59 protein-coding genes and 2 pseudogenes (2 of these 61 cut by a window edge) are annotated in these 57,671 nt (G+C 33.8%); 33 read left to right on the top strand and 28 right to left on the bottom strand.

From position 1 onward, the window contains the following. From SB717_RS22235 to SB717_RS22225, 3 genes are all read right to left on the bottom strand, one after another. Positions 1–642 carry the 5' portion of an AEC family transporter gene (locus SB717_RS22235; protein ID WP_410904746.1) on the bottom strand. It extends 282 nt beyond the left edge of the window, so 642 of the gene's 924 nt are visible here — the first part of the coding sequence; its start codon is at positions 640–642; its stop codon lies beyond the left edge, outside the window. A 408-nt stretch (positions 643–1,050) separates the two neighbouring features. Next, positions 1,051–1,377 carry a general stress protein gene (locus SB717_RS22230; RefSeq protein ID WP_410904745.1) on the bottom strand — a complete coding sequence of 109 codons (327 nt, stop codon included), beginning with the start codon at positions 1,375–1,377 and terminating at the stop codon, positions 1,051–1,053. A 181-nt stretch (positions 1,378–1,558) separates the two neighbouring features. Further along, positions 1,559–1,984 carry a CBS domain-containing protein gene (locus tag SB717_RS22225; protein WP_410904744.1) on the bottom strand — a complete coding sequence of 142 codons (426 nt, stop codon included), beginning with the start codon at positions 1,982–1,984 and terminating at the stop codon, positions 1,559–1,561. Between the two features lie 224 nt (positions 1,985–2,208). Between SB717_RS22225 and SB717_RS22220 the strand changes: the two genes are divergently transcribed. Together SB717_RS22220 and SB717_RS22215 are read left to right on the top strand one after the other, a co-directional pair. Further along, positions 2,209–2,526 (top strand): hypothetical protein, encoded by a 318-nt coding sequence (locus SB717_RS22220; RefSeq protein ID WP_410904743.1) that lies wholly within the window; start codon positions 2,209–2,211, stop codon positions 2,524–2,526. Between the two features lie 172 nt (positions 2,527–2,698). After that, entirely contained in the window at positions 2,699–3,025 is a 327-nt protein-coding gene (locus SB717_RS22215; RefSeq protein WP_308345922.1) for a YflT domain-containing protein, read from the top strand. An 85-nt stretch (positions 3,026–3,110) separates the two neighbouring features. On the opposite strand, the gene SB717_RS22210 is transcribed toward SB717_RS22215, so the two are convergent. Together SB717_RS22210 and SB717_RS22205 are read right to left on the bottom strand one after the other, a co-directional pair. Then, a complete protein-coding gene (locus tag SB717_RS22210) occupies positions 3,111–3,740 on the bottom strand; it encodes a flavodoxin family protein (protein ID WP_410904742.1) in 630 nt (209 codons plus the stop codon). 561 nt (positions 3,741–4,301) lie between these two features. Continuing rightward, on the bottom strand, positions 4,302–5,990 hold the full coding sequence (locus SB717_RS22205; protein WP_410904741.1) for a glycoside hydrolase family 13 protein: 1,689 nt from the start codon (positions 5,988–5,990) through the stop codon (positions 4,302–4,304). Between the two features lie 417 nt (positions 5,991–6,407). Between SB717_RS22205 and SB717_RS22200 the strand changes: the two genes are divergently transcribed. Next, positions 6,408–6,734, top strand: coding sequence for a YflT domain-containing protein (locus SB717_RS22200; protein WP_410904740.1), 327 nt, complete (start codon positions 6,408–6,410; stop codon positions 6,732–6,734). A 673-nt stretch (positions 6,735–7,407) separates the two neighbouring features. Then, on the top strand, positions 7,408–7,677 hold the full coding sequence (locus SB717_RS22195) for a KGG domain-containing protein (RefSeq protein WP_410904739.1): 270 nt from the start codon (positions 7,408–7,410) through the stop codon (positions 7,675–7,677). A 206-nt stretch (positions 7,678–7,883) separates the two neighbouring features. Here SB717_RS22195 and SB717_RS22190 read toward each other — a convergent pair whose 3' ends face one another. The 3 genes from SB717_RS22190 to SB717_RS22180 all read right to left on the bottom strand — a co-directional run bounded on the left by SB717_RS22190 (position 7,884) and on the right by SB717_RS22180 (position 9,384). After that, the gene (locus SB717_RS22190; RefSeq protein ID WP_013060133.1) at positions 7,884–8,030 is read right to left on the bottom strand and encodes a hypothetical protein; all 147 of its coding nucleotides are present in this window, start codon (positions 8,028–8,030) and stop codon (positions 7,884–7,886) included. Between the two features lie 921 nt (positions 8,031–8,951). Continuing rightward, on the bottom strand, positions 8,952–9,077 hold the full coding sequence (locus SB717_RS22185; protein ID WP_410904738.1) for a hypothetical protein: 126 nt from the start codon (positions 9,075–9,077) through the stop codon (positions 8,952–8,954). Between the two features lie 34 nt (positions 9,078–9,111). Then, on the bottom strand, positions 9,112–9,384 hold the full coding sequence (locus SB717_RS22180) for a GlsB/YeaQ/YmgE family stress response membrane protein (protein WP_410904737.1): 273 nt from the start codon (positions 9,382–9,384) through the stop codon (positions 9,112–9,114). Between the two features lie 389 nt (positions 9,385–9,773). Here SB717_RS22180 and SB717_RS22175 point away from each other — a divergent pair, with 389 nt between their 5' ends. Both SB717_RS22175 and SB717_RS22170 read left to right on the top strand, forming a co-directional pair. Beyond that, a complete protein-coding gene (locus SB717_RS22175) occupies positions 9,774–10,727 on the top strand; it encodes a cation diffusion facilitator family transporter (protein WP_410904736.1) in 954 nt (317 codons plus the stop codon). 229 nt (positions 10,728–10,956) lie between these two features. Next, positions 10,957–11,259 carry a hypothetical protein gene (locus tag SB717_RS22170; protein ID WP_410904735.1) on the top strand — a complete coding sequence of 101 codons (303 nt, stop codon included), beginning with the start codon at positions 10,957–10,959 and terminating at the stop codon, positions 11,257–11,259. Positions 11,260–11,412: 153 nt separating this feature from the next. Here the strand turns inward: SB717_RS22170 and SB717_RS22165 are convergent, their stop codons facing one another. Further along, positions 11,413–12,474, bottom strand: a complete 1,062-nt coding sequence (locus SB717_RS22165) for a mechanosensitive ion channel family protein (protein WP_410904734.1) — start codon at positions 12,472–12,474, stop codon at positions 11,413–11,415. A 184-nt stretch (positions 12,475–12,658) separates the two neighbouring features. On the opposite strand from SB717_RS22165, the pseudogene SB717_RS22160 reads away from it, so the two are divergent. From SB717_RS22160 to SB717_RS22145, 4 genes and pseudogenes are all read left to right on the top strand, one after another. Next, a pseudogene (locus SB717_RS22160) lies at positions 12,659–13,496 on the top strand (YihY/virulence factor BrkB family protein). Positions 13,497–13,655: 159 nt separating this feature from the next. Beyond that, complete coding sequence (locus SB717_RS22155; RefSeq protein WP_410904733.1) at positions 13,656–13,883, top strand: hypothetical protein; 228 nt, start codon at positions 13,656–13,658, stop codon at positions 13,881–13,883. Between the two features lie 268 nt (positions 13,884–14,151). Next, positions 14,152–14,376, top strand: coding sequence for a hypothetical protein (locus SB717_RS22150; RefSeq protein ID WP_410904732.1), 225 nt, complete (start codon positions 14,152–14,154; stop codon positions 14,374–14,376). Between the two features lie 83 nt (positions 14,377–14,459). Further along, positions 14,460–14,714, top strand: coding sequence for a hypothetical protein (locus SB717_RS22145; protein WP_410904731.1), 255 nt, complete (start codon positions 14,460–14,462; stop codon positions 14,712–14,714). Positions 14,715–14,837: 123 nt separating this feature from the next. Here SB717_RS22145 and SB717_RS22140 read toward each other — a convergent pair whose 3' ends face one another. Beyond that, positions 14,838–15,515, bottom strand: a complete 678-nt coding sequence (locus SB717_RS22140; protein ID WP_410904730.1) for a YetF domain-containing protein — start codon at positions 15,513–15,515, stop codon at positions 14,838–14,840. Between the two features lie 357 nt (positions 15,516–15,872). Here SB717_RS22140 and SB717_RS22135 point away from each other — a divergent pair, with 357 nt between their 5' ends. Together SB717_RS22135 and SB717_RS22130 are read left to right on the top strand one after the other, a co-directional pair. Then, positions 15,873–17,327: a magnesium transporter CorA family protein gene (locus tag SB717_RS22135; protein WP_410904729.1), complete on the top strand. Its 1,455-nt coding sequence runs from the start codon at positions 15,873–15,875 to the stop codon at positions 17,325–17,327. Between the two features lie 182 nt (positions 17,328–17,509). Next, positions 17,510–18,196, top strand: a complete 687-nt coding sequence (locus SB717_RS22130; protein WP_410904728.1) for a TrkA C-terminal domain-containing protein — start codon at positions 17,510–17,512, stop codon at positions 18,194–18,196. Positions 18,197–18,443: 247 nt separating this feature from the next. Here SB717_RS22130 and SB717_RS22125 read toward each other — a convergent pair whose 3' ends face one another. Together SB717_RS22125 and SB717_RS22120 are read right to left on the bottom strand one after the other, a co-directional pair. Further along, positions 18,444–18,797 carry a YflT domain-containing protein gene (locus tag SB717_RS22125; protein ID WP_410904727.1) on the bottom strand — a complete coding sequence of 118 codons (354 nt, stop codon included), beginning with the start codon at positions 18,795–18,797 and terminating at the stop codon, positions 18,444–18,446. 254 nt (positions 18,798–19,051) lie between these two features. After that, positions 19,052–19,327, bottom strand: a complete 276-nt coding sequence (locus SB717_RS22120) for a hypothetical protein (RefSeq protein WP_410904726.1) — start codon at positions 19,325–19,327, stop codon at positions 19,052–19,054. Positions 19,328–19,620: 293 nt separating this feature from the next. Between SB717_RS22120 and SB717_RS22115 the strand changes: the two genes are divergently transcribed. After that, positions 19,621–20,517: a YsnF/AvaK domain-containing protein gene (locus tag SB717_RS22115; RefSeq protein ID WP_410904725.1), complete on the top strand. Its 897-nt coding sequence runs from the start codon at positions 19,621–19,623 to the stop codon at positions 20,515–20,517. Between the two features lie 93 nt (positions 20,518–20,610). On the opposite strand, the gene SB717_RS22110 is transcribed toward SB717_RS22115, so the two are convergent. The 3 genes from SB717_RS22110 to SB717_RS22100 form a co-directional block, all read right to left on the bottom strand. Beyond that, the gene (locus tag SB717_RS22110) at positions 20,611–21,036 is read right to left on the bottom strand and encodes a CBS domain-containing protein (RefSeq protein WP_410904724.1); all 426 of its coding nucleotides are present in this window, start codon (positions 21,034–21,036) and stop codon (positions 20,611–20,613) included. Between the two features lie 841 nt (positions 21,037–21,877). Next, positions 21,878–22,729: an aldo/keto reductase gene (locus SB717_RS22105; RefSeq protein ID WP_050691129.1), complete on the bottom strand. Its 852-nt coding sequence runs from the start codon at positions 22,727–22,729 to the stop codon at positions 21,878–21,880. 394 nt (positions 22,730–23,123) lie between these two features. Beyond that, positions 23,124–23,552, bottom strand: a complete 429-nt coding sequence (locus SB717_RS22100; RefSeq protein ID WP_261590131.1) for a MerR family transcriptional regulator — start codon at positions 23,550–23,552, stop codon at positions 23,124–23,126. Positions 23,553–23,858: 306 nt separating this feature from the next. Between SB717_RS22100 and SB717_RS22095 the strand changes: the two genes are divergently transcribed. Together SB717_RS22095 and SB717_RS22090 are read left to right on the top strand one after the other, a co-directional pair. Beyond that, entirely contained in the window at positions 23,859–25,040 is a 1,182-nt protein-coding gene (locus tag SB717_RS22095; protein WP_410904723.1) for an MFS transporter, read from the top strand. A gap of 419 nt (positions 25,041–25,459) precedes the next feature. Further along, positions 25,460–26,440: an aldo/keto reductase gene (locus SB717_RS22090; protein WP_410904722.1), complete on the top strand. Its 981-nt coding sequence runs from the start codon at positions 25,460–25,462 to the stop codon at positions 26,438–26,440. Positions 26,441–26,599: 159 nt separating this feature from the next. On the opposite strand, the gene arsC is transcribed toward SB717_RS22090, so the two are convergent. The 3 genes from arsC to SB717_RS22075 are packed head-to-tail and all read right to left on the bottom strand — an operon-like array spanning position 26,600 to position 28,711. Continuing rightward, positions 26,600–27,022 carry an arsenate reductase (thioredoxin) gene (gene arsC / locus SB717_RS22085; RefSeq protein WP_410904721.1) on the bottom strand — a complete coding sequence of 141 codons (423 nt, stop codon included), beginning with the start codon at positions 27,020–27,022 and terminating at the stop codon, positions 26,600–26,602. Between the two features lie 24 nt (positions 27,023–27,046). Next, on the bottom strand, positions 27,047–28,345 hold the full coding sequence (locus tag SB717_RS22080) for an arsenic transporter (RefSeq protein WP_410904720.1): 1,299 nt from the start codon (positions 28,343–28,345) through the stop codon (positions 27,047–27,049). 18 nt (positions 28,346–28,363) lie between these two features. After that, positions 28,364–28,711, bottom strand: a complete 348-nt coding sequence (locus tag SB717_RS22075; protein WP_410904719.1) for an ArsR/SmtB family transcription factor — start codon at positions 28,709–28,711, stop codon at positions 28,364–28,366. A 408-nt stretch (positions 28,712–29,119) separates the two neighbouring features. Between SB717_RS22075 and SB717_RS22070 the strand changes: the two genes are divergently transcribed. Then, complete coding sequence (locus SB717_RS22070; RefSeq protein WP_410904718.1) at positions 29,120–29,449, top strand: ArsR/SmtB family transcription factor; 330 nt, start codon at positions 29,120–29,122, stop codon at positions 29,447–29,449. A gap of 50 nt (positions 29,450–29,499) precedes the next feature. After that, positions 29,500–29,934, top strand: coding sequence for an ArsI/CadI family heavy metal resistance metalloenzyme (locus tag SB717_RS22065; RefSeq protein ID WP_410904717.1), 435 nt, complete (start codon positions 29,500–29,502; stop codon positions 29,932–29,934). 313 nt (positions 29,935–30,247) lie between these two features. On the opposite strand, the gene SB717_RS22060 is transcribed toward SB717_RS22065, so the two are convergent. Further along, positions 30,248–30,709 carry a GNAT family N-acetyltransferase gene (locus SB717_RS22060; RefSeq protein WP_410904716.1) on the bottom strand — a complete coding sequence of 154 codons (462 nt, stop codon included), beginning with the start codon at positions 30,707–30,709 and terminating at the stop codon, positions 30,248–30,250. Between the two features lie 147 nt (positions 30,710–30,856). Beyond that, the gene (locus tag SB717_RS22055) at positions 30,857–31,225 is read right to left on the bottom strand and encodes a hypothetical protein (protein WP_410904715.1); all 369 of its coding nucleotides are present in this window, start codon (positions 31,223–31,225) and stop codon (positions 30,857–30,859) included. 245 nt (positions 31,226–31,470) lie between these two features. Here SB717_RS22055 and SB717_RS22050 point away from each other — a divergent pair, with 245 nt between their 5' ends. Further along, entirely contained in the window at positions 31,471–32,151 is a 681-nt protein-coding gene (locus tag SB717_RS22050) for a hypothetical protein (protein ID WP_410904714.1), read from the top strand. 155 nt (positions 32,152–32,306) lie between these two features. On the opposite strand, the gene SB717_RS22045 is transcribed toward SB717_RS22050, so the two are convergent. Further along, positions 32,307–32,924 carry an NUDIX hydrolase gene (locus SB717_RS22045; protein ID WP_410904763.1) on the bottom strand — a complete coding sequence of 206 codons (618 nt, stop codon included), beginning with the start codon at positions 32,922–32,924 and terminating at the stop codon, positions 32,307–32,309. A 402-nt stretch (positions 32,925–33,326) separates the two neighbouring features. Between SB717_RS22045 and SB717_RS22040 the strand changes: the two genes are divergently transcribed. Continuing rightward, a complete protein-coding gene (locus SB717_RS22040; protein WP_410904713.1) occupies positions 33,327–33,959 on the top strand; it encodes a hypothetical protein in 633 nt (210 codons plus the stop codon). Positions 33,960–34,225: 266 nt separating this feature from the next. Here SB717_RS22040 and SB717_RS22035 read toward each other — a convergent pair whose 3' ends face one another. Next, positions 34,226–35,065 carry an MBL fold metallo-hydrolase gene (locus tag SB717_RS22035; RefSeq protein WP_410904712.1) on the bottom strand — a complete coding sequence of 280 codons (840 nt, stop codon included), beginning with the start codon at positions 35,063–35,065 and terminating at the stop codon, positions 34,226–34,228. A 1,162-nt stretch (positions 35,066–36,227) separates the two neighbouring features. Between SB717_RS22035 and SB717_RS22030 the strand changes: the two genes are divergently transcribed. Continuing rightward, complete coding sequence (locus tag SB717_RS22030) at positions 36,228–36,395, top strand: hypothetical protein (RefSeq protein ID WP_410904711.1); 168 nt, start codon at positions 36,228–36,230, stop codon at positions 36,393–36,395. Positions 36,396–36,479: 84 nt separating this feature from the next. Further along, on the top strand, positions 36,480–38,642 hold the full coding sequence (locus tag SB717_RS22025; protein WP_410904710.1) for a beta-glucosidase: 2,163 nt from the start codon (positions 36,480–36,482) through the stop codon (positions 38,640–38,642). 418 nt (positions 38,643–39,060) lie between these two features. On the opposite strand, the gene SB717_RS22020 is transcribed toward SB717_RS22025, so the two are convergent. Next, entirely contained in the window at positions 39,061–39,474 is a 414-nt protein-coding gene (locus SB717_RS22020; protein WP_410904709.1) for an Lrp/AsnC family transcriptional regulator, read from the bottom strand. A 117-nt stretch (positions 39,475–39,591) separates the two neighbouring features. On the opposite strand from SB717_RS22020, the gene SB717_RS22015 reads away from it, so the two are divergent. Both SB717_RS22015 and SB717_RS22010 read left to right on the top strand, forming a co-directional pair. Further along, a complete protein-coding gene (locus SB717_RS22015) occupies positions 39,592–40,353 on the top strand; it encodes an MBL fold metallo-hydrolase (protein ID WP_410904708.1) in 762 nt (253 codons plus the stop codon). A gap of 224 nt (positions 40,354–40,577) precedes the next feature. Then, entirely contained in the window at positions 40,578–41,876 is a 1,299-nt protein-coding gene (locus SB717_RS22010) for an MFS transporter (protein WP_410904707.1), read from the top strand. A gap of 437 nt (positions 41,877–42,313) precedes the next feature. Here SB717_RS22010 and SB717_RS22005 read toward each other — a convergent pair whose 3' ends face one another. Then, a complete protein-coding gene (locus tag SB717_RS22005) occupies positions 42,314–42,658 on the bottom strand; it encodes a hypothetical protein (RefSeq protein ID WP_410904706.1) in 345 nt (114 codons plus the stop codon). A gap of 469 nt (positions 42,659–43,127) precedes the next feature. On the opposite strand from SB717_RS22005, the gene SB717_RS22000 reads away from it, so the two are divergent. Continuing rightward, a complete protein-coding gene (locus tag SB717_RS22000; protein ID WP_410904705.1) occupies positions 43,128–43,568 on the top strand; it encodes a YaiI/YqxD family protein in 441 nt (146 codons plus the stop codon). Between the two features lie 1,037 nt (positions 43,569–44,605). Continuing rightward, positions 44,606–45,721: a GerAB/ArcD/ProY family transporter gene (locus tag SB717_RS21995; RefSeq protein ID WP_410904704.1), complete on the top strand. Its 1,116-nt coding sequence runs from the start codon at positions 44,606–44,608 to the stop codon at positions 45,719–45,721. A gap of 777 nt (positions 45,722–46,498) precedes the next feature. Here SB717_RS21995 and SB717_RS21990 read toward each other — a convergent pair. After that, a complete protein-coding gene (locus SB717_RS21990; RefSeq protein ID WP_410904703.1) occupies positions 46,499–47,509 on the bottom strand; it encodes an NADP-dependent oxidoreductase in 1,011 nt (336 codons plus the stop codon). A gap of 117 nt (positions 47,510–47,626) precedes the next feature. Here SB717_RS21990 and SB717_RS21985 point away from each other — a divergent pair, with 117 nt between their 5' ends. The 5 genes and pseudogenes from SB717_RS21985 to SB717_RS21965 all read left to right on the top strand — a co-directional run bounded on the left by SB717_RS21985 (position 47,627) and on the right by SB717_RS21965 (position 50,868). Further along, positions 47,627–48,214, top strand: a complete 588-nt coding sequence (locus SB717_RS21985; RefSeq protein ID WP_214988879.1) for a TetR/AcrR family transcriptional regulator — start codon at positions 47,627–47,629, stop codon at positions 48,212–48,214. A 96-nt stretch (positions 48,215–48,310) separates the two neighbouring features. After that, a pseudogene (locus tag SB717_RS21980) lies at positions 48,311–48,466 on the top strand (recombinase family protein); the annotation flags it as partial. An 805-nt stretch (positions 48,467–49,271) separates the two neighbouring features. Beyond that, positions 49,272–49,445 carry a hypothetical protein gene (locus tag SB717_RS21975; RefSeq protein WP_192998306.1) on the top strand — a complete coding sequence of 58 codons (174 nt, stop codon included), beginning with the start codon at positions 49,272–49,274 and terminating at the stop codon, positions 49,443–49,445. Positions 49,446–49,825: 380 nt separating this feature from the next. Further along, positions 49,826–50,158, top strand: a complete 333-nt coding sequence (locus SB717_RS21970) for a hypothetical protein (protein ID WP_410904702.1) — start codon at positions 49,826–49,828, stop codon at positions 50,156–50,158. A 512-nt stretch (positions 50,159–50,670) separates the two neighbouring features. Beyond that, on the top strand, positions 50,671–50,868 hold the full coding sequence (locus tag SB717_RS21965; protein WP_192101377.1) for an IDEAL domain-containing protein: 198 nt from the start codon (positions 50,671–50,673) through the stop codon (positions 50,866–50,868). A 210-nt stretch (positions 50,869–51,078) separates the two neighbouring features. Here the strand turns inward: SB717_RS21965 and SB717_RS21960 are convergent, their stop codons facing one another. Then, a complete protein-coding gene (locus SB717_RS21960) occupies positions 51,079–52,443 on the bottom strand; it encodes a citrate:proton symporter (RefSeq protein ID WP_192101376.1) in 1,365 nt (454 codons plus the stop codon). Positions 52,444–53,497: 1,054 nt separating this feature from the next. On the opposite strand from SB717_RS21960, the gene ttdA reads away from it, so the two are divergent. The 3 genes from ttdA to SB717_RS21945 are packed head-to-tail and all read left to right on the top strand — an operon-like array spanning position 53,498 to position 55,835. After that, the gene (gene ttdA, locus SB717_RS21955; RefSeq protein WP_244659802.1) at positions 53,498–54,409 is read left to right on the top strand and encodes a L(+)-tartrate dehydratase subunit alpha; all 912 of its coding nucleotides are present in this window, start codon (positions 53,498–53,500) and stop codon (positions 54,407–54,409) included. Continuing rightward, complete coding sequence (ttdB, locus tag SB717_RS21950) at positions 54,406–55,017, top strand: L(+)-tartrate dehydratase subunit beta (RefSeq protein WP_192101375.1); 612 nt, start codon at positions 54,406–54,408, stop codon at positions 55,015–55,017. The genes ttdA and ttdB overlap by 4 nt, the downstream gene beginning before the upstream one ends. 20 nt (positions 55,018–55,037) lie before the next feature. Continuing rightward, positions 55,038–55,835, top strand: a complete 798-nt coding sequence (locus tag SB717_RS21945; RefSeq protein WP_410904701.1) for a fumarylacetoacetate hydrolase family protein — start codon at positions 55,038–55,040, stop codon at positions 55,833–55,835. Positions 55,836–55,988: 153 nt separating this feature from the next. Here the strand turns inward: SB717_RS21945 and SB717_RS21940 are convergent, their stop codons facing one another. Together SB717_RS21940 and SB717_RS21935 are read right to left on the bottom strand one after the other, a co-directional pair. Then, the gene (locus SB717_RS21940) at positions 55,989–56,744 is read right to left on the bottom strand and encodes a GntR family transcriptional regulator (protein WP_410904700.1); all 756 of its coding nucleotides are present in this window, start codon (positions 56,742–56,744) and stop codon (positions 55,989–55,991) included. Between the two features lie 285 nt (positions 56,745–57,029). Continuing rightward, positions 57,030–57,671 carry the 3' portion of an alanyl-tRNA editing protein gene (locus tag SB717_RS21935; RefSeq protein WP_410904699.1) on the bottom strand. Its footprint extends 75 nt past the window's final position, so only the last 642 of its 717 coding nucleotides appear in the window; its start codon lies off the right edge, out of view — the gene reads right to left on this strand; its stop codon occupies positions 57,030–57,032.

Here is a 57,671-nt window from a genome sequence, read left to right as displayed (position 1 = left end):
TTTCACCCTCACCATTTGTGCTCCAAGTATAGCTAATACCACAGGAGAATAAGCTTCTGCTATCATTGTAATGCCTTTTTCAATACCTGTAGGTAAAGAGGTTGAAAAACAACGCAGGACAATTGCAAGTAAGGCTGCATAGATTGCCGGAAGAGAAAAGACAGATTTAACAGCATTTTTTACAGAAAACTGTGAACGAGCTGCAAAATATACACCAATGGTATTCACAATAATCATTTGGATAACAACATAAACAGAGGCTTTATCTAACCCAAGGTGTCCCAATACGAGTAAAATAAGGGGAAGTCCATAATTCACACTATTTGTAAAAGTAGAAACCAATGTAAGGCCAGCGACTTCAGAAGAGGTTAGCTTAAATATCTTTCCTATAATATTTGCAACTGCCCATAATAACAATAAATTTAAAATAGAAAAAGCAAGTGTCATATATACATCATTAAATGAAACTTTAGCTGTATGTAATGTGTCAAAAATGATAGCTGGGGTGAGGAAGTAGAGATATAAAGTTAATAAAGGTTTTGTATCTAAGTTCTTAAAACGAGCAAGAAGTGCCCCTGCAATGACGGGTATAGACAAAGGTAACATCGCATGGAATAAAATAGAAAAAACGGTTTGCATCATTAAAACATGTTCCTTTCTATAAATAGTTATTACCATCTATTATAACGAATGGTTAAAAGGTTAATTGTAGGAATTTCCATGAATTATTAATAACAGATTGACAAAGAAAGTACCTGTTATTTTTGGTTTAAATACTAAAAAAACCGCAACCTAGAAAGGGTGGCGGACTCGTTGGAGTGATATCTAAGAACCAATATGCACTACTATTATATCAAGCTATTTAAATCAAGAAAGCGTTTGCGATAAATTAGATAATAAGCGTAAAGTCTACTTTATCCTCGTGAGATCCTGTGGTTAAGATAAATTAACTGCCATATTGATATTTTAGAGCAGGGTGATAGCTTTATTAAAAATCTAGACATTTTATGTTAAATAAACTTTCTAGAAGATACACAATACCCTTTTGGACTAAGTTATTTTAGATACAACAATCACTATCGATCCCTTTTCTATACTTCTTTTATATCGCTCAGCATCGTTATCAGATATCCCAAGAGACTGCATTTTAGAAAGGGATTCATCCCCATTCACTTGTAATATATTTGTATCTGAATTAATGAAGTTATGGTTAGACAATTCATTGCTATCAGAATTAGTCGCATTAGCTAAATCTCTAGAAATATCACTTTTGGAAGTAAGCAAATAGATTTCATCTTTATTAAAGCCTGCACGTAAGAATTCATCAATCGCTGCTTTTGCACTAGCACTTCTTTCTACTACTTGAACGTTTGGCATGTTGGAGTACGCTCCTTTATATTTATTTTCACTGTAACTATTTTACTCTCGAAAAATTGGATTAAAACTCTTACTTTTCATTTACTTCAATTAGTTTCTCAGTTTATTTATCCTCATGTTTGTAAAAAAGGGGTGATTCATCAGGGGTTGAGAACCCCCTAATGGATTACCCATCTTTGTTTTATTTACTAGGTTTTGCTGGAACGGAAATATCTTCAAGGGCTCTACCAGCCTTTTGATTTGCTTGATTGTCTACAGCTAGATCTCCAAGGGAGACAATGCCCACTAATTGATCATTTTCTACAATTGGAAGTCGGCGAATTTGATGTTGTGACATTAAGTTTGTTGCTTCGTCTATAGTCATCTCTTTTGTTCCTGTTATAACATCTGTGGTAATTAAATCGGATATAGGTGAATTAGCTTCCATATTATTGGCCAGTCCTTTAATAACTAAATCGCGATCAGTGACAATGCCTACTAATTTATCATTTTCACAAACTGGTATGACTCCTACATCTAACTGTTTCATCTTTTCAGCTACTTCACTGCAAGTACTTTGAGAAGTACACTTATCAACATTGGAAGTCATTACTTCAGTGATATTCATCCTAATTCCTCCCTTAGTTCATTTATATTTTGTTTCATACCCTTCTGAATCTTACTAAAACATGCTTTCCAGTTGCAAAGTTGGGAAAGGTTAAAATCCCTTATACTTACCTTTAAAATGAATGACTATGAAAGCTATATGAGTATGTGTTTAAAGGGGAGAATACACGGGTACAGCGTTTACATAACGAACCAATTACCTCAACTTAGAAGGAGGAATGAGTCATGGAAATGAACTGGACAAAGAAATTAGTAGCAGGTGGTATGGCTGCAGCCTTAACATTTGGTGGATTATCTGGGTGTGGAGATGGAGTAGACCAAGATAATGGCGTAAGCGATGGGGAACAAAAAGATGAAATGGATAAAGATACAAAAGAAAAGCAAGAACAAACCAAAAAGGATTTAGAGAATCAAAAAGATAAAGTAGATAAGAATCTGAAAGAAAATGGTGTAAATGACGGAGTAGATCAAGATAATGGTCCAAGTGACGGGAAAGACAAAGATGATGTAGATGATGAGAATAAAAATCCAGAAACCAATTAAATAACGAAAACGTTGGCCAATCGAAATTATGAACAAAAGGGTTTTATTTTACACATATCATGTTGGAAATTGGAATGTAGATTGAGAAAATTCCTGACATTTTGTCAGTTAGTATAAAAGTGGCTTTTATTTCTTAGAAATGAGTATATATCATTTATAAAGGAGGATTTTTATGAAAAATGTAAGAGTAGTAGAAAACGGAGTTCAAGCAAAAGAGGTAATCGAACAATTTTTAAACCGAGGATACACGAAAGATGAAGTATATTTATTAGCTCATGATAAAAATCGTTCTGAAGATTTAACGGAAGCATTAGAGACGAACGATGTTGGTGTCTCAGAACAAGGAGCATTTGATTTAATAGCCAATGTATTCCGATCTCGTGGAGATGAATTACGTTCTAAAATTCAATCTTTAGGATTATCGGATATTGAAGCTCAACAATATGAAAGAGAATTAGATGAGGGACGAGTAATAGTAGTTGCAACCAAAGCAGGCTAACATAAAAAGGAAGATTTTCCGCAAAAATAGTTACAGGGTGTATGTAATCGTATAAAAGAGGACCCGTTAATGGGATCCTCTTTTATTAACTATTGACTACATTTCCTTCAGCAGGAATTGGGTGACTTTTCAACAGTCTTGCAAAATGTATTAGATTATGAGCCATCATTTTTACATGTTGCATGGTGAAATCATTTTTATATCCTTCTGCCTCAATAAAAGATGGTCCCGGCCCTGCTTCTCCTACCCAATAAGTGTCCACATTGGGAGGAATGGTAAAACCTATATGAGATAATGCGTAGATGACCGAACGTGAAACGTGTTTGGCACCATCCTCATTTCCCGTCACTACTACTCCCCCTACTTTGTTGTAGTAAATGTATTGACCCTCATCATTTGTTAGACTACTTCCACCATAAAGCCTTTCTATAATTTGAGTAGTAATACTGCTTTGTTCACCTAGCCAAATAGGAGAGCCTATTAGTACAATATCTGCTTCCTTTACTTTTTCAAAAATAGAAGGCCATTCATCTTCTTCATTTACTGCTTTTTCTGTAATTCCATGTCCAATCTTATAGTCTGCGGGGGTTATAACTTCGGTTTTCACCTCATTCTTATCAAATATCTTCACCACTTCGCCAATTAACGCACCTGTGTTTGAGACTTCAGGACTTCTCTTTAACGTACAATTAAGTATAAGAGCTTTAATTGTCATGCTGATTTCCCAACTCCTTATAAATAAGTATTACTTTGGATATTCCCTCATTGAGGAGAAAAAAACACGTAAATTTGGTAGTATCACAAGCCTTTAGCCGGGGGTAAATAAAGGATGAGTGCTAGTAATTTTGCTATATTTGCATTATTTTCATTTTATCTTGACTCTTTTTTAAACTAATATAAAAACAATCATCAAAAAAAGCCTGTAGTTTTCTCTATTATAGAATTTATAATGGATAGATTTTTAGTTCATTTTAAACCTCTAATTTTTTGCCTTTTTATGATGTATGGTATATATAGAGTTATTTAACATGCTGAGCTTTCTCCACACCCATTTGATTTTATAATAAAAATTGGATATATAATTCAAATCTATGGGTTATTGAATTTTTTAAATAAGCCAAGACAGGTTATAATGTCTTGGCTTATTTATATACTTATTTTATGATTGTAATAATTTTGGGAAAATTATCGATTGAAATATGAAATATATAGTTTAATTTATTATTATGATACTTCTAAATATATCTACCCTAAAGTAAAGGTGAAATTTCGATCATTAATTCTTTTGTAATTTATAAATCCGAGATTCATAAGGCTGTAACTTTAACCCATGTAAATCTTCTCTTTCTACGTCATAATTAGAAATTAAAAGTTTAGCATCCAGCGTACTTAACTCTTCTGGCATTTCAAACACTGGTGTTCGATCAAAGAAATTCAATATAATTAAAAATTTTTCTTCACCTAACGTACGAGTATATACGTAAAGGTCTGGATTAATAGGTAATAAGAGATTATATTCTCCATAAATAAGGACATCATGTTTCTTTCTCAATGCAATCATCTTTCGATAATAGTGAAAAATAGAATTTTTATCCTGGAGAGCTTCCTGTACATTAATTTCTTTATAATTTGCGTTTATCTTCATCCAAGGTGTACCTTGAGTAAAACCTGCAGCATGTGTATCATCCCATTGCATAGGAGTACGGGAGTTATCCCTACTTTTCCTCCAAATTGCTTTCATGGTAGAATCCAGCGAAGCTCCACTTTCTATTGCTTCCTTATAATAGTTAAGGGTCTCAATATCTCGATAATCCTCAATGGACGGGAAGTTGGGATTTGTCATGCCAATTTCCTCCCCTTGGAATATGTAAGGTGTCCCTTCTAATGTTAGCAAGAACGTTGCTAACATTTTGGCTGATTCTTTTCGGTATTTTCCATCATTTCCGAAACGTGAAACTGAACGAGGCTGATCATGGTTACAGAGATAATTTGCATTCCAGCCCTGATTATGAATAATCGTTTGCCATTTACTCATTACATTCTTTAAATCTAGAAGGTTCCACGGCTTAAATTCCCATTTGCCGGTCCCTCCAGCTTTTGAATCTAACAGCATATGTTCAAAATGAAAGACCATATTTAGTTCGTGACGTTTATCTCCAATATAGTTCAATGCTTGTTCGGGTCCTAACCCCGACGTTTCCCCCACTGTCATGATATCGTATTTATACAGTACTTCCTCATATAAATTTCTAAGTAGAGTATGAACTTTTTCCAAATTAGAAAATAGCTTATAGGCTCTTACATAGGGAAGGCCAGTTGGATTCGGCGCATCGGGAAGATTTTCAGCTTTAACAATATGAGCAATAGCATCTAATCTAAATCCATCTACTCCTTTATCTAGCCACCAAGACACCATCTCTTCAACTTCTCTTATAACATTTTTATTATCCCAATTCAGATCTGGTTGTTGCTTAGTGTAGAGATGAAGATAGTACTCGTCCGTCAGTTCATCATATTCCCAAACAGATCCACCAAAATAAGATTCCCAGTTATTCGGTGGACCTCCATTTTTACCTTTTCTCCAAATGTAGTAGTCCCTCTTTGGGTTATCTATAGAAGAACGGGATTCAATAAACCAAGGGTGTTCGTCCGATGTATGGTTAACAACTAAGTCCATAATAATCTTCAAATTACGTTTATGTGCTTGAGTTAATAGTTCATCAAAGTCCTCCATCGTTCCAAACTGTTTCATAATAGCTCGATAATCACTGATATCATAGCCATTATCATGATTTGGTGATTGATAAATAGGGCATAGCCAAATCACTTCAATGCCTAGCTCTTTTAAGTAGTCAAGCTTTGAAATAATCCCTTGTAAATCTCCCATTCCATCACCATTCGAATCTTTAAAGCTAATAGGGTATATTTGATAAACTACACTTTCTTTCCACCACTTCTTTTCCATTGGGCAAGAACTCCTTCTTATCATTATTAATCCTAAAGTGTTTGTTATAAGTTCTCCATAACCAGCGAACTCTCTAACAGGCAAGTATAGATATTAAGTTAGTTTTAGAAATATTCTTGTCTGCACAAGTATTTACCCTATGTTTTAACAGAGAAAACGTAATCATTAAGGGAGAAATAAACGATCTTATCTAATCTTTCAGCCTAAGAAAGTTAGGCTATGGTGGGAAAACTAATTTTTATAAACTATACATTTGGAGTTTAAACATCCACATTTTAGTTCCTTGAAAGTAGATAATTTACCTCACTTTATACGACCTTTATCCTGTATCTGAATGGGATTGGTTTTAATTAGCTGGTGAAGGATATATCTATTAGTAGAACAACCTATTTTATAGGGATAGAGGAGGAGAAAGTAGTGAAAGAAATTAAAGTAGCAGAAAATAGTGGTCAGGCAAATAAGTTCATTGAAGATTTTTTTACCAATGGGTTTAGTAAAAGTGAAGTTTACTTGTTGACCTATAATAAAGAGCGTTCGGAATATTTAACAGATATAACAAATACGAAAGAATATCGAACTTCTGAACAAGGGGTTTTCGAATCTACCGTTAATAAGTTATTTTCCCGTGAAGATGAACTTCGTTCTAAAATGGCTTCATTAGGATTAACAAAAGAAGAAGCTGAACGATGTGTAGGTGAAATGAAACAAGAACGTATAGTAATTATCGCAAAGAAAAGTATTTAGTGGTTCACCGGTGCTATAAATGTTGAAGAAACTAAGTGATTGAGAGTAGTAAACCTTATTGGTATGTTGCTGTCTACATATGGTTCATTCTTCTATACAAATGTTTTTTTATACCCTGAAAGGGTAGTGAATAGAAGTATCTCACTAGAGTCGTTTACTAATCTTATATGGAGGTGAAGGGGGAATGACTCAATTCCTTGCTATTCACATAGGTACGTTATACTTTCCTACAAGTATTCTCCTCATTACCTTATTAGTTTTAATAGGTTTTATTATCTATTTTCTTACTAGAAGAAAAAGAAACAGAGATCAACTGATTAATTCAAATGAGAACGGGGTAACGGGGAAAAAAGGAAAAAACAAAACTCTATAGATCCCAAGAAAGTTAATGAAGAACATAAAAAGGCTACCTTAAAAGTAGCTTTTTTGTTATTTAGACTACAAATTATTTTATATGATATACAAGTTCACTTTACGTAAGGTGATTTATAGGTACCCTCATATTAAAAGAAAGCATATCAACAAATATAAGTAAGATTTTTCAAAAAGAGGAATTGCAAAATAAAAAAACGGGAAATGATTCTCAATTATTAGGAAAATAAAAATAAATAGTTTAGCTCTTTTTTAACGTGGAAGACAAAATATATATCAAAATTATTAGGAGGAATGTAAAATGACAACTAATAAAAATAATGACAAAATGAGCCGGGAAGAAGCTGGAAGAATGGGTGGCAAAGCCACATCTAAAAATCATGATAAGGAATTTTACCAAGAGATTGGTGAAAAGGGTGGAGAAACTACAGCCAAAAATCATGATAAAGAATTTTATCAAGAGATCGGCGAAAAAGGCGGAGAAGCTACAGCTAAAAACCATGACAAAGAATTCTACCAGGAAATCGGTGAAAAGGGTGGGAAATCCACCAACAAACGTACTAATGACTAATTGTTTGTAAAATTGAATTTTTCTGTTTTTACGCGGTATATCATATACATTTTTAGTTAGCATCATCAACATTAATAGAAGCCAAATCCTTTATATATAAAGAATTTGGCTTCTATTTTTATCAAAAAAATGATTAATATGTTTATTTAATAACAAAAATCAAATTAATTCGGTTTGGTTAGTTAAATAAGAATATGCAGTAATCATTATCCCGTTAGTAGGATATCATTTAATAAAGCTAGTTCTACTTTAAAAGGATCGTTAACTTTTCTAAGCTCACAATAACCAGAACTATAAATATGAATAATCTTAAATCGTTTACCGCGATAGAAAACTTCTTTATTAATTGACATACCTTCCCTCCAGATTCATTATTACAGTTTGTTCAACATATTAACCATTTTTCTTATTTGAAAATTATCTGGAATAAAATTAAGTTACTATTCCCTTTTTTATATGGTTCAAAACGTACATTCAAATAAAATTTAAAATATACTTCATTTTTAATGTATGTATATTTTAAATTTTATTTCTTTGAGTAAACTATTCATGACGCCAAAAGGCTTCAATCCTTTGGTTAAATAAGTGTAGCAGAAAACCATTGATTAGGCTCAGTGGTTTTTCTGTTTTTAAGCTGTATATGATATATAACTATAGTTAAAATAAGCACTTTTGATTTATAATAACATATAATTATAATGAAGTAGAATTATGGTATAAATTAGATGTGTTTCCCTAGATATTTCTATTTAAATAGCTTAAAGCAATAACAAAAATATGTAACATTGGATCTGAATTGGTATTTTTATTACATTTATTCTTTAAGAACACTATATTCTATAGTTAGCTTATACAGCTGTTTCAACGATTTTTGTAGCCTCTAAAAAGGATATTCACAAGTGCCAATGGTAATAAAAATTCCAATAAATGAGAAACCTTAAATGAATGAGATAAATGGGTTGGAATAATGCAAACAAAGTACTGAAAATTCTACTTTATAAAAAGGAAGTGATTATATGTGGGTTATAAAGACTGAACATAGGAGAGAAGGCGGAGGGACAGTTACGCTTGAGCTAGAAAACGAAGATGGTAAGTTTGATGTCAATGTTAGATAGGATGGTTATATGAAAATCCACGTTTATTCTTTATCTCTGAACATTTTCCATAATAATAAGCGACCTTATATATTCTAAACTGAATTAATAAGACCGCTTATACTGTATTCCAATTTAATATCTTCTTGTCTTTTCCTCTAAAAAGTAATTCATCGTTCATTAAGCTTTTGACCCATTTTCAGAATCATTATTATTTTGATCAAATAAAAAAGTAAGGTAAGAGTCTAGTTCAAATCGATTTTCTTCCAAAAAGTTAGATAACATAGACCTGCTTTCTTCTTTCATTTTTAGTCACTCCAATTTGAATTTTTTCACTTTCTTATGCTTGATGACTATGATTATTCTTTTGACCCATTTTTCGTAAAATAAAGCTTACGACTAGTACCAAAATAATTGATCCAATAATTGCAGGGATGATTGCAAACCCACCAATGATTGGACCCCAATCTCCAAGGATAAGGCCGCCTAACCAAGCGCCAATAAAGCCAGCAATGATATTACCAATAATACCTCCAGGAACATTCCGTCCTGTTATTAAACCAGCAAGCCAACCAATAATTCCACCCACAATTAGCATCCATAGAATTTCCATTGTTACTTCACCTCCTTATTAAAATATTTAATTAACTTTTACCCATACTTAAAACAAATTAACCATGGAATTTTTTTTATGTAAAACTCTTATTCCTTGGTTAAAAAGATAAATTTATATACCCATTTTTGCTTAATTAGATTTGAAAATGGTTATTACTAATTAATCGTTTAAATATGTGTAAATAAGAGAATAAGTAACATATAAAAATGAGTATGAATACGAATTAAATTGTACTTCTGTATAAGACCATCTCATGTAAAAACATATTAATCTATAACAATTCTATTCAGGAAAAAGCAAATTGAAGGATGAAGAATTTTACTTAGTATTTATTCATTCCAAAATAAAAAACTTAAATATAAAGAAACCAAAGAGAGTGTGAGAAAATGGGAGAATTGCTTCGATTATTAAAAAAAGGAAATAAGTCTGCAATGTTAGCAGGGATAGTTAATGCCATTATTGCAATTATTAAAGGGACGACTTTTATACTAACGGGTAATGTTGCCATGTTTGCAGAAACAATGCACAGTCTAGGAGATGCCGCCAATCAATTTTTTGTTTTTATAGGTTCAGCCCTTAGCAAAAAAACACCCACAGCTAGGTTTCCAAATGGTTTCGGAAGACTGGTAAATTTAGTTTTACTTGGTGCTGTATTAGTTGTAGGAATTATGTCATTTGAAACTATAAGAGAAGGTTTTCGTCATATACTACATCCCACGGAATCCTCGGGTTTTATTTTAAATGTTAGTGTGTTAGGCATCGCCGTTATACTTGAAGCAACGGTTCTATATAAAGCAATGAAGGAGATTGTTCATGATGAGGACATTGAAGTTAAAGGGATAACTATATTATTCCAAAGCTTTAAAAGGTTAAGAAATGCAAAACCGGCAACAAAACTGGTTTTTATGGAAGATTTAGTAGCAACAGGAGGTGGGATATTAGCTATTATTGCAGTAATAATTTCTAATTTCACGTCTTATCATCAAGCTGAAGGAATTGCCTCAATTTTAATTGGGTTAATGATGTTCTTTGTGGTTGGAAAAGTTTTTCTAGATAATGCTGCTGGAGCAATAGGAGAGGCTGATGAAAAAATGGAAGGCAGGATAGGTTCTTTAGTGATGAGGGATCCGGATGTCAAAGATATACAAGGGATAAATGTTATTAAAGAAGGAGAAGATTTCCATGTAGAAATAGAGATTGAAATTGATCCTACCTTAACAGTTGCTGTTGCAGATGACATAAAAGATCGGTTAGAGCAAAAGATTTTAGGACAAAAGGGAATAACTGATGTTTTAATCGAGTTCGATGAAGATGATGGATTATTAAATTGGAAAAAATAAATTAAACGTATTATTAGAACCTTAATAATAGAAAAAAGAAAGGCTGCCCTATTCGCATTCTTATATTAAGACGGCTGTTATATAGGAAATGTATTTAAATTCGTTTATGAAAACTCAACATATTAATAAATAACCTCTATGTGATATTTAATCAAATACTTTTAATTAAAAGGGAAAGAAACAACTTGAAAATAAAAATAATTATTATATAAAGAGGGGTAACAGATTTATGAAAGAACAGGTATATAAGACTGGAAAATTTGGAAATAGAGATTTTATAAAAGGTTTAACAATAGGTACTATAATTGGAGGAGTAGCTATATCTATGTTAAATGATGGAACAAGGACTAAAGTAAATAAACTTACAAAGGATATAAAAAAAGTAACTACAAATACAGCCGTTAAATCACAAAACAACCCTTCAGAGGTAAAGAGAAATTGTGTAAGTGGAATTAAAAGAATTTTTTCTGCTGTAGAAGCATTGAATAATACTATTGAAAAAGCAATAGTAAATCAAAGAACAAGTAAATAATGAATAAACTCTCAAATTTAAAAGAATGAATTTATTTAAAAGTTCACTCTCCTTTTATTGGATATTAAGATTGAATGGATTTGATGTAGCTCCTGCATCTATAATAAAAAAAAGACATTCTAATTTAGAATGTCTTTTTTTATTTCTCGGCTATTACTTTTCAAGTTTATTTAAAAGGACTTGGCTAAATTCATAAGGCGCAAGATTAATCCCTTCTTCTGTAAAACTTTGAACTATAGAGTGTCGTAGCTTGCTTTCTATTTGTTCTTTAATCTCAAAATTTATTACTGGGATCTCAACTAAGAAATCCATAGTTCTATTTCGAAAGTTCACAAATCGAATTGTAGGATTTGGTTCATTTAATATCCCTTCAGATTTTCCTTTAACTTTTGATACGGCTTCTTGGAGAACCTTATCAACTTTCTCTGTACTAACTCCATATTCTACACTTACGGTAACCTCTGCTATCACTTCAGATCCAGTTCGATTTTTAATAATGTGCTCAATAAAATATTGATTAGGTATAATTAAAGTTCCTTCCTTAGCAGTGCGAATAATTGTAGATCTAAGCCTGATATTTTCTACCCTACCAATCCCCTCATTAAGTTGAATAACTTCTCCTACTTCAATTGGTCTTTCAAATAAAATAATAATTCCACATACAAAATTTCCTGCTATGTTCCTCATTCCAAAACCAATTCCAATACCGAGCACACTAAAGATTGTCCCTAATCCGGTTAGGTCAATCCCGACGCTCTTAAAACTTATTCCTAAGGCTATAATCATCAATGTATAATAAATAATTTTATTAAATGTATACCCTAAACCGTTATTAATATTGTAGTGTTTATAAACTGGCTTCAATACATGCATAGTCAATAATTTAATGAGTTTATGAGCAAATAATATACTCATAATTACAATTAAAATAAGGAAGAATGATACATCTATTCCTCCTTGAGAATATAAGGGGCGGAACATCCATTTTCTATTAGGAAAAGAGAATAAAAATAAAAAAATTACAGCATAGATAGTAATCCAATTTAACAAAGAAACAATAGAAGTGAAAAAGTTTTTTGGATGATATGTCTTCTTTTTAGAAATAGAATTAACTGTCCAATGAAGTAATCGGTTTCCTAAAAGGATTAAACTCAAATCAATAATAAACCAAAGAAAATTGATTATTGATAAATTTTCTAATATTTCATTAACCATAAAAATCACCTATTTTTGAGTTATATAAGACCATTCCTGTTATATTTAACGATCAAACACTATTCCTTAAAAGGTTTCTTTATTTAAATGTGGATTTTTTGAAGCATTATATAATTTTTAGATTGAAAATTTTAAATAATGGGAAAAGAATTTTAAATAATATTACAGAAAGTTGAGGGATGTAATGAATAAGATCATATCTTTTAGTAAAAAAATTATACTAGAAATGAAAGAATACCGTGCAACTGAACTTGCAGCTGAACAGGCCTATTATTATATGTTATCAATTTTCCCCATGCTTATTTTACTTTTATCCATTGTTCCCTATTTATCTATTGAAACGAAGGAAGCCATTGATATATTACAGAGTGTAATGCCGGGTGAAACTGCTACTATTTTTAAAGAAAATGTGGTGCAATTTATTAGTAAACCCAGTGGGGGAATTCTAACATTCGGAATCTTAGGAACTATATGGTCTGCTTAAAATGGTATAAATGCTTTTATAAAAGCAATAAATCAAGCCTTTGATGTGGAGGAAACTCGTTCGTTTACAAAAGTAAGATTAATATCAATTGTATTAACAATTGGGCTAATCTTAACGCTTTTAGTATCCCTTATTCTTCCTGTTTTTGGAGGTGTTCTTTTAAAAATGTTAATTCCCACCTGGGACGGCTATTATTTTAGACATACTAAGGTGGATAGTTGCAATTGGGATGATGGTATGTATTCTTTCTGTCTTATATCATCTTGCTCCTAATAAGACGTTTCCTTTTACACATGTATGGCCGGGCGCAATGGCGGCAACTATCTTATGGCAATTAACATCTCTAATTTTTTCTTTTTATGTGAATAACTTTGGAAGTTATTCAGCGACATACGGCAGCCTTGGGGGAATAATCGTGCTTATGCTATGGCTTTTCCTAACTGGCTTAATTCTTGTTATAGGAGGAGAAATAAATGCAGCATACCATAGAAGCAAAATCTTTACAGTTCAAAATCAAGCTCAAGATACCTCAATGTAAAAGATGAAAACCGTATTATTTTATATATTATTACAAGTTCCTAATAGTTCAGGTATTCTCTAGAACCTATATTTACAATATTTTTTTATTCGGACTTTAAATTTTAAAAAACTAAGTAATTAATCTCTAGTTATATATTAAAAGAAAGGAAGTAGGCAGATGTATAATATAGAAAAAAAGAAATGTGAAATTATTAATTTAAAAAAGCAAGATGAAGTGAACAAGAATTTGATCAAAGTCTCAGAATCCCTTGTTGCTGTATTAAATCAATTTAGAGAAGAACCCGATAATAAAGAGGTTCTAACTGTAATGGCGGATTTGGAAGGTCAAAAAGAACAATTAAAAGCTAAAGCAAAAAAATTATCTGAAGAGCTCGCTCATTTGTAAAATATAAATCATTCCATGTACCACCAGTTAAATTGAGGTAGAAGTTATGTTATTTACGATGCATGATGTTATAAAGAAACAGCTTATAATATAGATTAGAAAAAGTAGTTCTAAAAACACCCCGTTATCTATTTTTATAATTGAATTTAAATTTTAATAAGTATAGGCCTAGGTTTGAGGCTATCCCCGTTAGGATAAAGGTAAAATATCTTAATTTATGGGAGGAGATTAATATGATTGTATACAGTCAATACAGGGGGGGAATAGAATGACAGAGTCAAGAAAAAAGCCACCTCATCCTCAAGAGACAAAAAGTAGAGATCATGCCGAACAATACCCTACAAAGAATAAAACTTTATTTGATCGTTTTAAAATTGAACAAACAGTCGACCCGATACCAATTGAAGAAATAAAGATAGAAAAGGAAGACGAAAGAAATAAAAAGAAAACTAAAAATGAATCCTCAACTGAAAATAAATATAAGAGGAGTTAATGTTAAATCAATAGCATAAGATACTAGAACCTTAACAACCTATTAGATTAAAAGATAAAAAGTGTTCTAAAGGGGTTGAAAGAATGAAAAAAGTAGATGAAATAGAATTTCAAACAATCTTTGTTCATTTACATCCCGATGTATTAGCACAAGGTAGTATTTATTTTATCGGACTAAATAAATGGGATAGTGAACTTCCACCAGCAAGTATTGAACATTTACGTTTAGACGTTGCTAAAGAAAGTTTACCTTGGAATCCAGAGGATCACCTTGTTGTAGAAGAAGGAAAATTTCAATGGGATGCTGTAAAAAAAGCTTATATAGAAATCACTGCCTAATAAAAATCTCGACATTTTACTATGTCGAGATTTTTTGTTTAAATAGTTTATTTTATAGAATATAGAAAGAGAGGGAGCTGAAGCTATACAATTAAATGAAATTTAAAAATGGAAGTATAGATTTTACTTGTTAAACCTTTGAATAAATAAGCCTCTTTTTGCTTCATACTCTGCATAAGATACATCTGATAGATGATAAATATTTTTTTGCTTAAGTTTATCTAATAACCACTGCTTATTTAAATGATGTTTGGAAAGGTTCTCTTCTACTAAATTACCGTTTTTTATTAATATAGTAGGGAGAGCCTGCTCTTGAAAGGGAATATTCAAATTTTTACGATTTGGGGGTTCCTTATCTAATTTTTTCATGATGCTTAGTGTCCCGTTATTTTCTAAAATTCCATATTGTACGTCTTGAATAGAAAATACATTATTGGCCCGTAACATTTGCATTAATTCTTGCATTTCCACTTTATTTTTCTTTAGTTCTTTCCAGTCTACTACGCCTTTGTTAATTAGAATTGAAGGTCTCCCTTCTGTAAATTTCCTAATATATCTAAATTTATAAGAGAAAAATTCTACTAAGAAAATTATTATTCCCCAAATTAGTGTAGCAAATAAAAATTCAGTGAGTTTAACATTTTTGTCATAGATAGCGTTCCCCAGGAGCTCACTTAATAACAATGTAGCTATAAAATCTAATGGAGTTAGCTGACCTATACTCTTTTTACCTAATATTCGAGTTATAGTAAATAAAACTAGGTATCCAATAAGTAGCTTACTTGCAATCTGTAGATACATAAATATGACCTCCTTACTCCATTTCCAAAAATAAATAGTAGCTTATTTAATTAATTCCACTTGAGAAGAGAAAAAAACAATATATATATAATGGTTAAAATTAACATTAAAAATTGTTGGTGAATTCATTACTATTGAGAAAATTTCAAATATCGATAATCCTTTTTTTCCAGTTTATTATGATAAGCGAAACGGGAAATAGATATGAAAATAGCGATTCTCTAAGAAGTTTTCAAGCCCTATTCGTTGTCTATATAATTAGTCTATCTCTTTTGACCAAGTTAAAATTCTCTCACAGCAGGGTAAATAAATTAAGTTGAAAAATCCACTAAATTTTACTTTAAAGGGAGGAGAAAAATGCCAAACTTTAAGGGGCAAGATCAATCTGTAAAGGAATTTGTAGTAGAAAAAGCATATCTCCAATTTGTTTTTCCATTTGCTTTAAAAAAAGACGGTGCAGATGACTTAATACAACAACTTCGGCAACAAGGATATGAGTTTTTCACACTTGATAATGTCCATTTGCAAGATAAATACTATGGTGACCATACCGTTTCACATTATCATATGGAGAGAATTTTCCTACCTAATATTGAACCCATTATCTTTCCAACTGACTCAACGAAAAAAGAGGGTTTTAGAAGATTCTCTAAGGCATTCAATCAGGAATACTTTCTAAAAGGAAAGTACCTTCAAACGAATTTTCATCTATTGTCTATAGATATTATTATTTGTCCTTTTCAAATAGGCATGATGAATATACGCGTTGAATTACCTGATAACATGTCCTACTCAGAAGTAATGGAATTCACTGACTTATTTCGTGTAATGGAACCACTTATAGATGAATATTCAGATATACAGGTAGGGACAAAAAGTCACTCTTATAAAGAGATAAAAGATTTCGTTTTCGAATCATTATGTCCTTTTATGAAAGATTTTCTTGATCAAAAAAATACGAACTCTTCTTATTTTGGAAGCTTACCTTTCTATATAGATGAAAGATTATACGTAATAGGATATATAGCATTACAAGAAGATAGTATGGTCGATGTTGAAGAAATTTATCGATTAGGAAATATAAGTGGATTTGACAATAAAGGTCATCCGTTTATCGGAGCAAAAAATCCTGCTTATATGAAGCGATTTTATGATAATCATGTATACGACAGGTGGGCAGATGAAACGTATTATGTGGTAACAGATTATACATTTTCCTGTATAACCAAGTCACAAGGAGAGCTTACAGATATGCTCGCCAACCAAATGTTTGGACAATACTATTATTCATTTCTTCTTTTTTATTATTACCGAATTGCACTTATGAAGCTTAACTATGACCAAAGAAAACTTCATAAAGGCATAAAGGGAATGGATGTTGATAATCTTATTATGCAAATTACTGAGTTTTCAGCTAAAATTTACAATATCGAAATTAACAGTCGATTAGCAGGAAAAGAAATTTCTAATTGTTTAAAAAAAGTTTTGAATATAGATAAACTTTTTGCTCAGGTAAATAATACACTTAATGATTTATATAAAAATGAGGAAAGAATGGCTTCAAAAAGACATAACTATTTGTTACAGATTTTAACTGTTTACACAGTAATATCAGGGATTTATGGGATGAATCTAGTGATCCATAATTGGGAAGGCAAAATTGCTTGGAATAAACTTTCTCATTACACCATTTTTGAATATATTGCTTTATTTGTTGCTTTATCAGGGATTATCATTTCTACCGTAATGGCTATCCAAGCTGTTAGATCCTACATAAGAGCAAAAAAAAGAAGTAAGAAAAACTACTTATGAATAGTTACAATCTTAATTATTGTATAGCTATTCATTATTTCATATTTTTAATGAAAAGACTGCTCATCGAATATTGTAGGGAATGTATAATTTTAGATAGCTTGTTTCAGATAAAAGCAAAACAATTAAAATAACAATTATAAATCTAATTTTTCTAATATTGAATAATAAAGGAGGAAAAAGTGGAATTTACATTTACGGTTATTTATTTAGTGATAATAGCTACAATAATCGAAATTAACACCATTTTGTTTTCAATAACAGGAATAAAAAGACAAGTTGCTCGATTTCAAGTAATATCATTAATGACGGGAACTGGATTTACAACAGGAGAATCAGAAGTGATTTTAGGCCATCCTTTCAGAAGAAAATTAGGTATTTTTTTAATATTGTTTGGTGCTTTTTCATTTGCTGTTATTATCTCTTCTTTAAGTAGTATACTATCAAATGATGTGCTAACCCCAAAAGTATTATATATAGAAGTAGGATTGATTCTCATATTCCTTTTTTTAAAATTGCCATTCTTTCAAAAAGTTTTATCAGATAAACTTAAGGGAAAATCTGAGGAAACATTTGAAATGGAAGAATTACCAGTAAGTCAAATTTTATTAACTAGTGAATCAGATTGCATTTTAGAAATAAAAATTGATGAGAAGTCGTCTTATATTAGAAAGTCAGTAAATGAATGCATCCATAAAGATGAAGATATATTAGTACTTTTCTTAATGCGAGGAGAGTTAAGAATAAGGAATAAACTTAATAATTGTAAAATCCAAGCAGGGGATCGTTTATTGGTGTATGGAGATAAACAGTTAATTGAAGAAAAATTTAGGGAAGAAATAAAGAAGGCCGAAAAGGAAATGGTCTAAGAAGTTAGCTGTGAAAATAAAAATTATATAACATTAAAAACTTTTATAAAAACACTTAAGGTTTTAGGTTACTTCTTGACCTATATTTTTGTTTCTAACAGGTTTTAATTAGTTATTTTCTATCCTTATCTAATCAATACACTTTGTATTTTTGATAAAGACTATATTATAAAAAAATATATATAATTCTACAAAAGCTATCCAAGCTTTCTTCAATTAACTGGTGAAGAGAGTTTGGATAGCTTTTTTACTGATAGTACTTAATAGGAGGAAAATCATCTGTTTTTGTTGCAATCACTAGTATACGACCCCAATTCAATTCCTTTAAATATTGTTGAACTTCCTCATCCGATAATCCTAAAGAGGGAAGCTTAGAGTGTAGTTCATCTTTATAAAAATGAAGTGAATTTGCCATTGGTTTGTTGTCTCCAGGTTCTGATATACCGATATCATTTGTATTTAACACATTTGTCAATTCTTCAGTACGATCTCTTTCATGTGTTAATAAGTAGATATTATCTTTTCTGAATCCTAGGCTTAAAAATTGTTCAATAGCCTCTTTTACTTCATAACCATCCTTTACAACTCTTATTTTCTTCATTAAAAAACCTCCTTAATGACAGGCTGTTTAATTGAAGTTTGTGATATGAATAACTAGCTACCTTCTCGGACATCTCAACTATGCTTTAAACATTCTAAGCTAAGATATGAGACATATGAATATATTTATTGGAATTGAAATAGTAGATATAACTATAATGAAACATATATCTTTCAAATAGTTAAAATCTCTTCGAGATGCAACGGAACTGTTTTACAAGTATATTAATATAGTTAGTGATATAGGTTGATAATTCACTGTTTCTTTTCATTATAATATTGCACAGGGAACATAGATCCTTCTGAGACCATTTTATTATCTTCAATGTCTATAGGGTCTGGATGACCAGCTTTGTGTATAGGAAATGAGGCCAATTTTTGAGTCGACGACTTATATGGAACAGTCTTTTTTACACTTTGAACAAACTCTTTTATCTTATCTAAGTTTGATTTATCCTTCAATAGATAAGTTGTAATCCCTATGCTTACCGTTGAAATAGCAAGACCAGAAATAAGTGTTTTTTGTCGCATTCTACTTGCCCCTCTCTATTTTTATTTAAACTTTAAAACCATTTTCCCTATGTGATAGCTTAATAAACCTGTATTTTTAGATGTCGCTTACTAGCTTAAGGGTTATCCATTAAATCTTAAAAGCACATCGTTCAATTTAACTTATAGATTATCTCTTAATCGTATTCTAATTCAAATTTAGATGTTTTTATTATTCCAAAAAAAGTTTTATAAAAAGACATGCGGGTATTAAAAGTAACACAGATGAAATTAATTTTCTAAATAGCTTTTTATAATAGAAGGAGGAGTTACTAATGACAAAAAATGTAATAGGTACTTACGAAAATGAGGAGGCTGTGGTCACAGCTATTCAAAACTTAAAGACTCAAGGATTTCAAGAGAAGGAGCTTTCTCTCGTAACCACTAACGATATAGATGATGAGGATTATCTAGAAGTAGAAAACAAAGAGGGAATTGACATAAAGAGAATTGAAACGACGGAGACAGGTCATCAAGAGGAATCGATTATGGATAAAATTAAACATGTATTTTCACCAGATCACTACCAAGAGCCTCATAAAGATAAAGCTAAAGTGGAACAGCGCTTAATTAACCTAGGTGTCCCACTCACAGAAGCAGGTGCTTATGCAGATGACTTACAGAAAGGAAAAGTATTATTGGTAGTAAATGCTAATCGAGAGACAAAAACAAATTCTTTCCTAGAAAAGAGAGGGGATTCCCCTTTTGCCAAAGGTGGCTCTGTTTATGAGAAATCATTATATGGGGAACATCGTGAACATGAACACGACGTTCCAAAGACTGGAGAAGAACATATTGAGCTAAAAGAAGAACAATTACATGTAGATAAGGAAAGAGTCCAAACAGGAGAAGTTCAAGTCGATAAGGAGGTTCTTCATAAAGAGGAAACGGTCAATATTCCTGTAGAGCATGATGAAGTATATGTGGAGCGTCGTCCTGTATCCGATAAACGAGCCAATACACAGATTATTGAAGATGAAGAGGCTGTTCGCATCCCCCTTGAAGAAGAGAAAGTGACTGTATCAAAAGAGCCAGTGGTAACAGAAGAAGTAGTGGTGGGCAAACGACGTAAAGAAGAAAATGAAAAAGTATCGGAAACTCTAAGGAAAGAAGAAGTGAATATTAAAGAACAAGGAGAGCATGTAACATCAAATAATAAAAGAGCTAAATGAAACATAGTATAATAAATATTATCTATAAAAGAAGAGAACCACTACATAAGCAGTGGCTCTCTTTTTTGATTTGAAATTTCTTAATCTCTATTTTTAATTTTTAGTTTTAAATGAGGTTGAAATACCTTCAAGAGCTGTACCTGCTTTTTTACTTTCTTCAATACTTGTTGCTATATCACCCAGAGAAACAATGCCAATCAGTTTATCACCTTCCATAATAGGTAATCGTCTTATTTGATAACGGGACATTATCTCTGCAACTTGTTCTAGGGACATTTCTTTAGTACCAGTGATTACGTGCGGTTTTACTATTTCAGCTATCGGTGTTTTAGCGTTACAGTTATTTGCTAGCCCCTTCACAACTAAATCCCGATCTGTTACTAACCCAACTAGCTTATTGCCTTCACAAATTGGAATAGCTCCTACATCTAATTGTTTCATCAGATTAGCTACCTCGCCACAAGAACTTTTAAGATCACAAGTCTCAACATCTTTGGTCATTATTTCTGTTATATTCACGACAAAACCCCCTATTAACTAATTTTCTTATTGCACTTCATTCCCTTATACATTTTTATAAAACTTAATTTTGTATTCTATAAAATATCTTTAGAATTTTTTATAGACAAAAAAATAAAAAGAATAGAGAATTTTAAAAATAGGAAAGGTCTTTAGAGTTTATATTTTTAATAGGGAACTTATAAACAAAAGGATAGGATCTATATTTACATAGAACAAGTATTTAATAAAAAAATAAAATGTTATATTACTACATAAATAAATGAATGAATGAATAAAATCTCTTTAGAAATAAAAGTAATAGTTAACGTATTTTATCAAAAGATAGTTTAAATATTACTTATCTTGTAGAAAAAGTCCACATTTGTCGTCAGTAAGAGTAAATGATAAAACTATATTTTTTATAAAGAAGTTTATATATTTACCTATTTCTACAAAAAACGTTTACTTTGTATCTTTAATAAAAATTACATTATTAAAGATACATCAAAGTTAAATGATTATAAATTTTCTACTTAGTTATTATGAATGTAAAAATTTCTTGAAAGGTAAATAGAAGATAGAGTGGTATATGACAAAAGGTGAAAATCTCTATTTGTCTACATTTTGTGTAAATATTAAAATTATAGATATATTATAGATACTTTAGTATTTACAAGATATTCATATATGTAACAAGAAAAAGTAATCTCCCTTTAATGTAGTTAAAGGGAGATTGCTTCTTGGCGCGCGCATACACAAAATGTGCGCTTTCACTTCTGATAATTGGTGTTATGGTAACTAGATTTGTTAAGGACTGTATATCATTATTGAAAATCGGTTTTTTCAGTGCCGAATACCATTAAATATTAAATTTAACATTACCGAGCCATTTCACGAAGTCGGGTTCTCTATGGGAAAAGAATACACTCTCTTTCGTATCTAATGTTTTAATTGTCTCCATATCTTCTTGATTTAGTTCAAAGTCAAAGATGTTAAAGTTTTCGATAATTCTTTCTTTATGAACTGACTTTGGAATCGCAATGATTTCCCTTTGTGTCAACCACCGTAGAATCACCTGAGCAACGGATTTATTATACTTTTTGGCTATTGATACTAATACTTCATTTTGGAACATATTGTTTCTTCCTTCAGCAAACGGACCCCAAGACATTATCTGAATATTGTTCTCTTTCATGAGGTTATGACTTTCTATTTGTTGGCAGAAAGGATGTGTTTCAACCTGGTTTACTGCTGGAACTACTTCGTTATGAGTAATTAAATCTACCAAGCGATCTGGATAAAAATTGCTGACTCCAATTGCTCTAATCTTACCTTCTCGGTACAACTCCTCCATAGCACGCCAAGAGCCATATACATCACCAAATGGCTGATGAATTAAATATAAATCAATATAATCTACTTTTAGTCGCTCCAGCGACTTTACAAATGCTTTTTTTGCATTCTCATAACCTGCATCCTGAATCCAAAGTTTTGTTGTAATAAATATTTCTTCTCTTGGGATACCACTTCGTTTAATTGCTTTTCCGACTGCTTCTTCATTCATGTAAGCAGCAGCTGTATCAATTAGGCGATAACCAGCGATAAGGGCATCGTAGACAGCCTGTTCGCATTGCTTTGCATCTTCAATTTGATAAACCCCAAATCCCAATATTGGCATCTCTACACCATTGTTTAACATTACTTTTTGCATATACAATTCCTCCCTATACTTGATTCCAGTTACTCCTCTTAAGTTGAGGTTTATACATTAAGCACTCTTGTGCTATAGATAGGCTATCACCTTCGAGTAACACGAAGTCAATAGGTTTTAATTATTTTTTAAACAGGGTTCACCACATTTAAAATAAAAGAAATGATTAGTCTACTCAATATCATCAAATATTTATAAAAGTATATATAAAGAAAAAAGCACAAATCCGTTTAGTAATAACGAGTTTGTGCTTTTTTCTTTATAGTAAAATCTCTAATAAATTAAACAGGATGCCAGTTGGTAAATTAAGGTATAAGTAAGCCGCGTATTTTTCTCTTTTAATTAGGTTTTTCTAACCTGTCCTAAAAAACGATATTTTTGGTCACAGCACTCATTAACTTAAGGGCGCTTTATCCTGTATTTCATTTTTTGACCAGTTCCCTGGATTCATGTTATCTGGGACTACCTTATTCATAATATCACGGTAGTGATCCACTTTATTTACCATAAATTCTGCTCTTTGTTTCGCTTCTTCTAACTGAGCCAGAGCTTTGTCTCTCTGTTCTAAAAGTATCTCATAACGTTGTGGAATAGTAGATTCGCCTTCCAGACATAAATCTACATAAGTTTTGATGGCCTCGACAGACATACCACTCTGTTTCAAATGTTTTGCACCTCTAAGCCAATTAATAGATTGCTGATCAAAAAGGCGATTATTATTTTTATCACGCTGCAAACTTGGAACTAATCCTTTATCTGTATAGTAACGAACCGTATGTTCAGTCAGATCAAGGAGTTTCGCCACTTCTTTCACCGTATACATTAGTAAGTCCTCCTTAAAAAATATGTTAAAGTTGCTTAAAAAACCTTGACTTCGTGTTGCTCGAAGGTAGTAGGCTTATCGTAGCACAAAGGTGGTGAAGTTGTCATTCCAATACAAGGGATATAGCCGATTTCGGCCCATTTGGTGGCCACTTTAGTAATATCTTACAAAAAGGAAGAGGTGATTTATGTAATAAAAAGCGTAAGCTATTCACAGTAAAAAGAAAGATTCTAGGATAGTTCAAAGTAAATCACAAAGTGTACATCAATATAATTATTAATTAATGAAAGTAGGGGATAGCTTTTTATGTCTAAACGAAATAATTTACTTATTTTTATATTAACAATCGGAGTGTTCGGCATCTTAACAACTGAAATGGGTGTTGTTGGGATATTACCTTTAATTGCTGATCACTATCATATTAGTGTATCTCAAGCAGGGCTTCTAGTGAGCCTCTTTGCCCTTGCAGTTGCAATTTCTGGTCCTATACTGCCATTATTGTTTTCAGGCATAAATCGCAAGAAGGTCATGTTGCTTGTCCTTGCTATTTTTATCTTGGGTAACATTGTCTCTATGTTTGCATCAAACTTTACCCTATTACTAATTGCTCGTGTAGTTCCAGCATTTTTCCATCCTATTTATTGTTCATTGGCTTTGACAGTAGCTGCTACCTCAGTTAGCAGAGAAGAAGCTCCAAAGGCTGTTTCTAAAGTGATTTTGGGCGTAACTGCAGGTATGATACTGGGTGTACCCATTACGAATTATATTGCTAGTGCAACTTCTCTAGAAATCGCCATGTTATTCTTTGCTATCGTAAATGCATTGGCATTCATAGCTACATTGGTGTTTATTCCGTCAATGCCCGTTAAAGAAAGACTTTCTTATGGATCTCAAGTGAGCGTATTAAAAAGACCTCTAATTTGGTTAGCTATTCTAACGGTCATCTTTATAGGTTCCGCAACTTCTAGTGTGAATACTTTCATTACAGAATATCTTGAAACTGTTACGAATATATCAGGGAATATCTTAACTTTGGCATTATTTATATTAGGATTAGCTAGTCTAATTGGAAACCTTGTAGGTGGTAGATTGCTTACGAGAAATGCCATGAAAACCGCCATAACTTTCCCCATTTTATTAGGGATCGTTCATCTATTGTCATTATTTACAGGGACATCTACTGGACCTATGATGCTTACGATTTTGGTATGGGGATTCTTATTTGCTATAGGAAATAACGTTAGTCAATACTGGATTACTTCTGCGGCCTCTGAAGCTCCTGACTTTGCAAATGGATTATTTTTATCATTTAGTAATTTAGGGATAACCATTGGTACAGCAGTAGGTGGTTTATTTGTCTCAGGAATGGGGGCACAATACATCGTATTGGGAGGACTGTTATTCCTGATATTGAGTTTAGTATCTATTTTAATAAGAAAATATATGTTTGATTTCAAAAAAAACCTTTCAACAGAAGGGATGAAATAAACTACAGTTTGGAAAGGTTAAAAATTATTTAATATCTCTAAACGACAGCTTAATTTAAATATAAATGATATTAGAAAAGACAGGCTAAATAAAACTAGTCTGTCTTTTTATATGAGGATTTATTCCATTGTTACATTAATATCCATTAAAAGTATTGACTTCGTGTTACTCGAAGGTGATAGGCTTATATCCAATCGAGTTACTCAATTTGTCAATATAAATAGGACAAATAGGAATGACTTGGTCTATAAACCTAAAGGATGGGAGGAACTTATGAAAAAAGAAACGTATTACTTTTAAAATTTATTTAGGAAATAAGCTATGAGAATTGAAAAACAGTTATTACATGAAATATGAAGGACTACTTACTAAATAAGAATCAAGAAAAAGTATAACTATGAGAAAGGAAGGAATTATCAATGGAATATACGAAGCTTGGAAATACTGGTTTAGATGTATCTCGTTTTTGTCTTGGTTGTATGAGTTTTGGGGATGCTGTCAATTGGGTGCATCCATGGGTGCTTGATGAAGAAAAGAGTCGTCCCATTATTAAAAAAGCTCTTGATCTTGGTATTAACTTCTTTGATACAGCAAATGTGTACTCACATGGAGTAAGTGAAGAAATTCTGGGATCTGCCCTAAAGGATTATGCTAATCGTGATGAAGTTGTGATTGCAACTAAGGTACACCAACCCATGCATAAAGGACCTAATGGCTCTGGTCTTTCTCGAAAAGCTATCATGAGTGAAGTTGATAAGAGTCTGAAACGTCTTGGAACGGATTATATAGACCTTTATATTATCCATCGTTGGGATTACAATACGCCCATTGAAGAGACAATGGAAGCATTACATGACGTTGTAAAGGCTGGAAAAGCAAGATATATTGGTGCTTCTGCCATGTACGCATGGCAGTTCCAAAAAGCATTGCATGTAGCTGAGAAAAACAAGTGGACTAAATTTGTATCCATGCAGAACCACTTAAACCTTCTATATCGTGAAGAAGAACGAGAGATGTTACCTCTTTGCAAAGAAGAAAAAATTGGAGTAACTCCATATAGCCCACTTGCATCCGGAAGATTGACACGTGATTGGGCAGAAGCAACCTATCGTTCTAAAACAGATGAAATTCAAAAGTCTAAATATGATGGAACCATAGAAGCAGATCGATTAGTAGTGGAGCGAGTGGCATCAATCGCAGAAAAACATAGTATTTCACGTGTTCATGTTGCCCTTGCATGGTTGTTGCAAAAAGAACAAGTAACAGCTCCTATTATTGGTGCAACAAAAATATCCCATTTAGAAAATGCTGTAGATGCTCTATCTGTTAAGTTAACGCCTGAAGAAGTTGCATTTTTAGAAGAACCTTATATTCCTCACCAAGTAGTGGGTCATAACTAATCAATAACGCATCGAGTCCATTGACCCGATGCGTTATTTTTATCATCCATTAAATTAAGGGTTTAATTTTAATAATTTTGTTGGGACATTAGTTACCATAATGTGATTTCCAGGAAGAAATAAAGCAGCCTAAACATTAATAGGCTGCTTCTTGATTAATTATTTACCTGTTTCTGCGAAACGTTGAATACGTTCACTGATTTCGTCACGTACACGTTGGAAAAATGCCCACTTCTCTTCATCCGTTCCTTCTGCTTTAGCTGGGTCATCAAACCCCCAGTGTTCACGCTTCACATGACGGGGTGTCACTGGGCAATGATCTGCTGCGTGACCACATAAAGTGACGACTAAATCTGCATTATTCAAAATTTCAGGATCAATAACATCAGATGTTTGGTTTGAAATATCAACGCCTGCTTCTTTCATTGCCTTTACAGCATTAGGGTTTAGTCCATGTGCTTCAAGACCTGCACTGCGTACATCCCATTCGTCATTATTTAGATATTTTTTTGCCCAACCTTCTGCCATTTGGCTACGGCAAGAGTTACCTGTACATAAGAAATAAAGTGTTTTTTTAGACATGGGTAAAGTCTCCTTCATGATGTGTTATGAAATAATTAATAACCAAATATATAAACCAACAAGCGTAATAAACAGTGTTGGAATGGTTAAGATAATGCCTGTTTTAAAGTAAGTTCCCCAAGAAATTTTGACCCCTTTTGTCGAAAGAACATGAAGCCATAAGAGAGTAGCAAGGGAACCAATTGGTGTAATTTTTGGTCCTAAATCTGAACCAATGACATTAGCATAAATCAAAGCTTCTTTTATTGTTCCTGTTGCATGAGTTGCGTCAATAGCTAGCGCATCAATCATAACGGTTGGCATGTTATTCATAATCGATGAAAGAATGGCTGCAATGAATCCCATACCAATGGTTGCTGCAAACAATCCATGGTCAGCAGTTGCTTGAATTAAGCCTGCTAATACTTCTGTTAGACCAACATTACGCAATCCATAGACAACGACATACATACCAATCGAAAAGAAAACAATCGCCCAGGGAGCACCTTGCAATACCTTCTTCGTTTGAACTACCGAGCTTTGTCTTGCTATTCCTAAGAAGAAAATAGCGATGATTCCTGCGATAATAGAAACCGGAATATCAAAAAATTCCCCAATAAAGTAACCAAGAACTAAAATGATTAAGACGATTCCTGATAAACGGAACATTTTCTCATCTTTAATAGCATCAACTGGTTTCTGTAAATCGTCCAGATTGTATTTCTTAGGGATACTTTTACGGAAGTATAAATATAAGACGATAATACTTGCTAACAATGAAAATAAATCTGGAATGATCATACGTGAAGCAAACTCTGAAAAACGAATACCAAAGAAATCAGCTGATACAATATTCACTAAGTTACTTACCACAAGTGGAAGAGACGTTGTATCAGCAATAAATCCACTTGCGATAATAAATGGAAAGACCATTTTATCTTCAAATTTCAGTGCTCGTACCATTGCAAGTACGATAGGTGTTAAAATCAAGGCTGCTCCATCGTTGGCAAACAATGCTGCTACAACTGCACCTAGAAGAGAAACATAGACAAACATTCGAATGCCATTTCCTCCTGCAGCTCGCGCCATATGTAAAGCTGCCCACTCAAAAAATCCAATTTCATCTAAAATTAAGGAAATAATAATGACTGCAATAAACGTTAACGTTGCATTCCATACGATCCCTGTTACATTAAGAACATCATGGAAATCAACAACACCTGCTAAAAGGGCTAAAACTGCGCCTCCACATGCTGACCAACCAATAGATAAGTTCTTTGGTTGCCAAATGACAAAAATCAATGTCACTAAGAAGATGAGGGAGGCTAATATAACTGATACCACTTTATAAACCTCCTACTATTAGCAACAACTAATACGTAATCCTTGCTTTTCGAGTTCTTTTAAACGTTCATCTTGGCTTGGTAAAGATTCAAGTATATCAAGGATAAAATGATAATAATGGTTTTCTTTATTTAATGAATAGAAAATCCATTGTCCTTTTCTTTTTTCCCTTACAAGTTCGATATCTTTTAGTTTACGTAAGTTTTGGCTAATAGATGGTTGACTGGTCTTATAAATTTCAACTAACTCACAAACACAGCACTCATTGTTCTGTAATAACTTCATCATAGACAATCTTGTCTTATCTCCGAGTAACTTCAGTATTTGTGCGGCTTTCTCCACTTCCACCTGCGCTTTTACATCCATTCTGACTCGCCTCCTTGTTTTCAGACATAATTATATAAGTATTTTTTTATATGTTCAACAAAAATATACGTTTTTAGTATTAATCAAAAAAAATTGATTAATCTCTTGATTTATATAATTTTTCCAGATATGATGAATACATCGAAAAAATTTGATTAATAAGAAATGAGGGTTATAACAGTGAGAGTCAACAACTCTGGAAACTTATCTGTTAAGTACTTTCAATCGTATTTTCATTTAGTTATGAATACTCAAGGTATGAATCATAAGGAAGCAAGAAACCTTATTTTTCAGCGCTTTTTTCATCACGATCCTATGTTAAGAGGGAAGACCACATACATCAACTTTGAAAAAGCATACAAAAGCCTTGAATTTTAAATCAAAAAAAATTGATTAAGGAGAATGACGGTGGAAAAAATCAACGAGGTAAAGCAAACATTTAGGCAATACGAACAAAAATTTAAAGCTCTTGCCGATCAAAAAAGATTAGAAATTATGTATGAGCTTTGTCAACGAGGGCAGACATGCGTATGTGATTTAACTGAGTTCTTTGGAATGTCTCAATCTAAGCTCTCATACCACTTGAAAATTTTATTAGATGCAAATCTCATTGTTAAAGAAACAAAAGGAACATGGAGCTATTACGATCTAAATGATAAAGAAGTTAATCATATTCTGTCTGAAGAGCTTTGCTGCTTATTTAGAAAAGATACGAGTAAAAGCTGCTCATGCTCTTAATTTAATGAATTCAAAATAATATTATCTATAAGACCAAGGAGGAAGTTTAAATGAAATATGTGCACGTAGGAATTAATGTAACAGATTTAGAGAAATCTCTTGAATTTTATCAAAAAGTATTTGGTGCTAGCCCTGTAAAAGTTAAAGAGGATTATGCAAAATTCTTATTAGATGAACCTGGATTAAACTTCACATTAAATGTACGTGACGAGGTAAAAGGAAACCAAGTTAATCATTTTGGATTCCAGGTAGATACTCAGGAAGAAATATCTTCTCATAAAACACGATTAGAAAAAGAGGGCTTCTTTGCCCGTGAAGAAATGGATACGACTTGCTGCTACGCTGTGCAAGATAAATTCTGGGTAACAGATCCCGACGGAAACGAATGGGAATTCTTCTATACAAAATCAGATAGCGAAGTTCATAAGATTGAGGATAACGTTGGCCCAAATGAAAAATCACCTTCAAGTAATTCATGTTGTTAATCCTTAATTAAAGAATATACCTCTTATTTAAGAGAATTATAAATTCTATTTTTGAGAAAACTACTCAAGACGTTCTGCAGTTTCAGCTAACGATTGATTACCATTCATGAAACAGAAAAACTACTGACTCCAAGCAGTAGTTTTTTTCTGTTTTTAGGCCGTATATGATATATAACCATAGTTAACATAAAATCTTTTATCGGAAAAAAGCAAAAAAACTCATCCTCACAGGCGACTTAACTATTTGTATAACTTAAGTTATTAGAACTCAATATATATATCGGGGCTTATAGAAATTCGGATAATAAGAATTTTAGTCTGCAATAACATGCTTTGTTGATAAAAGCATATCGATGTGCGGGATATTATCTTCTAAATATGTTTCGGATATAGCTTGAAAGCCAAAGGAACTATAGAAATCTCTTAAATAGTCCTGGGCTTGAATCTTAACCGTTGTTTCTTTTAATTCATTTCGGATAAAATCTAGCCCCTTTTTTAAAAGTTCATCTGCCATTCCTTGTCCCCTATATTCTTTCTTTACAAAGACTCTACCAATAGAAATTTCTTGATAAGCAACACCTGCAGGTAAAATCCTTAAATATGCAACGATTTCTCCATTGTCTTCTTTAAAAAGGTGATAAGAAAAAGGATCTTTACCATCAACCTCTAGATAAGGACAATTTTGTTCAACTACAAAAATTAAAGTTCTTTCTTTTAAAAGATTATATAGCTCACTATTCGTTAAATCATCAAATTTTTTTAATTTCCAACTCATAATATTTCACCTCTTATATTTTGTTGCATTTACAATAAAAATAGAATATCTTAAATCTAACTTAATTTTATTGCATTTGCAATAAAAAAATAAAGAGGTCAAGTGAAGTGAATATAATATACAGGCTTAGTTGACATAATGTGCCTTCTAGGAATCTAAAACCTCTTTTAGCACAACTTTAAATTTGGGTCTAAATACTAAATCCATAATCATTATAAAACGGTCAATTCCTTGATCTATAAATAATCGAATTGCTTTGCTTTCTTTATTATCATTTATGATCTCAATCTTTGTAACCGATTCGAGACTGTAGTAAAAGATCTCATCATCTTCTAAATCCTTTACTGAAAGTGAGAAAGAATTATAGAATGGTGAGATTTTCACTTCAAACCTGTTCATTTCGTTCGTAAAGATGAAAGTGGACTCATCGTACAAAAAGCTCTCATTTTGGTCCTTTTTAAGTGGAATACACTCAAATAATGAAATAAAGTCTAATTCTTCGGGACAATCTCGCATTTGTTTCCTCCTTGATCTTAACTATCTATTTAAATAGATCCTTTTCCACAGTATTAAAAAAACAAAAAATCCTCAATTATTTTCCCATATACTTTAATACTCTTCAATTACCTTATGTATACTCCATACAAAGTTAGTTACCATAATCACAGTGATTGGTAGCATTTCTAAAATTAATGTTTAAAATGGTAGTTAGTTAAGTAATATTTAATTTTTATTTATAAACAAGAAGGGATACCATTTAAATGTTTGATATTCATATTATGGATTGGGCAAAGAAAAGACCTAAAAAGCATTACAATAATATACACGATCTTAGGGTTTTCGAATTGATTTTTTGTAGGAAATTAAAGGATCTAGGATTCGAATTAGACGAACTTAACAGCATTACTGTATATTGTTTAGCTAATCCCAATGAGGATGTATCATACTCAGAAGAGAAGGCTATCCATGGGGTTGAAATACTTCTTCCAGATGATTATATGTTATTTATAGAATTAGAGTCAGTTGAAGAAAAATATCAAGCATTTTGTAACATAGTTAGAAAATATATAGTACCTACTTTGGGAAAATACTCTACATTTTCTTTAGTAACTATACAGAAGTATGTAGAAGAAGCTCTAGAAGAAATAGTTAGCCAAGGTTATGAAGCCATTTTTCTAGCTGCAAAAACACCAAAGAAAAGCCCTAATCGCAAGCTCTTAGCAATGTTAAAGGGAGTGCATAGATATTCTGGATTTCAATTATGGTGTGAAGTTTACAATGAAAGAGGCTTAAGAATAATTAATGAGCTACTGGTCGAAGAAGTTGGGAATGAAGTTGTATATGCTAGATTCTTAGGAGAGCTGAAATGGGAAAGCAATCAATTGATTACTATTAAGTCTAAAACAAGCAGTTGGATGAAAGAAGTCCATATCCCTTTATAATATAATTTCTACTTGTATATGGTATCCATATCCTTAGTTACCATAATCACCGTTATCGGAAATCCTAATTATAAAAAAGCCTTTGAAATAGCTTATTCCAAAGGCTTTTTAGATGAATATATATTTTTAAAAATGTTCTTAAATGTTATTACAAATCAATCAAAGTATACAGGTTCTTTAGGATTATATAAATGTTTAAAAGCTATTTCAATTTGTGTCTTTGTATTTCGAGCTATTGATAAGGGCGGCAATTTATTTTCAGCAAAGAATTCCACAGCACTTGTTTCTACGCCCTTCATCGGTTGTCCCCCAATGATTTCACATTGAATAAACATTTTATAAATATGAAAAGGTGAAGGAGGATGTGGATGACATTTCATATCCATTACAGCTAATAATTTGACAGCTTTCACATCAAATCCCGATTCTTCTTTTACCTCTTTAACTGCTACTTCACTTGGAGTTAACCCAATATCAGCCCAGCCACCAGGTAACGACCAACTACCATCTGAATTTTCTTTGACCATTAATATTTTGTTATCCTTAAAGATCACGGCTCTAATATCTACCTTAGGTGTTGCGTAACCAGTTTCACTTGCAAATAGGTCTTTTATGACTGTCATTTCCATACCTGTTTGTTGTGATAACATTTCGACACTTATATTTCTTATTAGTTCAAATCTCTCTACATCATAAATATCTTTTGAATAAGCTAATCCTGCTTGTGCAAGGGATTGAAGTTGCTTCGCCCAATCAAGCCACTTATGTTCTATGAGTATCACCGCCTTCTTAGTAATAACCTAATATTACCATAAAGAAGAATTAAGTGTTTGTGTTGTCATTTAATATTTTCATCCTATACAAACCTATTTGACATAATGTACCTTTCCGGTACACATCACAAAAACGACTCCATGGTAGACAAGGGCTGTTTCGCTTTTCATATTTATCGTCTATACAACTTTTTATAATTATGCTTCTACGGAAAAATATAGTTTTTCATGAATACTCATATGAAAAATTCAAATATTTCTCTCTCAAAAGATATATTCATACAAAAAAATTCATTATACAACAAAACTTTACAATTTCTTAACGTTAATACCATTTATTTACACAGTTAATTAATATATCATTTAACTGTGTTCTAGAAGAATTAAATTGGGGGAATCATTTTGTTGAAGAAATTTTTAGTTTTAGCTATGCCGTTTATTTTCGTATTAGGTCTTACATTTAATTTTGAGGTCAATGCTGCTTCTGATCAAATAACTCTTGAAAATCAAAAACAAGCGTACAAAGAAGAGTTAGCAAATTTAACTCAAGATGAAGTGATTGCTAACTTTGAAAGAATTAATAAACAATACGCTATGGAAGAACCGTTTTCAGCAAAAGATCAAACTTTTATTGAAATGTACGCTAAAAAACCTTCAGCAATGACTTTGTTTGCTTCAAAAAGTATTTCTGGATCTAACTCATCTAATGGTGTTACGGTAAAAGTAAGTGGAACGATTAAAGACGATATCCAAAATGTCGTTAATCAAAGTTTTAGCGCATCTAATTTAAAAACAAGTACAACAGCAGGAGCAAGTAAAGTATCCTCTGTAAAAACAGTAGTATATCACAATGCTTACGGATTAGTTGGTAGTGGAGGCGTTGGTAAAGTATATTCCGGTACACTTTCCACTTCAGGTAAAAATACAACATTAACCGCAACTAAAAGATACACTGCAGTTGTAGCTTATGCTTCAACATGGTGTACTGTTACTGTTAAACATTCTGGCGGTACCTTTACAGTAAATCCAAAATAATGGTTACAAAGGAGAATACATATGTTAAATAGTTTTGGAATACCAGGAATTGTTATTACCCTTTTAGTTTTATTTGGATTAATCTTTTGGTTTCGAAAAACGTTTAGAAAAAACAATTAATATAATAGTTTTAAAAAGCTAGCAAACTAGAAGTTTGCTAGCTCTTTTTATTTTTTTCTTTAACAAGACCTAGATAGCTTTGTATTTTGTCAAAGTATATGTTTGTAATTTCCATAAAACGTATTCCAGGAACCTATATAAATTACTTAAACATATTCTAGTCGTAAGCCTACCCCAACTTCTTCTATATCAGCAACTCGAGAGAGAGCTATCTTAGAATGTAAATCCGTACAATGAGAAGCGTGTAGCTTATTAGGACCAAGTTCTTCTATATATTTTACGGTATTCTCTAGCTGAAAGTCTGATGGATCCAATAAATGAAATCCCCCTATAACATCTACTACCCTTTCTTCACTACATACCTCTTTTGCATACTCAATAATGTTACATATCCCCGAATGAGCACAACCTACCATAATAACTAACCCTTCTAATGATTTATAAACTAACGCAGTATCATCAAAAATAAAATCGTCAAATTCTTCTTTTTCAGTGTTAACTTTTCCAATAGATTCTTTGCCCTCAAAATTAAATTTTCTTTTAATTCCACCCAAAAACACTAATTTATCAGTCAGCCAAAATGGTTGCTTAGATAAGTTAATAGGGAAATGTTTGCTTAATTTATTGTAAGATAAGACACTCCCTATCTCGCTTACTGAATCAAGTAATTTGCTTTCAAAAACTAACGGATGACCAATGATTGTAGGGGTATGATGAGTTAAAGCCTCACTTTTGGCTTCCATATGTAGGCTAATTAAATGTGTAAGTCCCCAAGTATGATCGACGTGTCCATGTGATAAGGCTACCCAATCTAAGTTCCTTAAATTAATTCTCATCTTCTCTGCATTTCTTATAAAAGCATCGGAATAGCCAGTATCAAATAAAATTCGTTTATCGTCTTCCTCAATAAAGAATGAAAGTGCTGGCTCTCCTAAGAAGTAGCGATCAATCAACGTATTATTATCTACAAGTACTGATAATCTCATATAAATATCCACCTTTTTTGTGATTTCCATATATTATAACTAAATTAAGGAAATTATTGTTAACAAACAAAAGTGAATCTGTTTTTAAGTTGCATAAGACATACCTATTTAGTTAAGTCGGGTAAGTTAGGGGCATCACTGCCCCTTCCTCCCCTAAGAACCGTGCGAGTCCCTTTCAAGACACATCGGCTCAAGCCTCCCATTGCAGGTCCATTTGCTGTCGTATCCTCATCACACACCATATCGGTAAGTAAAACGTACGCCGACGCTCCAAATGGAGGTATACATAACAGTACGTTTCTTTCGTCAGAAGATAGCCACAACCTTATGTTCCTACGAGAGACCAACGAGAAGTCAGCTCCCTTTCGGGCCTATCATGGGTTTGTCCGTAAGGACGATAGTATCCACTCAGTTATACAGTTTCCTGCTTTCCTGTTCTCTTTCGAGATAATGGCATTTGCTTTCTCTCGTATCCTTTACCCTCTGCCACATCGTTTGACTTTGCAGTCATCCTACTGTTTACACAGTTGACAAAGGGCTTACCAAGTTCCGCATCTTATAGATACAACGAGGTTAGGTGGGTTCTTTACTCCGGGCAAGATACGGGACGCGTCACAGCAGCTTTATGAATCTACTTTTCCTCTTGCCAATACCCAGGTAAATCTGTGCACTATCCTGAGCTAACACTTACGAAGCTTACAAACCTTCACTAATGTTCACCATACTCATCTTCCCCTAGCAGTGTTCCGAGTCGTGCACTGACTCTCTGTTTCCGCATTTCCGCATGCAACCCACGAGCCCGTTACCAGATCCGCAGTTTTGGACGGGGATAGTTTTTGCGTCTAAACCAGTGGCGTAAGCCACACTATATAAAAGCGACTTCTTGTCGCACCATAAAACGTATTATCGGCAACCGAAAAATAAGGAGCCCTTAATAATAAGGACTTCTTATTTCTCTTTTCCATCTTGATATATGCATATCTTATATGATCTACGCTTATTCAAATACTTTCAAAAATCAAGTGAAACGTCTAAATGACTTGATTTTATCTATGTATTTGCTAAATGAATCTTGCTACTATTCAACTAATAGAAGTGTTTATAAGAAGAGTAGCTGGTTATTTTTTGTAAACGCTTTAATGTTGGATAAAGGGGTAATGACATGTTAAAGGAAAGCAAAAAGAAAAGAAGAAAAAAGTTGTTGGTTCTACCACTTGCATCAGGAATTATTTTATCAGGAATTAATGCTGATTTTGCTCTTGCAACTGATAATCCTTCACAGAGAGTGACAGAGTCCTCAAAACAAAGTAATCATAAAAGTGGGCAGTAAACAGCGACTCCCAAGCTTGTAGATGAAGCGTCCATCAATGCTGTGATTGCAGCGATGACATTGAAGGAGAAAGCTTCTCTCGTTGTGGGTGGAAATAAGGAAGAAGTAACGTCAGGAAATGGGGAAATAATTGGAACACAGGCCACTAAGGTTCCAGGCGCCGCAGGGCAAACTCAAGCAATTCCACGTTTAGGAATTCCTTCTATTGTTTTTGCTGATGGGGCAGTGGGAGTGAAACTTGATTCGACCCGGCCCAATGATAATCATAAGTACTACGCTACGAAATTCCCTTCTCCTAGCGTTCTTGCCTCAACATGGGATACAGAGCTTGTTAAAGAGGTGGGAGAAGCAGAAGTTAGGGAACTAAAAGCATATGGAATTGATTTATTTTTAGCGCCTGGCATGAATAATCAAAGCTATCTCTTAAATAGGAGAAATTATGAATATTTCTCAGAAGATCCTGTCGTTACTGGTAAAATGGCTACTGCATTTGTTAAAGGGGTTCAAGGGAATGGCGTCGGAGCAACAATTAAACATTTTGCAGCCTTTAATCAACGCATAAATCTTAATGTGAATGCGATTGTGAGCCAAAGAGCATTAAGAGAAATTTATTTAAAAGGATTTGAAATGACAGTTAAAGAAGCTAAGCCGTGGGCTGTCATGAATTCGTATAACAAAATAAACGGAACCTACGCAACTGAAAACAAAGAGCTCTTGAGAAATGTATTAAGAGAAGAGTTTGGATTTAAAGGATTCACAATGACAGATTGGGAAACCGGAGAGAGAGATCGAACCAAGCAAATGAACGCTGGCACGAATTTATTAATGCCGGGGACCGCAACCACTTCACAACAAATTATTTATGCTGTGCAAAGTGGTACACTAAATGAAAAAGTTCTTGATCGTAACGTAAAGGAACTTCTTCAGGTAATTGTAAAAACGCCAAGTTTCAAAGGTGAGCAACCTTCAAATAATCCTAATCTTAATAAAAATGCAAAAGTAGTACGAAAAGCAGCTGCGAACGCAATGGTATTACTAAAAAATAAATCAAATACATTACCAATCACCAAACACACCAGCGCATCTATATTTGGTACTCCGCAAATTGAGACATTAACCGGTGGTCGAGGAAGTTCTACAGTTTATACCGAACCAGGAAGAATTATAGGAATTCCTGATGGTTTGAGAAATGCAGGGTTTGAATTAAATGAAGACTTAATCAATAAGTACAGAGAATATGTTGCGAACTTAAGGCCACAGGACCAATACAAAGGTACATCTGGAGATTTCGGTACACTCGGACCGAAATTACCGGAGATGGATATTACCGAAGATGCTATCGCCGCAGCTGAGAATACGGATGTAGGAATTATTGTTTTATCACCAGCCTTTGGAATACCTGCTATAGACCGAGCAAAAGAAGATTTCTACTTATCTAAAACACAACAAGAAATGATTAATAAAGTTTCTACTGCCTACCATGCCAAAGGCAAAAAGGTTATTGTAATTTTGAATACAGAAGGAGCATTAGAAGTTGAAAGCTGGAAGGATAAAGTGGATGGAATCCTTCTATCCTGGCAGCCAGGTCAAGAGATAGGGAATGCTGTTGCAGATGTGATAACCGGCAAAGTGAACCCATCTGGGAAGCTCCCACACACTTTTCCAAAGGACTATAAAGATTTACCTTATGCAGATACGTTCCCTGGAACGGGCGAAAATTATGTATATAAAGAAGACATTTATGTTGGCTATCGCTACAATACGACTTTCAACGTGAAGCCATCCTATGAGTTTGGTTATGGTCTATCTTATACAGACTTTGACTATAGGAATATTAAAGTGACCAACACCAGAAATTTTAAAGATAAGATTATGGTCCATGCAACAATAAAAAATACAGGGAAGTTAGCAGGTAAAGAAGTAGTGCAAGTGTATGTATCAGCTCCTGATGGAAAGCTTGAAAAACCAGAACTAGAGTTGAAGGCATTCACGAAAACGAAGGAATTAAACCCAGGCAAAAAAGAAAATGTGAAATTTGAGCTTGATGCAAAAGATCTTGCCTCATTTGATGAGAATTTATCCGCATGGGTTGTTGAAAAAGGCACTTACAAAGTAAAAATAGGAGCTTCTTCTGCAAATATTAAAGGAACTGCTACATTCAAAGTAGATAAAGATATGATTGTAGAGAGAGTAAGCGATGTATTAGAGCCACAAATAAAATTTGATCGTTTATCTAAATTTAACTAAGCATTCAAGGTTTTTCACCATACTAACAAATGAAAAACTAGTTTCTATATCATATGAACTTCACGATAACACGGGTTAATAGGGAGAGAAGTATCAAAACTACGTCATTTTTGCTGATAGTTGAATCCTGTGAATTAAAATTTGAAGACTTATTCTATGCTGGACTTAATTGGTATGATTGAGTAATGAACACAAACAAAATAGAATAGGCCCTATTTTTATCAACACTTATAATACGAATCTTATAAATATAACAAGCAGCCAAGGTTTCCTTGAAAAAGCACCTGGCTGCTTGTTTGTCTATTTAGTTAGTTAGATGAAAAACAATGGAGTCCCTTTTGAAATGCCTGCAAAATACAAATACTCCCATTGAATCGTTTGTTTTCTTAAGACGGTAGCAACCATCTCCTTTTGTTCATTAAAGCTTATTAATTACAATAGATAACTTATAATTTACATGCTTGTTCAGCTCTACTAAGAATTGATCCAATACTTCATTCGATGGAAATTTACATTCAAGTAAATAGCAACCATCTCCACTAATTTTATAATTATTTAATAGATAGTTCTCTTGTGTTTCTATAAACGAGAGAAAAGGTTGATGTGATGTGCTTTTTGTATAGATATTAATCCAAGCATGTATAAAACATCCTAGTTCCTTTTGATTCACTTGAATCGTATATCCTTCAATCACTCCACTGTCTTCTAACTTTGCCACTCTAGATGCAGCTGCTTGACCAGTTAAATGGACTTTCTCTCCCAACTCTTTCATCGTGATTCGACTATTTTTCGATAGTTCATTTAAGATACTGATATCCGTATTATCTAACATATATTTAAATCCTTTCATTTCTCAAGTTTAACCGCCAAAAGACTTGATTTTATCTATGTATTTGTCAATGGTTCATATTATAAACTAGACGTACATTAAATAAAAGGAGAGGTAAATATGCAAATTAAACAAATTCGAAATGCCACAATCATTGTTGAATATGCAGATAAAAAGTTTTTAATAGATCCTATGTTAGCTGAGAAAGGTACGTACCCAGCTTTCACAAATACAATAAGACAAGATCAACGTAACCCTATAGTGAACTTACCAATATCAGTAGAACAAATTATTAATGTAGATGCTGTCATTCTTACTCATCTCCATTTAGACCACTTTGATGAGGCAGCCCAAAAAATATTGCCAAAAGATATTAAAATGTTTGTACAAAACGAAGAAGAATCTAAAGAAGTGAGAAACGTTGGTTTTCAAGATGTAGAAGTATTACAAGAAGATACGATCTTTGAAGGTATCCAATTAGCGAAAACCAAAGGGGAGCATGGAAGAGGAGAAGAACTATTAAAGCTTATGGGGAAAGTATGTGGCGTTGTCTTTAAACATTCAAGTGAAAAAACTTTGTATGTAGCTGGTGATACTGTCTGGTATGAAGGTGTACAGGAAGAATTAGATACCCATACCCCAGATATTATTATAGTCAATGGCGGAGATAATCAAATACCAAAATTTGGTTCACTTATTATGGGAAAAGAGGACATTTATGAAGTGTACAAAGCTGCCCCTGATGCAAAAGTTATCGCAGTTCACATGGAAGCTGTGAATCATTGGGGGTTATCAAGAGAAGAGTTAAAAGATTTCATGAAGGAAAAAGAGATGGATTCTCGTGTACTTGTTCCAGATGATGGTGAATCCTACACATTTTAAGTTAAAAGACAGCCGAATAGAAGAGTGTAAATAGTAAGAAGAGAAAAGACAAGAGGCTTATGATTATGTCATAAATAATCATAAGCTTCTTCTATTGATAAATATCATTAAATGTAAATATATCGAAAAATCTAAATATACGGAATAACATAAATGGAATATTTCAAGGCTGACAAAATCACACATGAAAAGCTACAAATATATTTTATTAGGAGGTTGAGTTCATGACAATGATAGCAAAAGATACAAATGTATCAACACAGCAGCCTATATGGTTGCAAGAATATATTGATTCACCAGAAAGACAAGCAAAACTTTATAAAAAAACATTAAGAATTTTGATGTTTTCACAAATCTTTGGGGGAGCAGGACTTGGAGCCGGTGTAACGGTAGGGGCACTTCTTGCACAAGACATGCTAGGGACGGAAAATGCAGCAGGGATTCCAACGGCTCTATTTACTTTAGGTTCTGCAGGATCTGCCCTACTCATAGGCCGATCTTCACAACGTTTTGGACGTAGAGCAGGACTTGCAGGAGGGTTCCTTGCAGGAGGGATAGGCGCTATCGGTGTTATCATTGCAGCTTTAACCAACAACATTGCACTTTTATTCCTTTCCCTTCTTATTTATGGAGCTGGTACGGCGTCTAATCTACAAGCGCGATATGCAGGGACGGATCTTGCAACAGATAAACAAAGGGCAACTGCCGCAAGTATGGCCATGGTTTCCACTACCTTGGGTGCTGTAGTTGCTCCTAACTTGGTCAATACAATGGGGGAATTTGCGAACTCAATCAGTGTTCCAACTTTGGCTGGCCCTTTCATCTTGTCAGGAGCTGCCTTCATAATTGCCGGATTATTGATCTTATTTTTTCTTCGTCCAGATCCTTTGGTTGTGTCTACAGCTATTGCGAGTGCTCAGAAAAATGTGAATACAGAGACAGAGACAAATTTAAAGAGTGCTAATATCAACAAAAAAGGTGTTGTGGTAGGAGCTGTAATTATGATTTTGACTCAATTTGTCATGTCAGCCATTATGACAATGACACCAGTTCATATGGGACATCATGGTCATGGTTTGCAAGAGGTAGGGGTAGTTATAGGTTTCCATATAGCAGCTATGTACCTTCCTTCGCCATTAACAGGTATACTCGTAGATAAGCTTGGCCGTACTACTATGGCTGTTGCTTCTGGTGTTACACTCTTAGCCTCTGGATTGGTGGCAGCTTTTGCACCAGTAGGTTCAATGCCACTGCTTACCCTGGCGTTAGTACTGCTAGGTTTGGGCTGGAACTTTGGTTTGATAAGTGGAACTGCTCTCATTATAGATTCAACACATCCATCTGTGCGTGCAAAAACACAAGGATCAGTCGATGTCTTATTTGCCCTGTCAGGAGCAGCTGGTGGAGGATTATCAGGAACGGTAGTCGCTCATTCTAGTTATGCATCATTATCACTTTCTGGAGCCATTCTGTCACTAGTGCTTATTCCTGTAGTTATTTGGTCTCGTAAGACTCAAAGCTAAAAGCTAATATAAGATTTTATATGCAATAAAACAGTTGTAGTTTTTCGGTTATCTCTTAATTTAGAGGGAAAAGTAGTAACTGGGACTGTCATTCTTCAAACAGACAAATCATTTAATGATTTGTCTTTTTATATTTCATAAGGAAAGATTTGAATGGTATCTAATACTTTGAGCATTATACTAGAGATAGAAAAAACTGATTAGGTACAGTGATTTTTCTACTTTTAACTGTATATCGTATACAAAGTTAGTTAATATACTCAAATTTATCGGAAATGATTTTTAATAAGGGAACTTTATTTTATAAGATCAATCCCAAAAATTAAATATAACTTCCCCAACTTTCTTTGGTTTCCAAAAAAGGATTTGCTCTAACTCGCTACTGCTCAGCTTGTTTTTATTTTCTAAGCTTACCTTCCCTTTGCTTTTTCTTATATCTAAGGTTCATTAAGTTCTTCTTTACTTAAAACTTTATAGAATGGCATAAAATCCTTTGATAATACAGGATCATCAATAAAATTGAGGTGTTGAAATTCAACAGTAGAAGCAAAAGCTAGAAAAGGATAATATGCATTAAGTAACACATATATCTCTCGGTTACAAATATTCATTTTTACCTTTAAAAAATTAGTTGCTAAATTTGATTCATCAATGTCTAATATTCTTCCCTGATTTTTTCTAACCAAATTGAAGCATATATATTTAAATTGTTTCTCATCTATTTCATTCGGTTTATTATCTATTGAACTATGAAAACCAGTTACCCCATTAGGAAGGTTCATTAAATAACTCCTTTCAGGATGCTTAGTTACGTATATTTTATATGTATAAAGTATTTAATACTCCCTCTTAAAACTCACGATTCATACTCCTTTTCTTCATCAATCCATCTATCTTCAGTCAATAGCCCACACTTAGGGCATTTATATTTTGGATTTATTTGAGTTGTTATTTCCTCAACATTACAAAGTTCACATAAGTTAATTAAAAACAAATATCATCACACTCCCAATAAATAGAAACCACATCATTATTATTATGGGTTTCATAAGTGATAATAACATCTTTTTCATACTTTAGAAGGTTACGTGAGATCAAATTAGCTTCTCCTTTTAAAAAAGGGAGCATCAAACGCGCGCTTTAATACAACAACTGTTTCTTAATAATTTTAGGTAAACTATCTTTATCGTTTGACAAAGGCTAAATCTTCCATTATCATCAACTCAAACTTATTTACGGGGAGAGGTAAAGATGAAGATTTATGTTGATGCAGATGCTTGTCCAGTAAAAGATATCATTATCTCTGAAGGTACGAATGCTGAAATTCCTGTTATCCTTGTTACTAGCTTTTCTCATTTTTCTAATGTGGAACAACCATCAGGAGTGGAAACCATTTATGTTGATTCTGGAGCAGATGCTGCGGATTATCGGATTATGGGGTTAGTAGAAAAAGGAGATATAATCGTTACGCAAGATTATGGTCTTGCTTCGCTAGGTTTAGCAAAAGGGTGCGTGGTACTTCACCATAATGGATCTAGCTATACAAATGAAAACATTGACCAATTATTACAAACACGTTATTTGAGTGCAATGGCTCGAAAAAGCGGAAAGCGTACAAAGGGACCAAAACCATTTACATCTGAAGATAGGGAGAAATTTAAGGGGCTTTTTAAAAGAGCCATTTTACGTTAAAAAAGAACCATCCATTTTTAAGAAAAACCTTAAAAAATAAATTGTCCCAATATTAAACTAACCTGCCCCGTTAGCTTAAGTACATTTCTTCACAATCTTCTCTATTTACTTTAACAAAATTCCCCTAATTCTCTCATTAAGTATTATTCCACGAAAGGGCCCTTAACAAAAAAAGAGAAGAATTCTCGTTAAGATAACCACCGTTATAAGAACCTGTAAAAAAAGAGAAGATCATATTCCTAATCTTCTCTTTTTCTATATTTAAACTGTTCCTCTTTATAAATAAAATTCATTATTAAACAAAATCCTGCTAGAAGCCAACCAATGATAGGGGAATATATAAAAACATTTGTTAATAATAATCCTCCACAAATAAAGATTACCGAAAACATTAACAAAAAAACGTTAGTGCCTTCATTTCTATTCATATAAAACACCTCTCTAATTAATCAACTAAGTGAAAAAATAAAAAACTTTCGAAAGAATTCCATAAAATTTCCTAAGCAAAAAAGGACATTTCTTTTATGCCCTGTTCCCTCGTATCAGCCCCACCTACGCTAAATACTCTGACAGCCACTCATGCTATCCAACCTACACTTAGTATAAATGAAAGCGATTACAAAGTAAAGTAATTAATAAAATATTCTGTCTATTTTTTATTATATTAAACTTGCCTATTTCGAATAATATTAAATACAATGAGCAAACTACCCAAGATGCAATGAGGCATCACTCATGAAACCCAATTACGTAACAGAAAAATCAACCTTTAGGACTCAGAGGTTGGTTTTCCGTTTTTTTAAGCTGTATAGGATATACAAAACTAGTTGACATAATCATCATTTCTAGGTAGTAAAATTAAATATTAATAGCCGCATCTAGAATTAGATGTGGCTATTAATATGTACATAAGAGCATTACTTTTGGGTACCTTAGACATATGTAATCCATCTCCAAATTAATCTCCGTAAGGAAAGAAATATAAGAAAAGAAAATTATATCTAATAAAATAGGCATCAGAAGGAGGTAATTATCTAGTGGAAAAAGCAAGAATTAGTGGAAGTCAACTATTTACCCTAATGATGCTGTTTGAATTTGGAAGTGCTTTCCTCCTCCCTATTGCTATAGAAGCGAAGCAAGATGCTTGGCTTTCCATTATGTTCGGAATGATAGGCGGTTTTCTTCTATTTTTAGTCTACTATCAACTATATCGTTACTATCCTGATTTATTACTTGTAGAATTCACACAAGAAATTATGGGGAAATGGATTGGTCGTCTTATTTCATTTCTTTACATTTTCTACTTTGCGAACCTTGCTGCCAGAGTCATTCGAGATTTTGGAGACATGTTATTGACATTTGCCTATCCAGACACTCCTTTATTTATTGTAAATGCCTTACTGATGTTTGTTGTTATCTATACCGTCAGCAAAGGAATTGAGGTGTTGGCGAGATCCAGTCAGCTTCTGTTTATTTTGATCTACCTCTTTGCCATTTCTGGATTCCTTCTTATTGTATGTTCGGGTTTAATTGAATTTACAAATTTAAAACCAGTATTAGAAGGCGGCATTTGGCTGCCTCTGAAAGTTTCCCTTACTCAAAATGTATATTTTCCATTTGGCGAAACGATTGTATTTTTGATGATTTTACCTTATGTAAAAAATATGAGCAAAGGAATTGGATTAAGCGCTATTGGATTAACGGGTATCAATTTAATGATTACCATGATTATAAATGTGAGTGTGTTAGGAGTAAGTCTTACTGCGCGCTCACAGTTTCCTCTTCTAAGTACAGTACAAAGTATTCAGGTGGCTGATTTTTTAGAGCGTCTTGACGTGTTTTTCATGCTTACAGCAGTTATTGGGGGATTTATTAGGACAAGTGTACTTTTCTACGCTGTCGTAATAGGAACAGCAAATTTATTTAAAATTAAATCTCCATCTAAGCTATGCTATCCCTTAGGTCTTGTTGTTTTGTTTTATTCTCTGTCACTAGCCAATAATTATGAGGAACTTATACAAGAAGGGATTAAAACATTACCATTTTACCTAGATATTCCACTTCAAGTCATAATTCCTCTTTTGCTTCTTACTGTGGCTTTCTTTAAAAGTAGAGCCAAGCTTAAGCAATCTGGTGTCACCCTACATAAATAAAAAATGTAAGTTTAATCTGCCCAAATCAAGCTTACATTCGTAAAAATTCACTTTTTACGCTGTATACCATATACATTTTTAGTTAACATAATACCTCTTAAAGGAACCAGGAAAGCAAAAAAACCCTTGGGGCAGTAGGGCTTCCGCCAAGGATTCTTTTCCGGAGTATGCAGCTTTTTATACATCGTTGATATGACTACGTTCATTGGATAGTTGAAAGAAACGAGAATGTATAAAAAGCGCTCCTTTTATACATATGCTTGTACGGAAAAATATAGTATTTCCAGCAAAAATGTGCTAAAATTTGTTAGAATCCGTTTATCATACGCTTTATACGTGTGAACCCTATTTATGAGCTACCTCGCGTCCACTGCCGAGGTAGCTTTTTATTTTGCTTACCTTTTGACTGGACAAATTATAACCTAATATTATATTTTAGGTATGTACATGTATATATTTCACTTTTATCAACTATTAAAAGCAGCTATGAGTCACCACACATGTAAGAAAAGCCCTCAATTAATTTTGAGGGCTTTTCTTGTATTTTTCTTCAATACAGGTAAATGATAAAACTATTTTTAATAAAATACATTCATCATTACTTAATGATATGCCAAAAAGTGAAACTAGACATAATCAGCTTTATGTAAACTAACTCTGTATATCGTATTAAGTTAGCAAATTTTTTCAAAGCTCATTCGCGGTCCTCGTTAGTGGAACGCCGCATAGTTTTGTGCCGTTCCACTAGGAGTGTGATAATCATTCGAGCTGTCATCCTTACACAACCGTGAGCACGATCTTGCCTTGGATGTGCCCACGGGCGGCTCGTTCGTGCGCCTTGCGAGCATCGGCAAGTGGAAACGTGCTGTCGATGGCGACACGAACCGTCCCGGCATCGAGCAAACGCCCTAATTCCACTAGCTGCGGGCCGTTTGAGCGCACTTGGGTCATCGATACCGTGACGCCCAGCTTTGCGGCCTCCTCGGCGTCGGAGAAGCCTATGAACACTGGGAACAAAGCGCCGCCACGCTTGAGCGTACGCAAGAAACGACCGGTTGTTGGACCACCGAGGGTATCGAGGACGAGATCAACGTCATGGGCGATGTCCTCGGGAGGGCTCTTGGTGTAGTCGATGAATTCGTCGGCACCGAGCTCGCGCAGGAACGACTCATGCTTGCCCGATGCCACCGCGATGACATGTGCCCCCTTCCATTTAGCCAGTTGCACTGCTAAATGTCCCACACCCCCCGCGGCACCATTGACGAGTACCGTCTTGCCGTTGAGTGGCAGAGGGCGATGCGACTCCGGTTGAAACGGATTCGCTTCATTGTGCCCCAACTCGATCAGGAACTGCCAGCCGGTGAGACCTGCCATCGGCGCCCCTGCAGCGTGCACATGATCGATGCCAGCAGGTTTGAGTGCAATATCCGACGCTGGTGCGGTAACGTACTCGGCATAAGCAGCGCTCTCCCCCATGCTTGGAAAGCGAACCATGCCGAAAACTTCATCGCCGATGGAGAAGCCTTGCACATCCGTGGCTACCGCCTCGACGACGCCCGACATGTCCGAACCCAGAATTAAGGGAAAGGACACCGCCGGCTGCCACTCAGGAGGAAGATCTTTATACCCCTCGCGCAGGTACCAGTCGGGGGGGTTGATGCCAACCGCGTGAACGCGGACAAGTACTTCCCCAGGTTTCAGTTCGGGAAGCGGGGCCTCCTCGTGACGCAGTACCTCAGGGCCGCCGAATTCGTGCTGCCGAATTGCCTTCATTGTGTTTGTAGACATTGCTTTCTCCTTTCACACACATGTGTTATCCTTATTAGAGCAGTGCTCCACTTAAACGGAGCGCTGTTCCATTTATCATTATACGGAGCACTGTTCCGTTTGTCAAGGAGGAATCATATGCGAGCTGATGCGAAGAAAAACTATGAGCACATACTCGCAGTCGCGAGCGTCGTTGTAACCGAGCATGGCGTCGATGCATCGCTGCGCGATATCGCTCGCAGAGCTGGTGTGGGGCTCGGCACACTGTATCGTCATTTCCCGACGAGAGAGGCGCTGCTGGAAGCTTTGCTCCGCGCAAGCTTCGACGAGTTTACGACAAAGGCACGTGAGCTCGAAACTGCGAGTTCATCCGATGATGCACTCGTGTCGTGGCTACGCGACGTCGTTGCATTCACAGGAAATTATCAAGGTGTTGTGGACGCGATGATGGCAGCCAAGGAGGACCCGGAGTCTGCACTCCACGCTTCATGCGTCACGATGCGTACGGCAGGCACGCGACTTCTCACTCGCGCTCAAGCCGAGGGTCTGGCGCGTACCGACATGGATGGTGATGACCTGTTTTCGCTAGCTGCTGCGCTTGCGTGGCTCAGCAACCAGCCTTCGTCCGCGCCACGAGCTGAGCATCTCTTCACTATTATCGCGAGCGCGATCTTGACGAATCGAGCGAGCAGCGATTTCAGGGCCAGCTGTACAACTGATGATTAAAAAAAAGCCAGATTTTCCTTAGCGTACGTTTTCCGCGTTTTGTTGGCGGTACCCCCTGTACAATAAAATCATACTATTGTACAGGAGGCTTTTAAGATTATTGGATATGCCTGCGTTTCCACGACTGATCAGAATCTAGGCCGACAACTTAGCATGCTGAAGAAATATGGCTGCGAAAAGATAATTGAGGAGAAATTCACGGGTACGATGAAAGATCGTCCTGGTCTGCAGACTTCAATGAATGTGATTCAAGCAAATGGTTTTTCTTAAAGTATGGGACGTTAAACATAAAAAGACTTGCTTTAGGTAAAAAGCAAGTTAAAAGAAAGATAATCACGTTGGCAATTCCATTATAATCCAGAAGTTGTAATGAAACATTAAAATATAGTTAAAATCGAATTAAAAGTAAATTAATCCATAAAAGGATTAATTTACTTTTTTTATTTTGTGGTATTAAAAAAGTTTCGATAGTTTAAAGAAAACTTTGATTTTATTACTTTAACATTTTGAAACATAATCAAATAAAAAATCCGTAAAAGTATACATTTACGGACGTGATGTTTTAAAAATGAAACTATCAATTTTAACGTTCGTTTACATTTTAAATCATATTACGAACGTTCAATTAATCACATATACTTATACGAACTGTTTTACTCCACTAAAAAATTAAAAAAATAAATGTTTCCTTTATTTTTTCACTTCAGTAGCACTCTAAAGAAAATTTATCTACAATAAAATATAAATTTTTTCTGTCACAAGCTCGTTACCTATTTAAGCACGGCCATTATAAAAGTAGGTGTTTAATAATGTCTACTGAATAAAAAGGAGCATCATTCTATAGTGATGTCCTTTTATATATAATAAATTGTATAAGCTATACATTCTTAATTTTCTATAAAGCAAAAAAATAGCTTTTTTTGCCTCAAATCGTGTTGCTAGCGAACTCATACGCAAAATTAAAAGTCTTTTCATGAGTAGTTGTATTAGTAATTTCCTCATACTACCTCTTATTTTATCTTCAAATTTTCAAATAATACATCTAGGAGGTGTTTTTATGCCAGAATACGGTTCAACACATAATAACAACCATAGCAATAGTTATGATACTAATGGTGGAAATATCCAACCAGTAGATGTACCGAAATCAAATAGTAAAAAGATTCCTGCTAATAATGATGGTCTAAGTGGAAAAGTAAATGCAAACCTCGGCTACCATCCAGAAAAATAGCACGAAAAAACCACCCTACAGAAGTAAGGTGGTTCTCCGATAAGTTTTATCTTACAAAACTAAAACCATGTAGAATCTTTTTTTATTTTGTTTATTATACCATTTAATGAAAAAGAGAGCAACCTTAAAGTTACTCTCTCTCTCTCAGCAAAAATAAACACAAAATGTGTGTGTGGTGGTGTTTAGTATACCATCTTTGTACATTTGTTGGAAGACCTTCTATCTATATCATGCCATCATATAGAAGGTCATTCACGTGAACTACCCTCGGAAGGTATAACAACATTCTTATCAAATTAATCATATTTTAAACCACTTACATAAATAACCTCTTATGATTTTTTTATCGATTCAAATAATATATGTAGGAGGTGATTTTTATGCCAGATCAACCAAATGAAGGTCATGAACCACCAAAAACAGGTGATAATGGTACTGGTGGTGGAGATCCATTTGATGATGTTGATGATGTTGATGATCTTGATACACATGTAACCCCACCAGTTAGTGGTCCTACTTTTTACAGAGCAGATCATGATGAAGATGGTTCAGATAGACCTTCTGATAATTCAACTGTTGCGACAAGATTAGCACGAGAAGAACATAGTAATAACCCATTTGAATCCACTCATGCATCAATGGCACATGCATCAATGGCACGATATGCAGAAGCCGCAAGAAATAATAGGATGAATAATAATCGTTATAGATAATCGACATAGGCGCTATTTGTCGTCACTTTAAGTAAAAGATAAAACTATCATTTTTATAAATAGGTTTATATATTTACTTCTATATATAAAATATATTAATTTTGCATCTTTAATAAAGATTACATTATTAAAAATATATAAGAATTAAATAATTTTATGTTTTCTTCTTAGTTATTATAAATACAAAAAATTCTTGAAAGGTAAATAGAAGATAGAATGGTATATGATAAGAGGTGAAAATCTCTATTTGTCGTCAATAGTAGTAAATAATAAAACGTCAATCTTCAAAAGCTAATTTTTATCTTTTTTTTTAATCAATTTGGTATTAATTAGGTAGTTATATTTTTTTATCTAATTGAAGACATATGAAAAATATCTACAAGGAATATAAGAGCGTAATCATGCATATTACATATTATTCTATGTCTCACTTTATCTATCAACCTTGCATAAAAAGAGTGCAAAAGGGAATACTGTTTGCAAAAGAGAAAAGATAAAGGGGTTGACGTTTTATGGAAAATAATGTACTTAACGGAATGGATCGAGTTGATGCAAATTTACGCGATGAAATGTTGGCTGAATTGTTTCTGAATCAAATGATGGATGACTTCAAAAGAAATAAGATTCTTGAGGAAATTGATCAGTCCTTAAAGAATAAAGATAAAGAAGCTTTTTTACGTTTAACAGAGGAACTTAAATCTACATCATAATAAAACAATATATTATAGAAAAAGCTCGTCAAAAAAAAGCCTTTGCAGGAACTGCAAAGGCTTTAGTACTATGCTTAAACGTGAAGCTCAGTTAGGAAATTTCTATATAGCATTCTGAATTAGATTAGTCAAAAGAATTTAATTAATTGTCCTTCATGCATCAATTTTGTCCAATAACGAAATACAGCTAATTTTTGAAAAGTATTTCTTCTAAATTGGCAATGCTCCCGTTAATGTATAAACAGCGAGGTATATAAATAGAATTGGCCAAGCATATTTTATATATGTTTTTTGAAAGTCTATAAAGTTTGTTTCAGTTGAAGCAACTAACATATATAGAGCTGGAATAACTGGTGAAATTAGACGAAATGCCTGTCCCACCATGGAAGCTACCGCAGCTTCACCAGCAGAAATTCCATATTGACCCATAACATCCGATATAACGCCGGCAATTCCAAAGTAGAAGGCATCTTGTGGTAAAAATGTAATTGCAGGTGCTGCAATTAACGCGTAAATTGGTGCCATATTTGATCCTAATGATTCTGGAATAATAGCTGTAATAGATGTTGCTAAAGCAGTTGACATCCCACTACCTGTTAAAACACCAGAAAAAACGCCAGCAGCCAAGGTTGCCAAAGCTGGTGCTAAAGCATCTGCTGCTAAAGCATCGAGTCGTTCGTTGATAAGACTTGATGACTTATAGTTTACCGTAAGTGCAATTGCTGCACCTATACTAAACAAAACACCACCATGTGCAACATCCATCACAAGCATAACTAAAATAACAAGCGTTAAAATCAAATTAAAAGCATATAGTTTAGGTCTCTTTAATTCAGGATCTTTTAGACGAATAGCGTTTAACATGCTTTCCATTTGCTCTGGGGAAATGTCTTTAGCAGTTTTGGGATTAAAGTTTAAGCGCTTTCTTTCTTTTATACCAATAAAATAGGCCATACAAATTGCAAATACTTCAGCAACTAGCATTCCTGGCAACAAATCTGCAAACAATTCACTAATACTTACGCCCATTGCCGTGCTTGCAGCAATGGTTGGACCTCCCCATGGTAACTGATTAAAAATTCCAATAGGCGTAACAATAATTACGGCTAAATAAATTAGTTTAATATTCATTTGTTTATAGAGTTGAAGGAATGCAGCCACACAAATAATAATAGTGGTAGTAGTATCACCATTCATAGTGACTACTGTCGCAGTTAAAACTGTTGCCATTGTAACTTTCAATGGGTCACCTTTTGCTTTTTTAATAAAGAATTCACATAAAGGATCAAACAAACCGACATTAAGCATCAAACCAAAGTACAACACCGCAAATAAAATAACAATCGCAGGTGAAATAACACCCATAGAAACCTTTCCTGTTTCTTCATTTACACTAAATAAAACACCATCTTTAATCCATTCAAAGAGATCTAAAAAGGAAGCACCCGTTACAAAGGTTGCAATTGCTCCAAAAACAAATGGAACAATTGTTAATGCCCCGAATACGGACAACTTATTTTTTGAGAGAAGTACAATGAATACAATAATCATTAATAATGCTAGGAATGTTAACATACAAACCAGCTCCCGTAAAAAGTATGAAATTAAATTATTTGTAATTTTAAATAGTTAGGTGGATTACTATATTGTTAAGCTATGAATATATTAGCCTCTTATCCAGAACCTTATCAGAAGGGCTAACTTATAATAAGATTCTAAGACCTTTTTCATTTACTTAATGAAACTAACTTATTAAAAGTGAAAGCGTATACAAAATGTTCATCTCTTATAATAATACGAAAAAACAAATTGTCTCATTTTGGGTAATGTTGTTTAAATAATTGTTTTTTACCTATACCTCCATTTCTTTAATTTTTGTGTAACAGGCCTTTTTTTAATATCCAAGTTATCTAGCTTAAGAATAATCATAGGTGAAGGCTTTTATTAAAGACGCATCCAACAACATCACTCTTTGTATTTCTAAATTAGATTGTATGTTAACGTATACATTAGTGTCAATATAATTTTTAGAATATTTAACTTTCTTTTGAAAAAGTAGTAATTATAAAATTATATAAACTCTATATAAAATATTGATAGTTAAAGGTATAAGCAGGATGCTGATTATATTTATATTAAAATTTATTTTATCAAAATATATTAAAACTATTGACTTTAATGTATACGTTATTTAATAATTAGCTCATAAGATATTTACATTAAGCTGATTTACATGAAAGAGATGTGGATAGTGGTAGGAGCTCTATCAATGAATGAAAAACGTTTTTTGTATCTAGCCATTATCTATAATGAAGGAATTTAAAAAGTGATAAACAGTATGGTTACATGCACTGGATGGATCATTTTGCTTAAGCATCAGGAGAGATTTTTGAAAGCGATTTCTTATTATGGAGTTGTAATTATTACTTAGAAAGTGGGCGTGTGATGGATGTTAAAGAATTAGAAAGACTTAAACACGATTTTGTTGTTTGTGGATTCACTCGCCTAAGCTAAAGCAATCAATATCGCTGGAACCAGGGAATCGCAGATTCTATCCTTGGAGCTTTGGGAGTCACTAATCTTCTTCTCTTTCTACACAAAATATTAAAGATAAAAAAGGAGAGTTATTATGAGCGTTATTATGGATAAGATACAGCAAAAAGAAAAGATGACTGATTTGATGGCGAAATTTGTATCTCTTGTGAGTTATAAGCTTCCTGATGATGTAGAAAATAAACTGAAAGAGCTAAGTAAAGATGAAAATAATAAGCTTGCAAGAACTATCTATAAAACTATGTTTGAAAACCAGAAGCTAGCTTATGAGTTAAAGAGACCTTCCTGTCAGGATACAGGTGTTCTCCAGTTTTTTGTTAAGTGCGGACAGAACTTCCCCTTAATTGGGCAGTTAGATAGTATTTTGAAGGATAGTGTGTATAAGTCAACTCAAGAAACGCCATTGCGACACAATTCTGTAGAAACATTTGATGAATACAATACAGGAAAGAACGTAGGTGACGGTTCACCAAGTATCTTCTGGGAAATCGAAGAAGACAGTGACAAAGTGGAAATCTATACGTATATGGCAGGAGGAGGCTGTACTCTACCTGGAGTGGCAACGGTTCTAATGCCGGGCGAAGGCTACGAAGGTGTGGTAAAGTTTGTGCTTGATCGAATGACTAGTTATGGAATTAACGCCTGTCCTCCACTTCTTGTCGGAGTCGGAGTCGGTACTTCTGTAGAAACAGCAGCTATGAACTCTAAAAAAGCTCTTATGAGATCTGTTGGAAGCCATAATGAAAATGAAAATGCTGCTAAGATGGAAAGACTTCTTGAAGATGGAATTAATGCTATTGGTCTTGGACCTCAAGGACTCAAAGGAGCTAAATCTGTCATGGGTGTAAATGTTGTAAATACGGCAAGACATCCTTCTACGATTGGAGTTGCAGTTAATACTGGTTGCTGGTCCCATAGACGAGGAAAGATTACCTTTGACAGTAATTTGAACTATGAAATTAGTACTCACGAGGGGGTAACACTATGAGTAAAAAAGTATTGACAACACCTATAAAAGATGAGGATCTTAAGGACATTAAAATTGGAGATATTATTTACCTAACAGGTACACTGGTTACTTGTAGAGATGTTGCTCACAGGAGACTTATAGAAGAAAAAATTCCTTTACCCGTAAATCTTAAGGGGAATGCAATTTTTCATGCTGGACCGATTGTTAGAGATTTGGGAAATGAGGAGTATGAGATTGTTTCTATCGGTCCCACAACAAGTATGAGAATGGAAAAGTTTGAAAAGGAATTTATTGAAGAAACAGGCGTTAAACTCATTGTCGGAAAAGGTGGAATGGGTAAGAATACAGAGGAAGGATGCAAAACTCATAAAGCACTTCACCTTGTCTTCCCAGCTGGAAATGCTGTTTATGCAGCAACAAAGGTTGAACAAATCAGAGAAGTACATTGGAAAGACCTTGGTATGCCTGAATCCCTTTGGGTTTGTGAAGTAAATGAATTTGGTCCTCTTATTGTGTCTATTGATGCGGAAGGAAATAACATCTTTGAAGAAAATAAGGTAGAGTTTAATAAAAAGAAAGAAGAACAATACAAGTTAATCAGTAAGCAGGTAAGATTCATCAAATAAGTTATGGAGTTGGTGTGAGTATGCAGGTACTACAAAAAACACAAACAATAGTTCGCTATCAGCGACATAACGGAGAGATATATCACGGAATTGTTGAGGAAGATGAAATTGTACAATTGTCTAGTAACTTTACTGAAATTGTAAACGATGAATTAAAATATGATGGATCAAGAGTTAGATATAGTGATGTGAAGATTTTGGAACCAGTAGTACCCTCGAAAATTGTTAATTTTGGCTGGACATATGCTGAACACGCAAAAGAGACTGGAGGGAAGGCTAACCTAAAGGAACCGTTTTTATTTTTGAAACCGGCGTCTTCCATAATCCCAAATCAGGGGGAAATCATTCTCCCCCCAAGGGATTTAACCAAGCAAGTGGAAATGGAGGGAGAAGTGGCCCTCATTATTGGTAAACGCGGCAAAAATATAAAAGAAGAAGAAGCGTTGGAATACGTTTTTGGCTGTACTATATTTAATGATGTGACTGCAAGAGATCTCACAAAAGCTGACCCCCAGTTTACACGTGGCAAAGGTTTTGATACCTTTGGCCCATTGGGTCCGTGTGTTGTAAAAGGTGTAGATCCCACTAATTTAAAAATAGTTACAACTTTAAACGGAAAAGTCGTCCAAGAAGGCAATACTAATCAGATGTCACTTTCAATTCCTTTCCTTATTAGTTGGGTTTCACAGGTTATGACATTGGAGCCGGGTGATGTTTTGGCGACTGGTTCCCCTTCTGGAAGTCGTCCAATGAAGTCAGGAGATACTGTAGTTGTTGAAGTAGAACAGATTGGTAAGCTTTGTAACTATGTAAAATAGAAAATATTATAATGAAGTCTAATGGTTGCTAACCCAACATTAGGTTAGTTGTTGATAAACATCATACCATAACTGATTTATTAACATTAGGCACGTCTTTCCTACAAAAAAAGCTGTAGTTGATTCTTAGAATCTCTACAGCTTTCTTTTTTACTATTTAGAAATAGAGCGAATTGCCTCTAGAATTTCATTACGAGCTCTATGGCGATGGGATTGCAACAGTGTTCGTACTGCTCCTGGTTCGTTAGCTCTCATGGCTGCTAAAATGGCTTTATGTTCTATCACTGAATGAGTGGGTTTTGGTCGAAGGCCGATGGTATATAAGCGCGCTCGATAGAGTTGGTCAGACTGGCTATCTACAATTCCTCTCAGGCGTTGATTCTGCGCCAAATCAACAATAAAATTATGAAATTGGTCATCCAATTCTGTCCATGCTAATAAGTCATCTAACTCTAGTGCCTTTTCTTGCTCTTGAACGAGTTGCTCAAGGTGGTTTAACTCTGTATCAGTGACTTTGGGGGTAGTAAGGTATCCTGCAACACCATCGAGAGCTTCTACAACTTCGTAAATTTGTTGGAGGTCATCTGCCACAAGTGGTGCTACAATAAACCCTCGGCGTGGAATTAAACGTACCCAACCTTCCGTTTCTAAACGAACAAGGGATTCTCGTACAGGAGTTCTGCTCATACCCAGAATTTCAGCCATTTCCCTTTCTAATACAGTTTGTCCAGGTTCAAGCTTGAGATGGCGTATTGCGTGTCTAATAGCTAGATAAGCACGTTGTGGTAAGCGTGATTCATCATTTGTATCTAATGTTGATAAAAATGAACGAACAGATAAGAAAAGGGGTGACTCCTCTTGCGTAACTTGTTTGAACTCAGGGGTTTGAGGTGTTGATGGTTTATTCATTTGTATTCCCTCACTCCGAAAAACGTTAAATTTGATGTAAATATATAAAAAAGTTTAAAAGTAATGCACAAAAAGATTTGTTAATTTATAAATAAAATCATAACAAATGAGATTTATATTGCAAACTCTAAAAGTAATATTTATAAGCTATTTTCACCCTGAATTGAAATAGAATTAAATATACCGTCCATAAAAGTATATATTTTTAGTTACCATAATGTGATTTCTAGGGAGTAAAAAAGAGCCGTTTATTATACGACTCTTTTTTATGATGAAATATAAATTTTAATCGTTGAGTATCATGTCAATTCTCTTTGTGTTTTTACCTTTATTCTTAATTTTAGTAAACGAAAAATCTCCAATCTCATTTGTTGATTTTATATGAGTACCCCCACATGCTTGTTCGTCTAATTCACTAATATCTACTAAACGAATCGTCTGAATAGACTTTGGAAGAAGGTTAATAACAGTCTTAATGGAACCTGGAATTTTTTCAACCTCTTCTCTTGAAAGGCTACGAGTTGAAATCAAATGATTTTCTTCTATAATGTCATGAATTTCTTTCTCCATTACAGCGAAATAGTCTTCCGGAACCTCTTCTTCAAATTTAATATCAATTCTTGCTCGATTATCTTCATAAATCTCATTACTAGTAGCTAAAGCACCAAATTTATTATAGAGATGACCTGCAATTACATGTAGAAGAGTATGATATCTCATAAATCTGTAACGTCGATCCCAGTCGATTTGAGCTGCTACCTCTCCTACGGATAGGTTTGTAGCATCCTCCAGATAGTGAATAATTTTACCTTGCTCTCTTTTTACTTTTATAACTTTAAATTCATTATTCCCTTGTTTTAAAATCCCTGTATCAAAGGGTTGTCCCCCACCACTCGGGTAAAAAACCGTTTGATTTAGAACTACTTT

Source organism: Priestia sp. SIMBA_032, assembly GCF_046535215.1.
GTDB lineage: Bacteria > Bacillota > Bacilli > Bacillales > Bacillaceae_H > Priestia > Priestia aryabhattai.
The sequence above is the reverse complement of the archived record's forward strand: the minus strand, read 5'-3'. Positions and strand labels throughout refer to the sequence as shown.

Bases quoted from the DNA above. Each gene is read 5' to 3' on its own strand.
- SB717_RS22230 (WP_410904745.1), bottom strand. From the start codon at position 1,377: ATGCCAAACGTTCAAGTAGTAGAAAGAAGTGCTAGTGCAAAAGCAGCG.
- SB717_RS22225 (WP_410904744.1), bottom strand. From the start codon at position 1,984: ATGAATATCACTGAAGTAATGACTTCCAATGTTGATAAGTGTACTTCT.
- SB717_RS22220 (WP_410904743.1), top strand. From the start codon at position 2,209: ATGGAAATGAACTGGACAAAGAAATTAGTAGCAGGTGGTATGGCTGCA.
- SB717_RS22215 (WP_308345922.1), top strand. From the start codon at position 2,699: ATGAAAAATGTAAGAGTAGTAGAAAACGGAGTTCAAGCAAAAGAGGTA.
- SB717_RS22210 (WP_410904742.1), bottom strand. From the start codon at position 3,740: ATGACAATTAAAGCTCTTATACTTAATTGTACGTTAAAGAGAAGTCCT.
- SB717_RS22205 (WP_410904741.1), bottom strand. From the start codon at position 5,990: ATGGAAAAGAAGTGGTGGAAAGAAAGTGTAGTTTATCAAATATACCCT.
- SB717_RS22195 (WP_410904739.1), top strand. From the start codon at position 7,408: ATGACAACTAATAAAAATAATGACAAAATGAGCCGGGAAGAAGCTGGA.
- SB717_RS22190 (WP_013060133.1), bottom strand. From the start codon at position 8,030: ATGTCAATTAATAAAGAAGTTTTCTATCGCGGTAAACGATTTAAGATT.
- SB717_RS22185 (WP_410904738.1), bottom strand. From the start codon at position 9,077: ATGAAAGAAGAAAGCAGGTCTATGTTATCTAACTTTTTGGAAGAAAAT.
- SB717_RS22180 (WP_410904737.1), bottom strand. From the start codon at position 9,384: ATGGAAATTCTATGGATGCTAATTGTGGGTGGAATTATTGGTTGGCTT.
- SB717_RS22175 (WP_410904736.1), top strand. From the start codon at position 9,774: ATGGGAGAATTGCTTCGATTATTAAAAAAAGGAAATAAGTCTGCAATG.
- SB717_RS22170 (WP_410904735.1), top strand. From the start codon at position 10,957: ATGAAAGAACAGGTATATAAGACTGGAAAATTTGGAAATAGAGATTTT.
- SB717_RS22165 (WP_410904734.1), bottom strand. From the start codon at position 12,474: ATGGTTAATGAAATATTAGAAAATTTATCAATAATCAATTTTCTTTGG.
- SB717_RS22155 (WP_410904733.1), top strand. From the start codon at position 13,656: ATGTATAATATAGAAAAAAAGAAATGTGAAATTATTAATTTAAAAAAG.
- SB717_RS22150 (WP_410904732.1), top strand. From the start codon at position 14,152: ATGACAGAGTCAAGAAAAAAGCCACCTCATCCTCAAGAGACAAAAAGT.
- SB717_RS22145 (WP_410904731.1), top strand. From the start codon at position 14,460: ATGAAAAAAGTAGATGAAATAGAATTTCAAACAATCTTTGTTCATTTA.
- SB717_RS22140 (WP_410904730.1), bottom strand. From the start codon at position 15,515: ATGTATCTACAGATTGCAAGTAAGCTACTTATTGGATACCTAGTTTTA.
- SB717_RS22135 (WP_410904729.1), top strand. From the start codon at position 15,873: ATGCCAAACTTTAAGGGGCAAGATCAATCTGTAAAGGAATTTGTAGTA.
- SB717_RS22125 (WP_410904727.1), bottom strand. From the start codon at position 18,797: ATGAAGAAAATAAGAGTTGTAAAGGATGGTTATGAAGTAAAAGAGGCT.
- SB717_RS22120 (WP_410904726.1), bottom strand. From the start codon at position 19,327: ATGCGACAAAAAACACTTATTTCTGGTCTTGCTATTTCAACGGTAAGC.
- SB717_RS22115 (WP_410904725.1), top strand. From the start codon at position 19,621: ATGACAAAAAATGTAATAGGTACTTACGAAAATGAGGAGGCTGTGGTC.
- SB717_RS22105 (WP_050691129.1), bottom strand. From the start codon at position 22,729: ATGCAAAAAGTAATGTTAAACAATGGTGTAGAGATGCCAATATTGGGA.
- SB717_RS22100 (WP_261590131.1), bottom strand. From the start codon at position 23,552: ATGTATACGGTGAAAGAAGTGGCGAAACTCCTTGATCTGACTGAACAT.
- SB717_RS22095 (WP_410904723.1), top strand. From the start codon at position 23,859: ATGTCTAAACGAAATAATTTACTTATTTTTATATTAACAATCGGAGTG.
- SB717_RS22090 (WP_410904722.1), top strand. From the start codon at position 25,460: ATGGAATATACGAAGCTTGGAAATACTGGTTTAGATGTATCTCGTTTT.
- arsC (WP_410904721.1), bottom strand. From the start codon at position 27,022: ATGTCTAAAAAAACACTTTATTTCTTATGTACAGGTAACTCTTGCCGT.
- SB717_RS22075 (WP_410904719.1), bottom strand. From the start codon at position 28,711: ATGGATGTAAAAGCGCAGGTGGAAGTGGAGAAAGCCGCACAAATACTG.
- SB717_RS22065 (WP_410904717.1), top strand. From the start codon at position 29,500: ATGAAATATGTGCACGTAGGAATTAATGTAACAGATTTAGAGAAATCT.
- SB717_RS22060 (WP_410904716.1), bottom strand. From the start codon at position 30,709: ATGAGTTGGAAATTAAAAAAATTTGATGATTTAACGAATAGTGAGCTA.
- SB717_RS22055 (WP_410904715.1), bottom strand. From the start codon at position 31,225: ATGCGAGATTGTCCCGAAGAATTAGACTTTATTTCATTATTTGAGTGT.
- SB717_RS22050 (WP_410904714.1), top strand. From the start codon at position 31,471: ATGTTTGATATTCATATTATGGATTGGGCAAAGAAAAGACCTAAAAAG.
- SB717_RS22035 (WP_410904712.1), bottom strand. From the start codon at position 35,065: ATGAGATTATCAGTACTTGTAGATAATAATACGTTGATTGATCGCTAC.
- SB717_RS22030 (WP_410904711.1), top strand. From the start codon at position 36,228: ATGTTAAAGGAAAGCAAAAAGAAAAGAAGAAAAAAGTTGTTGGTTCTA.
- SB717_RS22020 (WP_410904709.1), bottom strand. From the start codon at position 39,474: ATGTTAGATAATACGGATATCAGTATCTTAAATGAACTATCGAAAAAT.
- SB717_RS22015 (WP_410904708.1), top strand. From the start codon at position 39,592: ATGCAAATTAAACAAATTCGAAATGCCACAATCATTGTTGAATATGCA.
- SB717_RS22010 (WP_410904707.1), top strand. From the start codon at position 40,578: ATGACAATGATAGCAAAAGATACAAATGTATCAACACAGCAGCCTATA.
- SB717_RS22005 (WP_410904706.1), bottom strand. From the start codon at position 42,658: ATGAACCTTCCTAATGGGGTAACTGGTTTTCATAGTTCAATAGATAAT.
- SB717_RS22000 (WP_410904705.1), top strand. From the start codon at position 43,128: ATGAAGATTTATGTTGATGCAGATGCTTGTCCAGTAAAAGATATCATT.
- SB717_RS21990 (WP_410904703.1), bottom strand. From the start codon at position 47,509: ATGTCTACAAACACAATGAAGGCAATTCGGCAGCACGAATTCGGCGGC.
- SB717_RS21985 (WP_214988879.1), top strand. From the start codon at position 47,627: ATGCGAGCTGATGCGAAGAAAAACTATGAGCACATACTCGCAGTCGCG.
- SB717_RS21975 (WP_192998306.1), top strand. From the start codon at position 49,272: ATGCCAGAATACGGTTCAACACATAATAACAACCATAGCAATAGTTAT.
- SB717_RS21970 (WP_410904702.1), top strand. From the start codon at position 49,826: ATGCCAGATCAACCAAATGAAGGTCATGAACCACCAAAAACAGGTGAT.
- SB717_RS21965 (WP_192101377.1), top strand. From the start codon at position 50,671: ATGGAAAATAATGTACTTAACGGAATGGATCGAGTTGATGCAAATTTA.
- SB717_RS21960 (WP_192101376.1), bottom strand. From the start codon at position 52,443: ATGTTAACATTCCTAGCATTATTAATGATTATTGTATTCATTGTACTT.
- ttdA (WP_244659802.1), top strand. From the start codon at position 53,498: ATGAGCGTTATTATGGATAAGATACAGCAAAAAGAAAAGATGACTGAT.
- ttdB (WP_192101375.1), top strand. From the start codon at position 54,406: ATGAGTAAAAAAGTATTGACAACACCTATAAAAGATGAGGATCTTAAG.
- SB717_RS21945 (WP_410904701.1), top strand. From the start codon at position 55,038: ATGCAGGTACTACAAAAAACACAAACAATAGTTCGCTATCAGCGACAT.
- SB717_RS21940 (WP_410904700.1), bottom strand. From the start codon at position 56,744: ATGAATAAACCATCAACACCTCAAACCCCTGAGTTCAAACAAGTTACG.